The organism is Paenibacillus sp. RC21, from assembly GCF_044907935.1.
Lineage (GTDB): Bacteria > Bacillota > Bacilli > Paenibacillales > Paenibacillaceae > Paenibacillus > Paenibacillus terrae_A.
Genome location: NZ_JBIYCS010000002.1, coordinates 518,017 through 575,687, shown reverse-complemented (window position 1 = coordinate 575,687; position 57,671 = coordinate 518,017). Strand labels below are relative to the sequence as shown.

Annotated in this window: 56 protein-coding genes, 1 tRNA gene and 1 pseudogene (1 of these 58 running past the window's edge); 39 read left to right on the top strand and 19 right to left on the bottom strand. The window is 45.4% G+C overall.

Translation table 11 applies throughout. The features are described 5' to 3' along the window. Window positions 1-1,370 carry the 3' portion of a helix-turn-helix domain-containing protein gene (locus ABIA61_RS07935; RefSeq protein ID WP_283652472.1) on the top strand. The gene continues 892 nt to the left of window position 1, outside the view, so only the last 1,370 of its 2,262 coding nucleotides appear in the window; the start codon falls outside the window, past its left edge; it ends in the stop codon at window positions 1,368-1,370. Between the two features lie 30 nt (window positions 1,371-1,400). Here ABIA61_RS07935 and ABIA61_RS07930 read toward each other — a convergent pair whose 3' ends face one another. After that, on the bottom strand, window positions 1,401-2,285 hold the full coding sequence (locus ABIA61_RS07930) for a carbohydrate ABC transporter permease (RefSeq protein ID WP_283652471.1): 885 nt from the start codon (window positions 2,283-2,285) through the stop codon (window positions 1,401-1,403). Window positions 2,286-2,553: 268 nt separating this feature from the next. Between ABIA61_RS07930 and ABIA61_RS07925 the strand changes: the two genes are divergently transcribed. From ABIA61_RS07925 to yqeK, 8 genes are all read left to right on the top strand, one after another. Further along, window positions 2,554-3,525: an ABC transporter permease gene (locus tag ABIA61_RS07925; RefSeq protein ID WP_283652470.1), complete on the top strand. Its 972-nt coding sequence runs from the start codon at window positions 2,554-2,556 to the stop codon at window positions 3,523-3,525. A 21-nt stretch (window positions 3,526-3,546) separates the two neighbouring features. Continuing rightward, window positions 3,547-4,170 carry a YesL family protein gene (locus tag ABIA61_RS07920; protein ID WP_025684614.1) on the top strand — a complete coding sequence of 208 codons (624 nt, stop codon included), beginning with the start codon at window positions 3,547-3,549 and terminating at the stop codon, window positions 4,168-4,170. Window positions 4,171-4,198: 28 nt separating this feature from the next. After that, the gene (locus ABIA61_RS07915) at window positions 4,199-5,719 is read left to right on the top strand and encodes an extracellular solute-binding protein (RefSeq protein ID WP_283652469.1); all 1,521 of its coding nucleotides are present in this window, start codon (window positions 4,199-4,201) and stop codon (window positions 5,717-5,719) included. 179 nt (window positions 5,720-5,898) lie between these two features. Next, complete coding sequence (locus ABIA61_RS07910; RefSeq protein ID WP_283652468.1) at window positions 5,899-7,260, top strand: glycoside hydrolase family 28 protein; 1,362 nt, start codon at window positions 5,899-5,901, stop codon at window positions 7,258-7,260. A 49-nt stretch (window positions 7,261-7,309) separates the two neighbouring features. Continuing rightward, window positions 7,310-8,194 carry a dienelactone hydrolase family protein gene (locus tag ABIA61_RS07905; RefSeq protein WP_283652467.1) on the top strand — a complete coding sequence of 295 codons (885 nt, stop codon included), beginning with the start codon at window positions 7,310-7,312 and terminating at the stop codon, window positions 8,192-8,194. A 25-nt stretch (window positions 8,195-8,219) separates the two neighbouring features. Further along, window positions 8,220-9,224, top strand: a complete 1,005-nt coding sequence (locus ABIA61_RS07900) for a pectinesterase family protein (RefSeq protein ID WP_283652466.1) — start codon at window positions 8,220-8,222, stop codon at window positions 9,222-9,224. Further along, a complete protein-coding gene (locus ABIA61_RS07895; protein WP_404580536.1) occupies window positions 9,190-10,767 on the top strand; it encodes a glycoside hydrolase family 43 protein in 1,578 nt (525 codons plus the stop codon). Before ABIA61_RS07900 ends, ABIA61_RS07895 begins: the two co-directional genes overlap by 35 nt. A 321-nt stretch (window positions 10,768-11,088) precedes the next feature. Further along, entirely contained in the window at window positions 11,089-11,733 is a 645-nt protein-coding gene (yqeK, locus tag ABIA61_RS07890; RefSeq protein WP_404580534.1) for a bis(5'-nucleosyl)-tetraphosphatase (symmetrical) YqeK, read from the top strand. A 43-nt stretch (window positions 11,734-11,776) separates the two neighbouring features. On the opposite strand, the gene ABIA61_RS07885 is transcribed toward yqeK, so the two are convergent. Next, a complete protein-coding gene (locus ABIA61_RS07885) occupies window positions 11,777-12,664 on the bottom strand; it encodes a LysR family transcriptional regulator (protein ID WP_283652464.1) in 888 nt (295 codons plus the stop codon). A 118-nt stretch (window positions 12,665-12,782) separates the two neighbouring features. Here ABIA61_RS07885 and ABIA61_RS07880 point away from each other — a divergent pair, with 118 nt between their 5' ends. Continuing rightward, entirely contained in the window at window positions 12,783-13,844 is a 1,062-nt protein-coding gene (locus tag ABIA61_RS07880; RefSeq protein WP_283652463.1) for a YeiH family protein, read from the top strand. 198 nt (window positions 13,845-14,042) lie between these two features. Continuing rightward, complete coding sequence (locus tag ABIA61_RS07875) at window positions 14,043-15,230, top strand: GH25 family lysozyme (RefSeq protein ID WP_283652462.1); 1,188 nt, start codon at window positions 14,043-14,045, stop codon at window positions 15,228-15,230. A 73-nt stretch (window positions 15,231-15,303) separates the two neighbouring features. Here ABIA61_RS07875 and ABIA61_RS07870 read toward each other — a convergent pair whose 3' ends face one another. Beyond that, window positions 15,304-15,573, bottom strand: a complete 270-nt coding sequence (locus tag ABIA61_RS07870; protein ID WP_044648245.1) for a YuzF family protein — start codon at window positions 15,571-15,573, stop codon at window positions 15,304-15,306. A 169-nt stretch (window positions 15,574-15,742) separates the two neighbouring features. Here ABIA61_RS07870 and ABIA61_RS07865 point away from each other — a divergent pair, with 169 nt between their 5' ends. Next, entirely contained in the window at window positions 15,743-15,868 is a 126-nt protein-coding gene (locus ABIA61_RS07865) for a hypothetical protein (protein WP_283652461.1), read from the top strand. Between the two features lie 200 nt (window positions 15,869-16,068). Here ABIA61_RS07865 and ABIA61_RS07860 read toward each other — a convergent pair whose 3' ends face one another. Further along, entirely contained in the window at window positions 16,069-16,299 is a 231-nt protein-coding gene (locus ABIA61_RS07860) for an LSm family protein (RefSeq protein WP_283652460.1), read from the bottom strand. Window positions 16,300-16,406: 107 nt separating this feature from the next. Then, window positions 16,407-17,078, bottom strand: coding sequence for a cupin domain-containing protein (locus ABIA61_RS07855; RefSeq protein ID WP_404518777.1), 672 nt, complete (start codon window positions 17,076-17,078; stop codon window positions 16,407-16,409). Window positions 17,079-17,426: 348 nt separating this feature from the next. Here ABIA61_RS07855 and ABIA61_RS07850 point away from each other — a divergent pair, with 348 nt between their 5' ends. From ABIA61_RS07850 to ABIA61_RS07840, 3 genes are all read left to right on the top strand, one after another. Beyond that, a complete protein-coding gene (locus ABIA61_RS07850) occupies window positions 17,427-18,080 on the top strand; it encodes a cell wall hydrolase (RefSeq protein WP_283652459.1) in 654 nt (217 codons plus the stop codon). A 192-nt stretch (window positions 18,081-18,272) separates the two neighbouring features. Continuing rightward, a complete protein-coding gene (locus ABIA61_RS07845; protein ID WP_283652458.1) occupies window positions 18,273-18,623 on the top strand; it encodes a hypothetical protein in 351 nt (116 codons plus the stop codon). 53 nt (window positions 18,624-18,676) lie between these two features. Continuing rightward, window positions 18,677-19,663 (top strand): ketoacyl-ACP synthase III, encoded by a 987-nt coding sequence (locus ABIA61_RS07840; protein WP_283652457.1) that lies wholly within the window; start codon window positions 18,677-18,679, stop codon window positions 19,661-19,663. Between the two features lie 70 nt (window positions 19,664-19,733). Here the strand turns inward: ABIA61_RS07840 and ABIA61_RS07835 are convergent. Then, window positions 19,734-19,901, bottom strand: a pseudogene (locus ABIA61_RS07835) (excalibur calcium-binding domain-containing protein); the annotation flags it as partial. Window positions 19,902-20,251: 350 nt separating this feature from the next. Here ABIA61_RS07835 and ABIA61_RS07830 point away from each other — a divergent pair. The 3 genes from ABIA61_RS07830 to ABIA61_RS07820 all read left to right on the top strand — a co-directional run bounded on the left by ABIA61_RS07830 (window position 20,252) and on the right by ABIA61_RS07820 (window position 22,410). Continuing rightward, on the top strand, window positions 20,252-20,800 hold the full coding sequence (locus ABIA61_RS07830) for a GNAT family N-acetyltransferase (RefSeq protein ID WP_283652456.1): 549 nt from the start codon (window positions 20,252-20,254) through the stop codon (window positions 20,798-20,800). A 133-nt stretch (window positions 20,801-20,933) separates the two neighbouring features. Next, entirely contained in the window at window positions 20,934-22,037 is a 1,104-nt protein-coding gene (locus tag ABIA61_RS07825; RefSeq protein WP_283652455.1) for a glycerol dehydrogenase, read from the top strand. A 157-nt stretch (window positions 22,038-22,194) separates the two neighbouring features. Then, window positions 22,195-22,410 carry a hypothetical protein gene (locus ABIA61_RS07820; RefSeq protein ID WP_025685324.1) on the top strand — a complete coding sequence of 72 codons (216 nt, stop codon included), beginning with the start codon at window positions 22,195-22,197 and terminating at the stop codon, window positions 22,408-22,410. 68 nt (window positions 22,411-22,478) lie between these two features. Here ABIA61_RS07820 and ABIA61_RS07815 read toward each other — a convergent pair whose 3' ends face one another. Together ABIA61_RS07815 and ABIA61_RS07810 are read right to left on the bottom strand one after the other, a co-directional pair. After that, the gene (locus tag ABIA61_RS07815) at window positions 22,479-23,510 is read right to left on the bottom strand and encodes a glycosyl hydrolase (RefSeq protein ID WP_404580031.1); all 1,032 of its coding nucleotides are present in this window, start codon (window positions 23,508-23,510) and stop codon (window positions 22,479-22,481) included. 32 nt (window positions 23,511-23,542) lie between these two features. Further along, complete coding sequence (locus tag ABIA61_RS07810) at window positions 23,543-23,821, bottom strand: hypothetical protein (protein WP_283652453.1); 279 nt, start codon at window positions 23,819-23,821, stop codon at window positions 23,543-23,545. A 350-nt stretch (window positions 23,822-24,171) separates the two neighbouring features. On the opposite strand from ABIA61_RS07810, the gene ABIA61_RS07805 reads away from it, so the two are divergent. From ABIA61_RS07805 to ABIA61_RS07795, 3 genes are all read left to right on the top strand, one after another. Beyond that, window positions 24,172-24,354, top strand: a complete 183-nt coding sequence (locus ABIA61_RS07805) for a hypothetical protein (protein ID WP_044648234.1) — start codon at window positions 24,172-24,174, stop codon at window positions 24,352-24,354. Window positions 24,355-24,408: 54 nt separating this feature from the next. Further along, the gene (locus ABIA61_RS07800; RefSeq protein ID WP_283652452.1) at window positions 24,409-24,735 is read left to right on the top strand and encodes a YnfA family protein; all 327 of its coding nucleotides are present in this window, start codon (window positions 24,409-24,411) and stop codon (window positions 24,733-24,735) included. A gap of 98 nt (window positions 24,736-24,833) precedes the next feature. After that, a complete protein-coding gene (locus tag ABIA61_RS07795) occupies window positions 24,834-24,986 on the top strand; it encodes a hypothetical protein (RefSeq protein WP_200893493.1) in 153 nt (50 codons plus the stop codon). A 72-nt stretch (window positions 24,987-25,058) separates the two neighbouring features. Here the strand turns inward: ABIA61_RS07795 and ABIA61_RS07790 are convergent, their stop codons facing one another. Further along, entirely contained in the window at window positions 25,059-25,250 is a 192-nt protein-coding gene (locus ABIA61_RS07790; RefSeq protein ID WP_283652451.1) for a hypothetical protein, read from the bottom strand. Window positions 25,251-25,384: 134 nt separating this feature from the next. Beyond that, entirely contained in the window at window positions 25,385-25,543 is a 159-nt protein-coding gene (locus tag ABIA61_RS07785) for a hypothetical protein (protein ID WP_013311032.1), read from the bottom strand. Between the two features lie 248 nt (window positions 25,544-25,791). Between ABIA61_RS07785 and ABIA61_RS07780 the strand changes: the two genes are divergently transcribed. Then, window positions 25,792-25,877, top strand: a tRNA-Leu gene (locus ABIA61_RS07780). A gap of 517 nt (window positions 25,878-26,394) precedes the next feature. Here ABIA61_RS07780 and ABIA61_RS07775 read toward each other — a convergent pair. Continuing rightward, window positions 26,395-27,780, bottom strand: coding sequence for a PTS transporter subunit EIIC (locus ABIA61_RS07775; protein ID WP_283657150.1), 1,386 nt, complete (start codon window positions 27,778-27,780; stop codon window positions 26,395-26,397). A gap of 258 nt (window positions 27,781-28,038) precedes the next feature. Between ABIA61_RS07775 and ABIA61_RS07770 the strand changes: the two genes are divergently transcribed. After that, window positions 28,039-29,238, top strand: a complete 1,200-nt coding sequence (locus ABIA61_RS07770; protein WP_283652448.1) for an enolase C-terminal domain-like protein — start codon at window positions 28,039-28,041, stop codon at window positions 29,236-29,238. Between the two features lie 65 nt (window positions 29,239-29,303). Here ABIA61_RS07770 and ABIA61_RS07765 read toward each other — a convergent pair whose 3' ends face one another. Further along, window positions 29,304-30,011, bottom strand: coding sequence for a GntR family transcriptional regulator (locus ABIA61_RS07765; protein WP_283652447.1), 708 nt, complete (start codon window positions 30,009-30,011; stop codon window positions 29,304-29,306). 202 nt (window positions 30,012-30,213) lie between these two features. On the opposite strand from ABIA61_RS07765, the gene ABIA61_RS07760 reads away from it, so the two are divergent. Further along, window positions 30,214-32,274, top strand: a complete 2,061-nt coding sequence (locus tag ABIA61_RS07760) for a glycosyl hydrolase 115 family protein (protein ID WP_283652446.1) — start codon at window positions 30,214-30,216, stop codon at window positions 32,272-32,274. A 179-nt stretch (window positions 32,275-32,453) separates the two neighbouring features. Here ABIA61_RS07760 and ABIA61_RS07755 read toward each other — a convergent pair whose 3' ends face one another. Continuing rightward, window positions 32,454-33,665: an MFS transporter gene (locus ABIA61_RS07755; RefSeq protein WP_283652445.1), complete on the bottom strand. Its 1,212-nt coding sequence runs from the start codon at window positions 33,663-33,665 to the stop codon at window positions 32,454-32,456. Between the two features lie 135 nt (window positions 33,666-33,800). Here ABIA61_RS07755 and ABIA61_RS07750 point away from each other — a divergent pair, with 135 nt between their 5' ends. Next, window positions 33,801-34,679: a LysR family transcriptional regulator gene (locus ABIA61_RS07750; protein WP_283652444.1), complete on the top strand. Its 879-nt coding sequence runs from the start codon at window positions 33,801-33,803 to the stop codon at window positions 34,677-34,679. An 86-nt stretch (window positions 34,680-34,765) separates the two neighbouring features. On the opposite strand, the gene glpK is transcribed toward ABIA61_RS07750, so the two are convergent. From glpK to ABIA61_RS07730, 4 genes are read right to left on the bottom strand one after another with little or no spacing between them, the layout of a single operon-like run. After that, complete coding sequence (glpK, locus tag ABIA61_RS07745; protein ID WP_283652443.1) at window positions 34,766-36,283, bottom strand: glycerol kinase GlpK; 1,518 nt, start codon at window positions 36,281-36,283, stop codon at window positions 34,766-34,768. 12 nt (window positions 36,284-36,295) lie between these two features. Beyond that, window positions 36,296-37,231, bottom strand: a complete 936-nt coding sequence (locus tag ABIA61_RS07740) for a transketolase family protein (RefSeq protein ID WP_283652442.1) — start codon at window positions 37,229-37,231, stop codon at window positions 36,296-36,298. Window positions 37,232-37,233: 2 nt separating this feature from the next. Then, complete coding sequence (locus ABIA61_RS07735) at window positions 37,234-38,079, bottom strand: transketolase (protein ID WP_283652441.1); 846 nt, start codon at window positions 38,077-38,079, stop codon at window positions 37,234-37,236. A 54-nt stretch (window positions 38,080-38,133) separates the two neighbouring features. Continuing rightward, complete coding sequence (locus tag ABIA61_RS07730) at window positions 38,134-39,597, bottom strand: L-fucose/L-arabinose isomerase family protein (protein WP_283652440.1); 1,464 nt, start codon at window positions 39,595-39,597, stop codon at window positions 38,134-38,136. 310 nt (window positions 39,598-39,907) lie between these two features. Between ABIA61_RS07730 and ABIA61_RS07725 the strand changes: the two genes are divergently transcribed. The 10 genes from ABIA61_RS07725 to ABIA61_RS07680 all read left to right on the top strand — a co-directional run bounded on the left by ABIA61_RS07725 (window position 39,908) and on the right by ABIA61_RS07680 (window position 50,760). Then, window positions 39,908-40,978: a LacI family DNA-binding transcriptional regulator gene (locus tag ABIA61_RS07725; protein ID WP_283657149.1), complete on the top strand. Its 1,071-nt coding sequence runs from the start codon at window positions 39,908-39,910 to the stop codon at window positions 40,976-40,978. Between the two features lie 45 nt (window positions 40,979-41,023). Next, window positions 41,024-42,970 carry a BglG family transcription antiterminator gene (locus ABIA61_RS07720; protein WP_283657148.1) on the top strand — a complete coding sequence of 649 codons (1,947 nt, stop codon included), beginning with the start codon at window positions 41,024-41,026 and terminating at the stop codon, window positions 42,968-42,970. A gap of 177 nt (window positions 42,971-43,147) precedes the next feature. Beyond that, the gene (locus ABIA61_RS07715) at window positions 43,148-43,507 is read left to right on the top strand and encodes a PTS sugar transporter subunit IIA (protein ID WP_283652437.1); all 360 of its coding nucleotides are present in this window, start codon (window positions 43,148-43,150) and stop codon (window positions 43,505-43,507) included. Continuing rightward, window positions 43,504-43,803, top strand: a complete 300-nt coding sequence (locus tag ABIA61_RS07710) for a PTS sugar transporter subunit IIB (RefSeq protein ID WP_283652436.1) — start codon at window positions 43,504-43,506, stop codon at window positions 43,801-43,803. The genes ABIA61_RS07715 and ABIA61_RS07710 overlap by 4 nt, the downstream gene beginning before the upstream one ends. A 119-nt stretch (window positions 43,804-43,922) precedes the next feature. After that, window positions 43,923-45,227, top strand: coding sequence for a PTS sugar transporter subunit IIC (locus ABIA61_RS07705; protein WP_404580032.1), 1,305 nt, complete (start codon window positions 43,923-43,925; stop codon window positions 45,225-45,227). Window positions 45,228-45,298: 71 nt separating this feature from the next. Further along, window positions 45,299-46,579, top strand: a complete 1,281-nt coding sequence (locus ABIA61_RS07700) for a glycoside hydrolase family 140 protein (RefSeq protein WP_283652435.1) — start codon at window positions 45,299-45,301, stop codon at window positions 46,577-46,579. Window positions 46,580-46,706: 127 nt separating this feature from the next. Further along, window positions 46,707-47,366 (top strand): S-layer homology domain-containing protein, encoded by a 660-nt coding sequence (locus ABIA61_RS07695; protein WP_283652434.1) that lies wholly within the window; start codon window positions 46,707-46,709, stop codon window positions 47,364-47,366. Between the two features lie 275 nt (window positions 47,367-47,641). Next, window positions 47,642-48,310 carry a uracil-DNA glycosylase gene (locus ABIA61_RS07690; protein WP_283652433.1) on the top strand — a complete coding sequence of 223 codons (669 nt, stop codon included), beginning with the start codon at window positions 47,642-47,644 and terminating at the stop codon, window positions 48,308-48,310. Between the two features lie 16 nt (window positions 48,311-48,326). Next, window positions 48,327-48,749 carry a YolD-like family protein gene (locus ABIA61_RS07685; protein WP_044648213.1) on the top strand — a complete coding sequence of 141 codons (423 nt, stop codon included), beginning with the start codon at window positions 48,327-48,329 and terminating at the stop codon, window positions 48,747-48,749. Between the two features lie 121 nt (window positions 48,750-48,870). Then, the gene (locus ABIA61_RS07680; RefSeq protein ID WP_283652432.1) at window positions 48,871-50,760 is read left to right on the top strand and encodes an Ig-like domain-containing protein; all 1,890 of its coding nucleotides are present in this window, start codon (window positions 48,871-48,873) and stop codon (window positions 50,758-50,760) included. Window positions 50,761-50,819: 59 nt separating this feature from the next. Here the strand turns inward: ABIA61_RS07680 and ABIA61_RS07675 are convergent, their stop codons facing one another. Further along, window positions 50,820-51,122 carry a hypothetical protein gene (locus ABIA61_RS07675; RefSeq protein WP_025683436.1) on the bottom strand — a complete coding sequence of 101 codons (303 nt, stop codon included), beginning with the start codon at window positions 51,120-51,122 and terminating at the stop codon, window positions 50,820-50,822. Window positions 51,123-51,571: 449 nt separating this feature from the next. On the opposite strand from ABIA61_RS07675, the gene ABIA61_RS07670 reads away from it, so the two are divergent. Further along, window positions 51,572-52,009 carry a NucA/NucB deoxyribonuclease domain-containing protein gene (locus ABIA61_RS07670; RefSeq protein ID WP_283652430.1) on the top strand — a complete coding sequence of 146 codons (438 nt, stop codon included), beginning with the start codon at window positions 51,572-51,574 and terminating at the stop codon, window positions 52,007-52,009. A 20-nt stretch (window positions 52,010-52,029) separates the two neighbouring features. Here ABIA61_RS07670 and ABIA61_RS07665 read toward each other — a convergent pair whose 3' ends face one another. Beyond that, window positions 52,030-52,341, bottom strand: a complete 312-nt coding sequence (locus tag ABIA61_RS07665) for a hypothetical protein (RefSeq protein WP_404529619.1) — start codon at window positions 52,339-52,341, stop codon at window positions 52,030-52,032. Here ABIA61_RS07665 and ABIA61_RS07660 point away from each other — a divergent pair, their 5' ends adjacent. From ABIA61_RS07660 to ABIA61_RS07650, 3 genes are all read left to right on the top strand, one after another. After that, window positions 52,342-54,168 carry a sensor histidine kinase gene (locus tag ABIA61_RS07660; RefSeq protein WP_283652429.1) on the top strand — a complete coding sequence of 609 codons (1,827 nt, stop codon included), beginning with the start codon at window positions 52,342-52,344 and terminating at the stop codon, window positions 54,166-54,168. Then, complete coding sequence (locus ABIA61_RS07655) at window positions 54,143-55,840, top strand: response regulator transcription factor (RefSeq protein ID WP_283652428.1); 1,698 nt, start codon at window positions 54,143-54,145, stop codon at window positions 55,838-55,840. The genes ABIA61_RS07660 and ABIA61_RS07655 overlap by 26 nt, the downstream gene beginning before the upstream one ends. 133 nt (window positions 55,841-55,973) lie before the next feature. After that, complete coding sequence (locus ABIA61_RS07650) at window positions 55,974-57,656, top strand: type 2 periplasmic-binding domain-containing protein (protein ID WP_283652427.1); 1,683 nt, start codon at window positions 55,974-55,976, stop codon at window positions 57,654-57,656. Window positions 57,657-57,671 lie beyond the last annotated feature (15 nt).

Here is a 57,671-nt window from a genome sequence, read left to right as displayed (position 1 = left end):
TGGCGTATATCATAGCCGTCTATTTTACAAAGCCATTCCAGCAAATTAAACGCAGCCTGCCTAAAAATCCTAATTTTTCGTTCAAAAATGAGCCTTCCAAAAATGAAATTGACTGGATTATTGATTCCATTGACAGCATTGTAACGGAAAAGGAAAGCCTGGAAAGCCTCATTCAGTCCGAAATGCCACAGCTTGAAACCCAATTGATCCTTAACCTGTTTCGCAGGCGGATTTCAGCCGAGGAATTGGCACGAAAAATGCCACGTTTGGGCTATCCGCAACTGGAGAACCAAATGTATATTACCCTGTTGATTCAACTGGATAATCTGGGAGATCGGGAGCCCTCGGATAAGGACATTTTACTGCTGGCTATTAACAAAATCGTAGAAGAAACCATTCCAGAGCAGCAGCGAATGCTTCCCATCATTTTGAACGATGACATCCAGGCGACCATTTTAATGTTTACAGGAAAGAATGAACAGGAAATAAACAAGCAAGTGCTGGATGATGCCACCCTTTTGATTCGAACCGTAAAAGAGTATTTGAATGTATCCATCAGTATCGGCATTAGTAAATCGTATGACAATTTGTTAGAAAGCAAGGAAGCCTGTGAGATGAGTAAGCAAGCCTTGCACCACCGTTTAAACTTAGGCAAAGAATCCATTATATTTTACGAAGACATTTCCACAGTCATTTCAGGCCCGGTGCTGCTTCATTATCCGACGGAAATGGAATCGCAGCTGTTTGACGCCATTCGAATAGGAGATGAAGAGCGAGTACGACTTACCGTACATTCCTTATTGACTGAAATAATGACAAAGAACAATCATTCCATGAACTTTGAGGTGCTGTTGGTGCGGTTTGTGAATAACCTCATTCAATTGGAGCAGCTGCTAGGGATCGAAGTGTTGCTGACGCAGAACAATCATGCGTTGTACCATCGTCTGCTGGACATTCGTAATCCGGAAGAGATCGAGCGTATGCTGGTGGAGCAAGTCATTTCCCCTATGGTAAAAAGTATGAAGGAGAAGACGAACCAGCAATTCCGCTGTCTCTCCGAGAAAATTGCCGCCATTATCCGGGCTGAATATGACCAGGAATTGTCACTGGAGCTCATTGGGGACCGTCTTCATTACAATCCCAATTATTTAAGCAGTATTTTCAAAAAAGAATACGGTACGACGTTCAGTGAGTATCTAATGGGCTACCGGCTGCAAATGGGCAAAAAGTGGCTCATTGAGACGGATATGACGATTAAAGAAATCGCCGAGCGATTGCAATATCATAATCCGCAGAACTTTATCCGCTCGTTTCGGAAGAAGGAGCAGGTCACGCCCGGAGCATACCGTAAGATGAAGCAAGCGAATTAAAATGAACTTCACTAGCAATCAAGGGGCAGTTTATCCTTTTACCGCCCCTAATAATGCTCCTTTGACAAAGTGTTTTTGCACAAATGGATACACGATTAGCATAGGAACGGTTGCAACCACAATGACCGCCATCTTAATCGTCTGCGCAGGTGGGATGACATCCACAGAGGTTCCTTCTGCCTGCATACCACTGGAAACGATTACAATTTGGCGAAGCAAGACCTGAATAGGCCATTTGGCGGAATCATTAATATAGAGAATGGCATGCATATACGTATTCCAGTAGGCTACCGCGTAGAAAAGTGAAATAGTTGCAATAGAGGGCATAGCTAACGGCAGCATAATTTTAAAGAAGATGCCAAAATCGTTACACCCATCCATCTTGGCCGATTCCTCCAGATCATCCGGTAGCGCCTGAAAAAAGTTACGCATAATAATCAGGTTAAATGCATTAATGGCCACGGGAAGGATCAGAGACCAATACGAATTGATGAGCCCCATGCTTTTTACAACCAGGAAAGTTGGAATCATCCCCCCGCTAAACAACATGGAAAACACGACAATGAAGTTAATCGTATTTCGGCCAAGCAGATATCTTCGGGATAATCCGTACGCCATAAAAGCAGTAAAGATCATACTCACCACGGTACCGACTACAGTCACTCCGATCGAAACCCCTAGTCCTCTGAAAATCGTTGGGGTCGACAGGATATACCGATATGCATCCAGGGAAAAAGTGACAGGGAACAAAATGAATTTTTTAGCTACCACTTCTTGGGTTGAGGCAAAAGAGCTGGCGATGATATTCAGAAAAGGCAAGAGACAAGTGAGGGCAATGAGAATTAATAATGTACTATTTACGATGGTAAAAATACGACTGCCCAGCGATTCTTTTTTTAGTGATTTTTGCACCAAGTGATTGACCTCCTCGTAATCGTTTACATGTAAACTGTACCAAGAGGGCGGAATTCCGTATATAATCAAATCTTGAGGTGTTCTCCTAAGCATGGAAAAAAGAGGGTAATCATTAGGTTGTGTAGTAATCATTAGGTAAGGTGAAAATCCGGAAAATAGGCGGTATATAAGGTTTTGTAAACGCTATCATTTGATGATTATATGCGTAATGCCAAAAATCACGTACTCTTGAAAACGTATACAGGAACGTTTGAAGGAGGTCGAGCTAATGAAAGTTTCAAGTGTCCCCGCACCGAACATGAAACCGAATATGAAAAAGAAAAAGAACAACAGAACGACGGAAAATCTTTTACGTATGCAAAAACATAAGTTGCTGTATCTGATGGTTTTACCCGGGCTGGTGTACTTCATTATTTTTAAGTATTTCCCTATGGGCGGCTTGGTCATTGCGTTTCAGGATTATCAAGCCTTTTTGGGAATCACGGGCAGCTCGTGGGTAGGAATGAAGCATTTCATTCGTTTATTTACCGAGCCCACGTTTTTCATGCTATTACGTAACACCCTGGTTTTGTTTGCGCTCAACATTGTGATCTTCTTTCCATTACCGATCATTTTGGCATTGATGCTGAATGAGGTAAGGAAGCTTGTTTTTAAAAATATCATCCAAACGATTATCTACATCCCGCACTTTATGTCATGGGTCATCATTGTTTCGATTTCTTATGTATTTTTAACCGTAGACGGCGGGGTACTGAATGAAATGATTGCTGCACTAGGCGGTGAGAAGATCAGCTTCTTAACTTCCCCGGAATGGTTGCGTACCGTTTATATGGGGCAAGTGATCTGGAAGGAACTCGGCTGGTCTACCATCATTTATTTATCGGCGATTACAGTCGTGGATACGCAACTGTATGAGGCAGCAGAAATGGACGGTGCCGGACGTCTCCGAAAAACATGGCATGTTACCTTGCCTGCGATTCGCCCAGTCATTATTACGTTGTTAATTCTGAAAATCGGCAGCACGCTGGATTTGGGCTTTGAGCATATGTATCTGCTATTGAACTCATTAAACCGCGAGGTTGCCGAAATATTTGACACCTACATTTATACAGCAGGCTTAAAGAATGGACAATTAAGCTTCAGTACGACGGTAGGACTTTTTAAAGGCGTGGTGGGATTAATCCTGATCATGGGTTCCAATCGACTGGCCAAGAAATTTGGTGAAGACGGCGTTTACTAATGACGACGGGAAGGATGCGGAATGGTACGGTTTGTAGAAAACATGAACAAATGGTGCATGCGCCTGCTCCGGCTGGTTTACCTTAATTTGCTATGGACGGTTGCGACGATCCTGGGCTTGGGATTTATAGGCGTGGGACCTGCTACTGTCGCTATGCTCAGTATTTTAAGGCAATGGATTCGGGGGAATGAGGAGGTCGCCATTTTCTCCACGTTTGTACGTTACTTTAGAGAAAGTTTTAAAGAAGCGGCGATCATTGGAGCGATTTACAGCCTCGTGGGCTACGTGCTCTATGTGGATATCGTCAATGTCTCATCCTGGTATGTTCGCGTAGTGACGCTTATTGGAGCCTTTTTGTATCTCATCTCGTTGGCGTACATTTTCCCGTTACTGGCTCATTATGATTGGAAAGGGATCAAGCTGAAAATCAGAATGTCCGTGGTGATTGGGTTTTCGTATTTACAATATACACTTGTTCTTTTTGTTGCGATTGTCGCGCTTTTTACATTGATTCTAGGCTTGTACCCAGGAATTCTGACTTTTGCCGGAGCCAGTATCATCGGTTATCTCGTGATGTGGATGACGCATCAGGTGTTTAGCAAAATAGAGCGAGAGGTTCTGGTGAAAGAGGAAGATATGGCATGAATATACGATCAGAAAAGGAGCAAACACAATGAAAAAAGGGATATCGATGAAAAAGGGAGTATCGGGCCTTCTTGCCGTACTTATGGTCATGAGTGTTTTTTTAGCTGCTTGCGGTGACAAGGGGGCAGAGGATCAAGGCAGCCAAACCTATGATCCGAATTCAAAGCTGGAATTAACCTGGTTAAATGTATTGCACACAGCCTCTCCACCTACAGACACGATTAAGGACAAAATTGAAAAATACACGAATTCCAAGATTACGTTCAACTGGGTTCCTGATGCATCGAAAGAAGAGAGAATCACTACAGCGCTGGCGTCTGGTGAATTGGCGGATATCGTGACTCTTACGATGATGACAAATTCTTCAGTTCGAAGTTCATTGAAATCAGGTCTATTCTGGGATGTAGGGAGTTATTTGGACGATTATGACAATTTAAAAAAGATACCTCCCGAAGTTAGAAATGCAGCCTCCATCGAGGGAGTTCTGTATGGAGTTCCATTCCAGAAAAATTTGGCACGAGCAGGCTTGGTTATTCGCAAAGATTGGCTGGATCGTTTAGGACTTAAAGTACCTACGACCCTGGATGAGCTTTACGAAGTTGCGAGAGCGTTTACAGAAGATGATCCGGACGGTAATGGCAAAAAGGATACGACAGGCTTTGGCGACAGATCTGATCTGCGCTACAGCAGCTTTAAAACCTTAAGCTCTTATTTTGGCACACCTAATGGCTGGAAAGTAGATGAGAATGGCAAGTTTACGCCGGAATTTGATACACCTCAATATTTGGAAACGATAAAGTATTCCAATAAATTATATAAGAACGGGTATATATCGAAGGATTTCGCCGTAACCGCTAAAACCGATCAGCAGCAGCAATTTGCTCAAGGGAAAACCGGAATTTATACGGGAATGGTGGATATCACCAACTTGAGAAATCTGTCACAAGGCTTGCAAAAGGGGCTTGAATTGGTGCCTGTAAATAAAATCTCCAATGGAGACGGTAAATATCACATTTGGTCCGAGGGCAGCGGAGTTGGCGGTTTGCTGGCATTTCCTAAATCCGAGGTGAAGACGGAAGCTCAATTGAAGAGATTACTTCAATTTGTCAATGATTTGATTGATGAAGAAGTATTTATGGACATGACAGGTGGTATCAAGGGAACTCATTATGACATTGATAATGAAGGAGCTTTCAGAATTATTAACACCGATTTGTGGCAAGCAGATGTACAGCCGTTTGCAAGCTCCAGACCGAGTGAAGTAACTTACACGTTAAAAGATGCCAACCCTGAAAAGGAACTGGCCAATCAATTAATCAAGGAAAATAACGAATTTGCCGTTTTGGACCCAACCGTTCCTCTGGATTCTGTAACTGCCAATGAAAAAGGAACTGAGCTCGAAAAAATTATTACCGATGCTACGTTCAAATTTATTATGGGTGAGACCGATGAAGCCGGATTTAAAGCAGCGGTAGAAAACTGGAAAAATTCCGGTGGATCACAGATTATTACTGAATACGAAGAAGCGTATAAGAAATCGAAAAAATAAGGATATAGATATAGGTTGAACATCAGTGTACATGAAGTGCCACTACGCAGGCGGATGGTGCTTACCATCGCTGACGCTTGTTCAGCACCATTCCGCCTACTCCGTTTTCCAGTGTATTTTTAAGTTCAGCCTATACATCATTTTCGTATTCACAAAAAATGAAGACAGGAGAGAACGAGATGCAAATGTATAACATTGTAGATTATGGAGCACCTCAGGATGGTACGACGTTGGCAACAGGGGCGATTGCGGCTGCGATCGAAGCGGCCAGTAATGCCGGGGGAGGAACGGTATTTGTTCCCTCGGGTACGTATCTGACAGGCGCAATCTTTCTGAAAAGTAACATTGAGCTGCATTTAAGCCCCGGTGCAATTCTTTCCTTCAGTACGGATTTGGTTGATTATCCTGTAGTAGAATCCAGATGGGAAGGCATTCAGCGAGAAGTACATGCGTCGTGTATTTATGGGCAGAACCTAGAGAATATTTCAGTTACAGGCAGCGGAACGCTGGACGGAAATGGTCAACCGTGGTGGGAAAAGCATCGGAATCATCCCGAGGAGTTACAGTACCCGAGACCCAAATTAATCAGCTTTGACCGTTGTCAGCGGGTCACCATTAAAGATATCATGTTGAAAAATTCCCCCAGTTGGACTGTAAACCCTATCGCTTGTTATAACGTTACGATTGACAATGTGTCCATTCTTAACCCGGCGGATTCCCCCAATACGGATGGCATTAATCCCGAATCCTGTTCCAATGTTCGTATTAGTAACTGCAATATTGATGTGGGCGATGATTGTATTGCGATCAAAGCAGGAACCGAAGATACACAGGAGAGGATTCCTTGTGAAAATATAACGATTACCAACTGTACGATGGTGCATGGACATGGCGCTGTCGTACTGGGAAGCGAGATGAGTGGAGATATCCGTAATGTCACGATCAGCAATTGTGTGTTCAAGCAAACGGATCGGGGCATCCGCCTGAAATCAAGACGGGGACGTGGCGGAATCATCGAGGATATTCGCGTTAGCAATATTGTGATGGAAGATGTGATTTGTCCATTTATTCTGAATCTCTATTATTTCTGCGGACCTCGGGGCAAAGACAAATATGTCTGGGACAAAAATCCCTATCCAATTACCGATGAAACGCCTTGCTTTAGACGGATTCATTTTTCCGATATCACGGCACGACAGGTTCATGCGGCTGCTGGATTCTTATACGGACTTGCAGAACAATATATTGCTGAAATTACATTTTCCAATATTGATATTTCTATGGCGAAAAATGCGATTCCCGGCCGTCCTGCCATGATGACAGGGATCGAAGATATGAACAACCGTGGTTTTTATCTAGGCAATGTTAGAGATATCCGTTTTCAACAGGTGACCATTGAGAATCATGAAGGCCCTGCTTTTTATATTGAAAACGGGGAAGGCGTTGAAGTCAACCGTTGTCATTCGAAAAATACAAACCAGCCTGAAAAGCTGATCGAACAAGTGACGATACAACCTTCTGAACAAAATGTTTTTAATTGAGGATTTTGCAAAAATCCTGATTTAGGAGGGGCATGGAAGGAGGGAACACGTGGATAAGCTGCAAGCATTATTGGGAGATCTTCCGGCAGATCGACCCGTTACAGCTACCGTGCTAAAGCAAGAGGAGCAAGAGGGATACCAACTGGAATCTCTCCTGCTGGACATAAACGGAATCGAGCCTGTGCCAGCTTATATAGCCACACCACTACAAGGAAACAGTCCGTTTCCATTGGTCATTTTCAACCATTCGCATGGGGGCAATTATACGAATGGACGCAAGGAATTTATCCATAGCAGCTCTTACTTGCAGCAGCCCTCGTTTGCCAAAACCCTGACAGACATGGGCTATTGCGCTTGTTGTATTGACATGTGGGGCTTTAATGAACGTGGGGGCAAAACCGAAAGTGAGCTGGTAAAGGAGATGCTCTGGCAGGGCCAGGTGCTGTGGGGCATGATGCTGTACGATAACCGTCGTTTGGTGGACTATATGTGCCAGCGAGAGAGTGTTGATGCTTCCCGCATCGCAACGATTGGCATGTCGATGGGAGGTCTGATGGCGTGGTGGCTGGCAGCGTTAGATGAGCGGATACAGGTCACCATTGATATTTGCGGACAGGTAGATGCCCATACGCTGATCGCCAAAAGGGGACTGGATCACCATGGCTTCTATTCCTATGTCCCCGGCTTGCTAAAGCATTTTACCACGTTGGATATTCAAAAGCGGATTGTTCCCCGTCCACGAATGAGCATAACAGGTCAAAATGACCGAATGTGTCCTATTGAAGGAGTCGAGCATCTGGCGAAAGGACTGCTGGAAGCTTACCAGGAAGCAGGTCACCCTGAACATTGGCAGCCTGTGATCGCAGGTGGCGGGCATATGGAGACCTTGGAAATGCGAATGGCGTGGCAGTCATTTTTAGCAGAACATCTGTAATTCCAATGAAAGGATTGGGGCAACCATGCTGGTAGGGAAAGAATCCTTTTGTGATTTTCATACGATTCAGGAGGCGATTGCTGTATTGGAGCAGTCGCCTTCTAACGAAATGGAAACGCTGTATATTTTATCGGGTACCTACGAGGAGGAGGTGCGGATCTACCGTTCGTGTCTTCATATCATAGGCATCGGACAGGTAGACATTCGAATGCATCGGTATGCCAGGGAGCTGGATGAGGCAGGCGAGGAAATAGGAACCTTTGCGACTCCCACTTTATTTTTAGGCGGTAGCCATCTGATTTTGGAAAATCTCACGATTTCCAACACGGCGGGACAGGGGGAAGCCATTGGACAGGCTGTTGCCGTATATGCTCACTGTGATAAAACGGTTTTTAGAAACTGCACCTTTCGCGGGCATCAGGATACATTATTTACAGGCCCCTTGCCTCCGGCACCGAAAGAACGGCTAAAGTTTGGCGGCATTCATTTGAAAGAACATCATGCCCACTATCGCCAGCTTTATCAGCAATGTTATATCGAGGGAACGGTAGACTTCATTTTTGGTGGGGCTACCGCTTATTTTGAACATTGCGAAATTCGCAGTTTGCGCCATCATGAGAACCAAACGAGCTACGTTACAGCCGCCTCCACTCCCCACGGACAAGCGTATGGCTATGTATTCAATCATTGCTACTTAACCGCAGAGCCTGATATTACCCCGGTATTTTTGGGGCGTCCGTGGCGTGAGTATGCCAAGACCGTATTTGTGGATTGTAAAATGGGCGAACATATTGATCCACGGGGTTGGGACAATTGGGACGATGCTGCAAATGAGAAAACAGTTTGCTATCAGGAGTATGGTGTATCCGATGTTGCCTCGTTGCGTAGGCAGCGTGTTCGGTGGGCGGGTTGTTTTGAAACAGGAGCAGAAGTGTGGAGCAAGGAGCAGGTTTTTGTTGGAGACACTTTTTGGAAGCAAGGAGGAGCAATTTCTCATGATGATCCAAAATCCCATATTAAAAGGCTTTAATCCCGATCCGTGTATTGTACGAGTCGAGGATACTTACTATATTGTCGTGTCATCGTTTGAGTGGCTGCCGGGAGTACGGGTGTATCAGTCCACAGATTTGGCTCATTGGGAGCACTGTACAGATATTTTGACCGATCAGGTTGATTTAAAAGGAAACCCGAAAAATTGCAGCATTTGGGCGCCGCAGCTGAGCTACGCGGATAACCTTTTTTATCTGCTCTATACGGATGTGAAGAGCACCAGACGTCCGTTTAAGGACGTTCATAATTTTGTGATGACGGCGCCTGCGATTCATGGCCCATGGTCAGACCCGGTTTATCTCAACAGTAGTGGATTCGATCCGTCTTTATTTCACGACGAGGATGGACGTAAATGGCTATTGAATGCATTGTGGGATTACCGCATGTTGGACAGCAATAAATCTTCAGGTATTGTTATGCAGGAATACGATAGCAGGCAGCAACGACTTATTGGCGAGCCTGTGAAAATTTTTGATTGCACGCCTTTGAAAAAGACAGAAGCCCCTCATATCTACAAGCAAAACGGATATTATTACCTTATTACAGCGGAAGGTGGAACGGGTACGGGACATGCGGTAACCGTAGCCCGTTCGAAGCAGCTATCCGGGCCTTATGAAGTAGACCCGCATAACCCGATGCTTACGTCACGCGATCGTCCTGAATTCCCTTTACAATGTGCAGGACATGGCAGTCTTGTACAGACGCCAGATGGCGATTGGTATATGGCTCATTTATGTACTCGTCCATTGGAAGGGAAGTATGCCATTTTAGGGCGAGAAACAGCCTTGCAGCACGTGTACTGGAATGATGAAGGCTGGCTGCGATTAACCGGCGGGGGCCATACGCCGCAATTCGAAGTGCCTGCACCTATCGGAACCAATTTCTCGGCAGGGCAGAAGCACAGCTTTATATTCGAAGACTTTTTCGAGGGGCCCGTTTTAAATAAAACGTGGAACACATTGCGCATACTGGCGGATGACCGTTGGTGCTCACTGAGCCAGCGTCCGGGCTATCTTCGAATTCTGGCTGGAGAATCCATTCAAAGTCTGTTTCATCATCATGTGCTTGCCATCCGACAAACCGATCATCATTTTCGGGTGGAAACGGCACTGGAATATCAACCTGTCAGCTATTTGCAAATGGCGGGGCTCCTGCTGTATCTAAATGATGAAAATTATCTATATGCCTATGTCAGCTATGAAGAGGGACAAGGGAAAGTGCTGCGCATGATGCGATGTGAAGCAGATACATTCACATTAGTTCCCCATGCGATTACACTTCAGGAGGATCTTCCTATACATTTGGCCGTAGAAGTCCATGCAACCCAAGGACGATTTTATTACCATCTCGGGAATGAACCCACCTGGACTCCACTTTTTGAAAAGCAAAATATCAGCTTTTTATCAGGTGGATTTACAGGGAATTTTGTAGGGATTGCCGCCCACGACATGCAACAATTTCAAGGCAGCTACGCCGATTTTAGCCACTTTTTGTATCATGGGCAAGACCATCTATCCTCTTAAAACAAAAATATAACGAGTGTGTTGTCTATCCAACATTTTGTCTTTTTGATGATTGCAGCAGGCGGGCCGCCGCTATAACATATAAGTGCAACACATGTTGTTTAAGCAACCGCAGTCATCCGATGGAATTGAAGGAGCAGGATTTGCTGCCCCTTGCTTTCAAGCAAGGGGCTTTTGGATCTTTTTCATAAAAACGGAGTAGGCGGAATGGTGATGTACAAGCAGCAACAGCGATGGGAGGCACCATCCGCCTGCGTAATGGCGCGTTATGTACATTTTATAGTAAAATCATCGGAATAAGCGAAGTGGAGGAAGAAATTCATGAAATCCGTTTTACATCATTACATTGCTGAGCTTGAATTTACCGGGGATCTATTTTCGGACGTAGAGAAGCTTTTTAACAAACATAACGCAGAAGCTACGTGGGTCCATTGTACGAAGGTAGCCCATGAAGCTAAGGAACTGGCTCTACAATTCCATGCTGATCCGGCTATAGCTGAACGAGCGGGGTGGTTGCACGATATAGGCACCATCATCCCCAATGAAGATAAAGTAGCTGTAGCACAGGCATTACATATCCCCATTTTAGAAGAAGAATTAGCATTTCCGTATATCCTGCACCAAAAGCTGTCCAGAGAGATGACTATTCAGATCTTTGGACTAACGGATCCGATGCTGCTGAATGCGATTGAATGTCACACAACGCTGCGGAAGTCCATGAGTCTGCTGGATAAGATTTTATTTGTAGGAGACAAATTGTCATGGGATCAAGCACACGCCGCGCCTTTTCTAAAAGAGATAAGGAAGAATGTGAACGATCATTTGTTGGATGAAGCGATTATGATTTATTTTAACCATGTGTGGAGCAATAAAGAGAAGATGAAGGTTGTGCATCCCTGGTTATTAGAAGCCAGACAGTCTTTATTAAAAGAGCCCAAAGGAACATTCACGGATGTATTCGAGTAAGCTCAAGCACCTTTAGGGGTGCTTTTTTCATGGCTTTTGAGCTTCACCTTTTCACGTTATAACCTCGTAAAACCTCTAAAAAAACGGTAGCCGCTTTCGTTTCAAATACCGCAGAAGGGGTCAGAAAAGAGAATTTTCGAACGACCGGGAAGCCGCTTATATCCAACACTTTTAAAGTGCCCAAGGTGAGTTCCTTTTGAATTGTCCACTGTGACAGCAAAGAAATGCCCAAGCCTGCTTCTACAGACTCTTTAATAATCTGAGTGCTGCCAAAATCCATAATATGAGCAGGGGCAAACTGAAATCGTGCAAACATCTTTTCCGCCGCTTCCCGGGTTCCAGAGCCTTCTTCGCGCAGAATCCAAATGTCCTCTTGTAGCTCACTTAATCCCACTTGAGCTTTACCAGCCAAACGATGATGATGTGGAACGACAATATACATTTCATCTTCTGCAAACGGTTCAATGTACAAATGGTCATGCTGAAATTCTCCTTCAATAATCCCCACATCCAGTTGATTGCCGATCACCAATCTTTCAATTTCCTGAGTGTTGCCGATGCTAATGGAGGGCTGAATGAGCGGATATTGACTTCTCATTTGCGCAATCACATGAGGAAGTACGTACTCTCCGTACGTGTAGCTTGCGCCAATGGACAGATTGCCTTTTGCTGTATTCATCAACTCGTCCACTAAATACTGCATTCGGGTGTGGAGGCGGATAATTTCCTGGGCATGATGATATACAATTTCACCGGCTTTGGTTAAACGCACATATTTATTACTTCGCTCCAAAAGCCGGGCTCCCATCGTACGCTCCAGCGTTTGAATGTATTGACTTACGGCAGGCTGGGTCATGTGTAACTCTTCGGCTGTTCTTGTGAAGTTTTGTTTCTCCGCTGCCATAACAAATACGATTAAAGATTGATCCAAAGCCAACTCCTCCATTTTCATCATATGTATTTACTTATGAATACTATTATAATGATTTATTTTACTTATGACAAAATACGCATTAAGCTTTATGAAGACAGAATTGGAGGTATTCACCATGAGCAGTCACATAAAGCGCATGAAATGTTCACTAAGTTCCGGTTTATCACAAAAGCGTTCCCCACACTCTAACCGAAATCGCTTTATCCAGCGTATCTTAGGCATTGGACTGACCATGATATTTGCATCCGTGGGGTATGGTCTGAACGAAATACCTGGCTTTCATTATGTAGGCCCTTTGGCTTGCGCCATGTTTCTCGCAGTCTTATACCGACAGCTATGGGGATATCCCGAAGCTTTACACTCAGGGGTTGAGTTTTCGGCTAAAAAATTGCTGAGAGGGGCTATCGTATTATACGGACTAAAGCTCAATATGGATGTTGTTATTCATCACGGTATGGGCTTGCTCCTGCGTGATATGGGTACCGTCGTATTTTCCATCCTGTTTACGATGTGGCTGGCCAAGCGCTTTAAGGCAGATGCTTCGCTCTCGCTTCTTCTCGGTATTGGGACAGGTGTCTGCGGTGCGGCTGCGATTGCGGCTGTCTCTCCCCTGTTGAAATCCAAGGATGAGGATACGGCTATAGGAGTAGGGCTCATTGCTTTGGTCGGAACTGTATTTGCCATTTTGTTTACTGTCCTTCGATCCTGGCTTCCTTTGACGGATATGCAATATGGAATATGGTCAGGCATCAGTTTGCATGAAATTGCACATGTGGCCTTAGCTGCTGAACCTGCCGGACAGGATGCTCTCGCGATTGGCTTACTAGCCAAGCTGGGCCGTGTCTTTTTGCTAATACCGCTTAGCTTTATGATCATGTACTGGATGAAGCGAACCGGAAAGATCCACTCGGATGCGAAAATGGAGTTCCCCTGGTTTCTCATTGGATTTGTCATAACAAGTTTGATCGGTAGCTATGTTTTGGGAAAATATATCGTAGTTCCTTCTAGTCTGATGAACGGACTTTCTCACATCACCACATTTATGCTAACGATGGCAATGGTAGGCATGGGGCTGAATGTGAGCTTTAAGACCTTGCGGGAGAAAGCGGTGCTTCCTTTACTGGTGCTGTCCATCACCTCGGTCATTCTTGCAGGCTTAACATTTTTAACCGTGTGAATAAGGATACAAAAGAAGTCTCTGCTCGCTATGTAGCTGGTAGAGACTTTTTAGTGCTGTAAATGATAAACTTGAGATATGTGATGACTTATCCGTAACTTTTTACATATTATTGGCGTCTATCAAAATGGCGGGTACTGAGGATACTAGATTGCACGATTTTCATAAGTGAAAATTTATAGAATGGTAGGGTACATAATGAAGAAAATTTGTTTTTTGGCTTTTTTATTTCTGTTTTTATGGGTATTTCCAGGGGAAACTCACGCTACGTCTTCAAGTTCACATATTGAGCTGGATGGTAAAGATTTAAGTACTGCGAAGGGAATTCAGATCCAGGAAATAAAAGGTAATGTGTTGGTCCCACTTCGTCTCATTGTGGAGGAATTGGGTTATAAGGTCAATTGGGAGCCCAAGACAAGTACGGTAACGATACAGGATCGAGATCATAACCTCAGCCTCCAGGTAAATAGCCCCATAGCGTCAGTCGATGGTCATCAAATGGGGTTGATGGTAGCTCCATTGCTTAAAGACGGAACGACTTATGTTCCGCTTCGCTTTGTATCTGAACAGACAGGGCTTGATGTGACATGGAGCAGCAAGTTAAAAACGGTGTTTCTGACTTCCCCACCTGTCTCAAGCGGAAGTAGTGTTTCTTTGAATCAGGATTCAGAAGAAACACTGGAGTCAACATCTACTGAGCCTGTTACATCTACTATAGCTCCTGATACAATCGTCCCTGAGCCTGTCATCTCTTCCGACGGACATGCTCAAGGGATCGATGTCTCTCACTATAATGGCAATATAGATTGGCAGCAGGTTGCGGCCGCAGGCAAGACATTTGCTTTCATCAAGGCTACTGAGGGGACAGCATATCAAGATAATCAATTTTTAGCAAATGTTCAGGGTGCGAGGGATGCCAACATACTGGTCGGTGCTTATCACTTTTTGAACGCTACAACTACGGATGGTGCTCGTCAGGAAGCTGCTAATTTTGCCAGGGCTATAGAATCAGCAGGGGGCAGTCTGGATCTTCCACCAGTGATGGATTATGAAAATAACCCAAAAGGTCTTACTCCTGCGCAAATTAGTGAAGTGGCTCATGCATTTTTGGATGAAACGGAGAAGCTTACCGGACGTCTGCCAATCGTGTACACGGGAAATGTCTTCGCTTCCAAGTTTGATCCTACACTTTCTATGTATAAATTGTGGGTAGCCAGATACAGCACCACTCAAAAACCGACTGCAGTTCCAGCCTGGGATAACTGGTGGGCCTGGCAGTACAGTAGCACAGGTAGTGTTCCGGGTATCCGTGGTAATGTGGATTTGAATGAATTCAATGGAACGATAGATGAACTCCGTTCTTCGCTGGCGGGAGATATTGAATAGCAGAAGCTTATGACAATAGTAAATCCTCGCGAATCTGGCATAGGATCGGCGAGGATTTTTGGCGTCTAATCGTCTAATTGGGCATAATCCATACGATTTCACAGATCCGGACAAAGAATTTCTTTCCGTACACATCCAAAATAACATGATCAGGTTTACAATCCACTACACAACCGTCAATTCTGCCACGAGTGGTCTCCAGTACAACATATTTGCCAATGACCGATTTTAATGTTTCTACCACATACGGGTCTACAGGGGTTACCATGATGTGATGAGGGGTATGGTGGTGATGGGGAAAAGGTTGGTTCGTACTGTAATTAAGCGCTTGATTTGGATTCAATTGCTTCACTCCTTCATGATTAATTGTGATATCTTATGCTCCTGCCCAGAAAGGGTGTAGGCGGATGCCCAATCGACGGAAAGATTCACATCATTGCCGATAAGCCCGGTCCATAGGAAGCCTCTATACATAAGCTATGATGTACCTTGAATTGAAGGAGGAACTTACCATGAGTGAATGCGAAAGAGGTTGTGGCGGCGGTCAAGGATACCCAGGCGGAGTTTGGACATCAACAGGGGCTATCCTGGTACTGTTCATTCTGCTGGTCATCATCACCAAGTCGTTATGGATCTAATTTGAATTGAGTGTATTAAATCCCTCACCGGTGTATAGCTGGTGGGGGATTTAGCATTTTAAGGGATTCAAGTGACTTGTTTGGATTGTAAAACACCCCAAATAGCAGTTACCACTCCCTGACGGATGAGTGTCGGGGGTGGTAGCTGTCATATGAGGTGTCAATCGGTTTGGTAGACAGGGCTTGACGGGTGCAGTGGACTAAATTAAAGCAATCGCTAATAGGGTGAACAGGCTCAAGGTTAAGATTTGATTACCATATCCATAGCCAGGATAAAATGCAGAGGTTTGAACACGCCCGTTTGATTCCGCTTTTAAGTACACATTATTGCGATCCACCTTCACGATGGTTCCTTCGTGCTGTTGTCCGTCCATAGTCAAAACACGTACCCGTCTGTTCATACAGCCCAAGCAGTTGTAATAAGCGTCCATTCAATCACCCCCTCTTGTACATTCGCATTTTATGAGAGGAATGATGTAACGGTAACGGCTAATATACAGGGAGAGGGCATTCCCACGGATTTATGATCTTATCAGGGTCAGGTCCATTCATGATAAGGGTTAAAGGCGAAGCCGGGATATCCGTTTGTAGGGGCATAGTTTCTTTCCGGGGCGACCTGTTGGTATGGGGGAGTATCGGCAAGTCTCACATGTATTCCCGTTTTTTTGGCCTGCTGGTGCTTGCAGTCATTAGGCGGACCGATGATCACAGGCTTTTTGATAGGAGCGAGCGCTTCCTGAATTTTATTCTCATTCAGGCAGTAGGTATGAGCCAGAATATTGCTTGGCGTTAATCGCAAGATGTCGGAGCCGAGGATGAATTCAGGGGTGGGAGCATTAAAAATCGCTATCAAATGAGTATGATCCATTGTGGCGACCTCGTAGTGCCACCATCCCTGGGGAACATTAGCGACCTGACCAGGTATGAGCGGGAAATGGTGCAACTCGCGGGTGAAAGGGTTAATTAGTGACACGGTCACTGCTCCAGAGACGCAGTATACCAGTTCTGCTGCATTTTGGTGGTAATGAGGCTCTACGACGTTGGCTGTGCTGAGGTAAATATCCAGCAGCGATATATTCGCCAACGTATTTAGTTGCTGGATCGAAAGCTCGTTGATGTAGTTTTGAGCATCCTTTTGAAATAAAACATTGTCTTTTAAATCATAAGTAAATTGTGCGGAGGGAGAGGTGTAATCCATATATGAATCCACGCGTCGTTCCTGCCTTTCTGCTATTTAAAATTTGATGATCGTACAGCTACCCTATGCATTCGCCCAATGTTGTGTGCAAGGGATAGGGGCACTCGTCAGTCCGCTAAGGCTACGTTATTTGTATGCGCAGTCATAGGACCAGAGCCGGATGATACGTAAATGCGGCTTGTGGTATACTGCAACGGACGTGTGAGAGCATCTTTGTCCGATTCCGTATGTAGCAACGCGTCATTTCCGCAGCTAGGCATAAGCTATAGCCCAAGAAACATCATCGGATAAACGCCCCTGAGTTGTACAGGCCGGAATGGTTGTACCGGACAGAACAAGAAAGAGGAGGTTGTCTGGAATATGAAAAAATGTTCTATGTTGATCCTGTCCTGTGCATGTATGCTGGGTGCTGTGTTGTCGGTTGCTCCAGGACAAGTACAAGCGCAATCGTCAACGCTGACGAAAGGGGCTCAGAGTGAGCAGGTGCTGGAGCTTCAACAGCAGCTTCATTCGCTCGGTTATTTTAAAGCCGGTTTTACCGGGTATTACGGATCCTTGACCAGTAAAGCAGTTGCCCGTTTCCAACGGGACTACGGCCTTACGCCCGACGGTGTAGCCGGAGCGACAACGCAAGCCAAGCTGGATTCCTTCGGGAAGGTGCGTTTAACCGCCCTGGAGCAGTTGGCCCGGATTATTTATGCCGAGGCACGCGGGGAATCTTTTCAAGGGCAGGTAGCCGTGGGGGCGGTCGTATTAAATCGTGTGCAGTCCAATGAATTTCCAAGCTCGATTCCGGACGTTATTTTGCAGCCAGGCCAGTTCACCGCTGTACAGGATGGTCAATACCGCCTGAAACCGAACAAGACCGCGTATCGTGCGGCAAGACAGGCTCTTAATGGTGCTGATCCGACGAACGGGTCCCTGTTTTATTACAATCCGGCCATTGCCACAGCCAAGTGGAGCAAGAGCCGTCCGGCTGTCATTTCACTCGGCCGCCATACGTTTACAAATTAATTCAACGTAAGAACACGTAACTCGTTAGTCGTCAGTTGCTCCCTGTAGCCAGGAGCAGTGGCGGCTTTTTTTGCATATTCACAAATTTGTAATATATTAGTGTCGATTTCTCTATTTTAATATTAAAATTTCTACATATTTTTCCGATACTATTAATAGTAAAAAATATGATTTCAAAGGAGTCTTACTGAAATGAGTCAAAATCCTTACAGCATCGAAGTGGATCAAACCATTAAAACGGTACATATGGCGGTGAACGGTGTGTTTAGCCCGACTGAGTATGATAGTTTTGTCAATGAGTATGTATCCAAGACTTCCTCTATTCAGGCTTCCAGCTTTACGCTCAAAGTAGACTGTACCCAATTGGCACTGCTGGGCCCAGGAGAAGTAGAAAAACTGAAAGGTTCTTTTGTACGGTATAAAGAGACCGGATTTGCCAAAGTGATTTTTGTTATCAGCCTTCAACAAACGATTATTAAAATGCAACTCGGTCGTGTAGCACGTGAAGCGGGATTAAACAACGTAGATATCGTCGTACAATAATGTTCTGAAGCGGTGACAAACAGCGAGATGAATGTGTAAGGGGGAACCTGCTGATGAGCCATATTAGAATAAAGGCATTGGGTGTGTATCATCCGCCTCATTCAGTAGATAACGAATATTATATCCGTCATTTTGGCAAACAGGGCAAAGATATTCGGCGCTTCATGGAGCATATGGGCAGGAAAAAGCGTTACATTATTGATCACCCGGACGAGAACGGTTTGGCGATGGGGATCGCGGCTGCCAAGAAAGCGCTGGATCAGGCTCAAATGACAGGCCGTGATGTGGACATGATCGTGTTTTCCACCCAAGTCCCAGAGTCACTGTTCCCTATGAATGCCCTATTTATTCATCAAGCGATTGAGGCCAGACATGACGTGGTTGTCATGGATTCTAACGCGAATTGTGCAGGCATGACGGTGGCTGTCGATCAAGCCAGCCGATCCATGCTGTCTAGTCCTGACGTGAGGACAGCACTTATCATTGGTTCGGATTATAATTCACTTGTTTCTGGCCCTGAGGATGAAATTACTTATGCCAATTATGGGGATGCCGCTTGTGCGGTTATTTTGGAGCGTACAGAAGAGGATACAGGTTTTATGGATTCTATGTATTTTACGGACCCGGTCAACATAGATAAAATTTTGTACCCGGCTCAGGGATTAGCGGCAACACTCCAAGCAGATGCTCCGGGAAAATATATTCAGTGGCTTCCGTTTGACGCTAATATGGCCTTGCCCCCTACATTTGAGCTGCTTGAACGCATTTTGAAGAAGAACGGACTGGCGCCTCAGGATATACGGGCTTATTGCCTGTCCCAGTTTTCGCTGGCAAATGTGTTGAAGATTCAGGAGCACTTGAAGCTGGAGGATGCCCAAATGATCTATGTGGGTGATCGCTATGGCTACACGGGTACCAGCAGCCCGTTCATTGCCTTGTATGAAGGGATTGAATCCGGTCGCATCCGCCGCGGTGATTATGTGCTGTTCTGGACAATTGGAGCCGGATATCAGCTGGTTGCTATGCTGTTTAAATATTAAGGAATATGAAAAAGACCTTGCGGCCGCAGGGTCTTTTTGTGCATTATACCCATTCAATTGTAATGAGAGATTATTTTTCGCAGGCAATTCCGTCATGATCACGGTCGAGTGCTAAGCGGTAGCCGGGATCACCTTTGTAGAGAGGTGCCTTACCTGCCTTTTTAACAGCTGTACAGTTTTTGTAATAGACGGAACTTTGCGTAGCTGATTTATGGGATTTTTTTGATTTTTTGGCCTCCACGGTGGGGGCGAATTGAAGAGAAACGCTGAATACTAGAGCCGATGCCAGTGCGATGGAGATGATTTTGGATTGTTTGTTCATCCTTACTCTTCCTTTCTGTTCATGACTATAGTCCCGGTCCTTTATACAAATATGTAGGGGATTAGACTGATTATAGTCTATCAGAATCAGGGATATTTTTCTATAAAAAAGGATGAATGGATAGTTTATGGCTATTTGTTTGTGTTTTGTCCGATTGTTTTGTAAAGTTTATACATTGAATTCCTGAGGGGGCTTATATTGCGGACGTTTAATAGCATAATAGCTAGAGCGAAAATGGGACAACATAAAACAGGAGATGGAGTGTCATGACAATCGAAAATTTATTTTATGGGGACCGGATTAAACTATCCGCTGTCAGGGAAGAAGATGCCGAAACGATGTTCAAATGGGGAGAGGATGCGGAGTATCTGCGAAATGTGGATACGGACTTGGCACTTCCTTATACGCTGAAGCAAATGGAATCGGAAGGTTCACCCAGTTCGAATGAGGTCTATTTCCGGTTGAGAACGTTAGCAGATGATGTCCTGATCGGATTTGTGGCCATTCACGGGATTGAGTGGAATAATCGGATCGGCCAGTTGGCGATTGGCATAGGCAATACGGACTACCGTGGGAAGGGATACGGTGCGGAAGCGGTGCGTCTCATTCTTCGTTATGCTTTTTACGAATTAAATTTGAATCGGGTCGGTCTGGATGTTATTGAGTACAATGAACAGGCCATTCGAACCTACGAAAAGGCGGGTTTCCAGCTTGAGGGCAGGGTTCGTTCGGCTGTTCTTCGTGATGGCAACAGTTACGACCGTATTATGATGGGGATGCTGTATTCCGAATGGAATGAAAGCGTTAAAGTTTGAGAGATACACAATTTGTTCATAAAATATTCCATAAACAGTCTTTTAACAGGGTCAAAAGAGGTCTATAGTTAAGTTGTCACATACTGAGATACATAGTGTTTTCGGTGTGAGTCAAAGCTAAGGAGGAATTTACATGACAAACGTTGTAAGGTCCGTCACTTCACCCAAGAAATTTATTTCTGGCCAAAATCTGCTCTCGTCGTTAAATGACTACATTAAGGATTATGGCGATAAAGCCTTTATTATTTGCGATGAGTTTATACTTGAAAGGGCTCAAAGGGAGGCTGGCGCTTCTATTGAAGCGGCTGGCAATCAGGCCATTTTCGAGAAATTTCAATATGAATGTACTAAAGAAGAAATTGAGCGTAACCGGGAATTGGTGCGCAAACATAGCGCTAACATCATTATAGGAATCGGCGGCGGGAAAACGCTGGATACCGCTAAGGCAACGGCTTACTATGAAAAGCTGCCTGTCGTTATTTTCCCGACGATTGCTTCTACGGATGCCCCTTGTACAGCCCTTGCGGTTATCTACAAGAAAGATGGCTCCTTTGATGAGTATTTGTTCCTGCCAACCAATCCCGACGTTGTACTCGCAGATACGGGCATTCTGGCAGCGGCGCCTGCACGTTTCTTCGCAGCTGGCATCGGCGATGCGCTGGCTACTTATTTTGAAGCGCGGGCTTGTTATCAGTCCAATGGGGACAACCTCGTGCTGAACAAGCCTTCCACCACAGGGCTGGGGCTTGCCCGTCTCTGTTATGATACATTGCTGGAAAATGCCGTGAAAGCCAAGCTTGCGGTGGATCGTAAAGTATATACTCGTGCGGTGGAAGATACCATTGAAGCGACAATTTATCTGAGTGGTGTTGGTGCGGAATCAGGTGGTTTGGCAGCAGCTCATGCGATTCATAATGGCATGACGGCTGTTCCTTTACTGCATAAAGCACAGCATGGCGAGAAGGTCACATTCGGCTTGCTAACTCAGCTGGTGCTGGAAAATGCACCGAAAGAGGAACTGGAAACGGTCATCAAACTGGTTAAGGATGTAGGTCTTCCATTGACGCTTCGTGATCTGGGTGTAGAGGAGTTTGTCGAGGCTGAATGGCGTCAAGTAGCCGAAGCTGCCTGTGCATCGAATGACACGATGGTCAATATGCCGTTTCCGGTCAGTCCTGCTGACGTGTACAACGCCATCATTGCGGCAAATGCGATTGCAGAATCCTATCAGGGATAGTTTTTCCCTAAAGAACGAAAATATCTTTTGCAAAAACGGGTCTGTCATATTACTGGCAGGCCCGTTTGGTTTAAACGCGGACTTATATCATATCTTATTCTGACCGATATACATGTAACAGATGAAATTAGGAATGGTTACAGCAGGAGGAGATTTGATGTTGGTACATGGTAAAACACGAAGAGGCAGTTTGTACATCCATATGTCCAGCGGTTTTCATAAAATTGGAGATTATCGGGAAGAATATTCAGTAGCGCCGGGAGATCGACTGATGTCGAGATTGACCAAGCGGATCTATACCATTGTATCTGTGCATCTCGGTGAAGAGGCGTATGCCGATATTGATCTGGAAGAAGTGATTAGAAATAGTTAAGCGCTTGGTTAGACTCAAAAAAGCTTCAATTTCACTCATAGAGCGAAGTTGAAGCTTTTTTTGTTATTTCAGCGCAGAGCCTCGTTGAGAAGGTCCCGTGTGATAATATTATTTTGATTCATAAATGTTCTGATCGCTGATTGCGAATTGGTTGTGGATAGTTCCTTTCCCCAAGTCATGGCATAAGCCCAGGCGGGTTGATTTTTTAGTACATTGGCGCTCGGCAGAATATTACTTTCTCCAATTCCAATCGGCTTGCCTTGTGCAAGCTTGAGCAGTCCGGTGTAATAAGAGGCTTTGTAATCATTATTGTATATGTCAGCTGCGAGAATATCCACTCTGTTTATGCCTGGAAAAGTTCGACTGTACGGTGTGCTGTATACGTTCGGTGCATTCGGACTCCATACCCATAACAGATTATCTAGATGATGAACATTAACGAATCGGTCATACATCACATTCCACAGTTTGGCGTAATTTTGTTTGTTCCCCCACCAGAACCAGTTACCGTTCATTTCATGATAGGGTCTCCACAAAACAGGCACATCTGCATCCCGCAAGGTTTTGAGGGAGAGTGCAACCTCATCAATATCTGCAATCAGCTGTTGATATTGCGGGGTACCCGGTGTGATGTAACGATTAAATTCCGCCTGACTGAGCTTGGTTTGCACGTTTTTCCACGTTTTCGGTTTACCTGGTAACGCCTGATGAAAGGTGATCGCTACAATCCCGCCAGACTGGCTCCACTGGATCGCACTGTCCACAACACGCAGACGTTGCTCTTGTAAGGCTGCGTGGGACTGATTGGCTAATCCTCCAAACTCATAGCCATGGAGTCCTGCATATTGTCCGCTGATTTGTTGTAGCTTGTTATTTTGTTCATCCGGTGCCTCCAAATAATCATGCTGCCCGGAAATTAGCGTACCCCCCGGCACATTGGAAAGGTAGGTGAGTAGTTGCCTGGCTTTGGCAGAGGCCTGGGAATTAACAGGCGGAGCGGCATCAGCTATAATGAACGATTGCTGTAAGACACTGAATAGTAAAACAAGTAGTAGCAGTAGCACCCTTTGCAACCAAAAGCGTATTGAGTGAGATTTCATGGCGCTCCTCCTTTGATGACATCATGATGAAATTACAAGTTTTCTTTGCGCTTTCTCAGCTGGATACATGCGCTAATGAGGATTATTAGCAAACAGGAGAAAACCAACCAGTTCGGTTCCTGTGAATATATCCAGCTTTCCAGCAGAAGGAAGCCGAAAATCAACGCAAGCAAACCCATGGTAAGAACCATTTTGGTTTGCGCTGGACGGCGGCTACACTTGGAAATCCAGTGTATGATGCCCAGAACGATGGCTACCTGAAATAAAAACATGCCCGTTAACATTAAAGTAGCTAAAATGATTGGGGACATCGGTATCCTCCTCCTAAATTACAATCAGAATATGCAGGTTGTAACCGGGTGCGGATTCATGAATGTGAATTCAATATAGGTAGGCAAGTAGTTGTACTCTCGTTACAATCTAATTAAGTTGACTAAATTATACCATAACTACCGTCCTGCAATAAAAGGTGTCAAAATACCTACTCTGCCTTGATTCGCCATCGTACTCTATATTCAGTGAAATATTGACACATAGTTGTACACTTCATAAATATGCAGGAGAAGTGGGAAATATACAGTAAGCATGAGTATAAAATCAACGCGAAATCAGCGGGAAAGTTTGGTATCATTAAGGTGATATTGATAAGGGGGCCATTCACATGAATGAAGATAACCGACCGTTTTCTAGCCCTGTAGATGCTGAAGGAGCCAAAGCGAATTTTGATGCGAACCAGCGGAAGCTTCACTCTGAGGGAGCCTCTGGCTTATGGCGTCAGGTCAGCAATCTGCTTATTCTGGTTGGCGTGATTGCGTTGATTATTATTTTAGGTCGAGTGCTCTAAGGATAACATCTAAAAATAAAACCAAGAAGATTAGAAGAACAGGGGTGTGAAGTGGTGTTAAAGGCAGCGTTACTTTTTATGCTGGCTGGCATAGCCGAAATTGGGGGAGGGTACTTGATCTGGCAGTGGCTGCGTGAAGGGAAGACATGGTATGTCGGACTTTGCGGCGGGGTGATTTTGGCTGTCTACGGAGTCATTGCGACCTTTCAGGTTTTCTCCTCCTTTGGGCGTGTGTATGCAGCATACGGGGGTGTCTTTATAGTCCTTTCCATTGCATGGGGATGGTGGATTGATAAAAAGACACCTGATTTGTACGATATCGTGGGTGGCTTGATTTGCTTGGTCGGAATAGCCGTAATACTTTTTCCCCGATCTGGATGATAGGACAAAAAACCCTTTTTTATTTTTTTGAAAAACATGACTATTGATCTACATAAATGAGCTTCATATTCCGAAATAGAACTTAAGGAGGGGGTTCTATGAACTGGAATCAAATGAAGCTTAGAATGAAATTTGGCCATGCTGTACCGAAGAGTGAAGGGAATTTCTCAGTAGGTATCGTATGGGGAATCCTGATTAGTGTTGTGCTTTGGGTCTCGATTATTGGCTGGTTTATGCTTATTTTCAAGTGATCTCTAGGAATCACTATATAAGGCTGTTTAGTTAAATGCTACTTAAGTAACCCGTGCCCTATGACCCAGGTTTTAATCTGTAAAATCGTTACGAAGCTTGTCCAGGCCACGGTTTATAGCTTCATCAATCATATCTGTAGCAGCAGGAGTATCGGCATTGATGTCAGGAATACGATTAAAGCCTGGCTCGCGCTGATCTAACGACTGTTCATGTTCGACCTGATCGACGGTGCGATTCTTTTCTTCCCTAATGTTTTCTTTCATAATACATCACACGCTCCTTTACGAGTGCAAGCATATTGTACGCTTTATATAAACGTTAACGCTCAAGGCAGCTAAAGCGGCTATAATAATAAAGCCGGGGAGGAAATAGCTCCCGCCCGGCACTTCCCAAACGACTAGCGATGCTCAATCAGATCAATCGCTCCCAGAACAACATGAGCCAGTCCGAAACCGAGAATGCCTGTAGCCGCAAGCTTGTACTTACTGCTCAGCAACACAGCGCCTGAAGCCGATACTACCGTTCCAAGAACAGCTGGAATCATACCTTCACGCATTCGTAACACCCCTTCTGGTAGTTTGGAAAGACGTTTATTATTGTAATTCAAATGGGCCCAAGTTATACAAAAAAGAAATTTTATTGTTTTAGAAAAAAACACTTTACAACTCGATGAAATTGTCGTATTATATGTTGGTGCCCAATAAAACGGTATTTACATAGCGAGAACCATTTTGTACATAAGCTGGATGTTTCTCCGATACTTATAAGTCAAGTAAGTATGAAAAATAGCGTTCCTAAATTTATGCCGGGGTGGCGGAATTGGCAGACGCACAGGACTTAAAATCCTGCGGTAGGTGACTACCGTACCGGTTCGATCCCGGTCCTCGGCATTAGTATGCTTTACCACGGTCACATCAGAGTTAAATGTACGAAAATAACAAGAGGTCCTGTATATCTGCGGAATGTTCCGTTATAGGTATACAGGGCCAACGAAACGCCTCACCGTTACTATCCGGAGGGGCGTTTTTTGTTTTGTCAAGATTACGGTGTATTAATCCGAACGCGGGCAACGGGACCGATAGGCGACAATTATTTAATAACCATCTGGTTACTGTAAAGAAACAAAAGACAGAGGGCCAGCAGTTCGGTCGATGTTGATGTGCTGACTGTGATATTAGCTGTACCTAACGAAAAACGTTTGTTGAGCTTCGAACTACACGGCCATGTTCGTGACGCTGGATACTGGCACACGTCCACTGGAGGGTGCAAAAAGCCGAATACGGGCAACAAAGAAAGTAACTGAAGGGCCTGACAACACTTATACAGTAGGTCAGGCTCCACTCATAATCTTAGATACTTTAAAACGATTTATTGATCTTAAAAAAGCTTGGAAGCCATGACAAACGATTATTTGAGCTGCGTAGGTTCATTTGCTCTCGCAACATCTACTTTGCTTAGAAACAGATAACAGATTGTAAAGGAGAGTGCGACAGCAATGATCATTCCGGAAATGGCATAGATAAAGTAAGGCCCGAAGTAAGCGGGAATGCTAAATATACTCGATAACACATATCCATACAATCGGACACCGAAAAAGCTGATAAAAGCCGAAGCAACTGAACTTGCGATGATGGCGGCTAGAAAAGCTTTTTTGTACTTAGCTAGAACACCGAATAAAGCGGGTTCAGTAATTCCCAAAAGACCGGAGACGGCGGCTGAAACAATAATAGATTTTTCTTTAGGTGTGTTTACCTTGTAATACACTGCAAATGTTGCGCCTACGATTGAAAAGTTAGCCATACACATCATAGGCATTAACATATCGTAACCTTGTGTTGCAAAATTCTGCAAAGCAATCGGAGTCATTGCATGATGCATGCCAGTAAAGACGGCCAAAGGTCGAATCGCACCAACAACAACGCCAGCAAGGATGGGAGAGATACCGAATAAGCCTTGAACAAGCCAAGCCAAGCCATTGCCTAGGTGAATGCCAATGGGACCGATAACGGATAATGCAAGGAAGCCCGAAATAAACAAGGTTAACGTTGGCGTAACTACGGTTTTTAACACTTCTGGAATAAACCTGTTGACGATTTTATGAATATGGCTCATCGCCCATACGGCAAAGATAATCGGGATTACTGTACCGGTGTAGTTAAACACTGGGATAGGTATAAAGCCTAAAAACTGAAACGAGGAAAGTTCCCCGGCCTTGGCCGCATCCACCATCGTTGGAAACATAATGGTAGCAGCGATTGCTATCGCTAAATATTCGTTGGTTTTGAAAATTTTAGCCGCCGATGCTGCCAGGAAAAACGGTAAAAACGTAAATACTCCGCTCGCCATCATGTTAATGATCTGAATGGTTTCGCTTTGATCCGAGATGATATGGAGGGCGGTCAGCCCTGCGATAAGTCCCTTGATCAATCCTGCCCCGGCAATAGCTGGAACGATAGGCCCAAACACGCCGGATACAATATTCATGAAGAGTGTAACAAACCCCTTCTTTTTTTCAGAGCTTGCCTCATCTTCCTTTTGAACATCCGTTAGCTTTAATTCACTGGCCAAAATATTAAAATATTCCGCGACTTTAGGACCAAGAATGATTTGGAATTGGTCATTATTAAACTGCGCGCCCAAAACCGGGTCCAATTCCTTAATTTTCTCTATGTCCACTTTGTTTTTATCTTTTAAATCAAACCTGAGTCTGGTCATGCAATGCCAAGCGTTTTGAATATTGCTTTCTCCTCCGACCCCATAAATCATGTCTTGTACCGCTTTCACTTTGTTCATTAAAATTCTCCTGTCCTAGGAATATAAAGTATTGGTTCCGTTTACATTCTGAATGGTATCACAAAGGTCTGGTGAATAAAAGCAGTCCAAAATAAGCTTTGTTTTATAAAAAAACCTTGATACATAAGGTTTTTTTGAGATTTTTATGATAAATTGGATTGGTTTTTTTAAACAATTCGACAATTTACCCAGCCAAATTGATTCTGCATTTCAAACATGTTTCAATAAACCTAGAAATTCTTAGAAAAGAGGAGACATATGAACCCTTCCATCATCACTAATGTGGAATGTTTTGTGCTTAAACCTGATCGACATAATCTGGTGGTCGTCAGAGTAACTACAGATAATAAAATTACGGGATATGGTTGCGCCACTTTTCAGCAGCGCCCGAAAGCCGTTCAACTCCTCGTCGAGGAGTACCTTAAACCTATATTGATTGGAAGAGACGCCAACAATATTGAGGACTTATGGCATATGATGATGGTCAACTCTTATTGGCGTAATGGACCTGTACTGAATAACGCTATTTCTGGGGTGGATATGGCTTTGTGGGACATTAAGGGTAAAATTGCCGATATGCCCTTGTACCAGCTGTTTGGAGGCAAATCGAGGGATGCGATACCTGCATATACTCATGCAGTTGCAGACAACATCGAGGATTTATACCGAGAGATTAATGGTATTCTTGAGCAAGGATATAAACATATCCGGTGCCAACTTGGCTTTTATGGAGGGAATCCTTCGCATTTGCACGCTCCGGATTACCCTACCCAGGGTTCCTATTATGACCAGGACGAGTATATGCGAACAACCACCAAGATGTTTGCTCTATTAAGGTCAAAATATAATGACCAGTTTCATATCCTGCATGACGTGCATGAACGACTTTTCCCGAATCAAGCCGTACAGTTTGCAAAAGACCTCGAATGCTATAAACCGTACTTTGTTGAGGACATTTTACCGCCGGATCAAAATGAATGGTTAAGTCAGATACGCTCCCAAACTTCAACTGCAATAGCCACCGGGGAACTGTTCAATAATCCTTTAGAATGGAGAAGCCTTATTGTCAACAGGCAGATTGATTTTATTCGCTGCCATGTATCTCAAATTGGAGGGATCACGCCTGCTCTTAAGCTCGGAGCCTTATGCGAGGCATTCGGAGTTAGAATTGCTTGGCATACACCGTCAGACATTACTCCTATTGGAATCGCCGTTAACACTCATCTTAATATTCACCTGCACAGTGCCGCGATCCAAGAGAATATTCCGATTAAGGAGAACACACGCAGCATCTTTACGCCCATCATAGACGCTAAAGACGGATACATTTACCCTCTTGAACTTCCGGGCATCGGCGTGGAATTCAATGAAGAACGGGCGAAAAATTATCCAGTGGAATACAGGATGCACGAATGGACGCAGGCGAGATTGCCAGATGGAACACTGATGACCCCTTAAAACAAAAATACTCCAGCATATAGGGACCCTTATGCTGGAGAAGCTGCCTGTTTAGTTGAATGCTTCTATAAGCTTCTTCTTTTGTGATGCTCGTTATTGAAGGCTGTCAAATACGTACATTTATAGTCAATGGCTACGATTTCGCTTATCTCAAAGATAATCCCATTATTAAGAATGCCGCGGCTTGATATTTTCATCGCTGGGCTCTTTCTCTTTTGTTGCAAGAGCATAGCCTGTTCTTTATTAAGGGCGATTGCCTCATAGGTATTTAGGTAATGCGAAATCGTATATTTATGTTTTTTCACGTAGGATTGAATGGAGTGTTCGGCATCCGTGTGCGTAAGGATTGGAAACAAAATAACAGGTAATCGGGACAACTCTAATTGCATCGTTTGATAGTTAACGATTCTTAGACGTTGATATACCCATACCTCATCGCTACTTGTTATTCCAAAAATCTGTTGGTCCTCGGGAGTAGCGGGTTGCTTTTGCAACTCGATTACTTTGGATTTTATGTTGGAGTATGGGTTCTCAGTTAAAGAGTTATAGATGAGCGGACTGGTCTGAATATTCTTTCCAATGAAGATGCCTGATCCCTGAACGACTTTAACCAGGCCCATGTATTTTAATTTTTTGATTGATTCATGAATGGTGTACCTTGAAACATTATACTGCTTCGCGAGTTCTCTTTCCGTCGGCAGTTTCCAGTCAGGATAATGATTTTGGTAGATTTTGCTCAATAAATCGTGAATTACAAATTCCCTTTTGTTCACTAATAAGCCCCCTAGTCGTTGGTTCATTGATATTTTTATCATACTGTTATAGCAACTATTATCAAGTGATTATAGTAATTATTTCTCTTTCTTGGACATTTTATCTCTAGCAAATCTTCATGTCCCGTTGGGCTTAGTATGCCACCAACCTATAAAATGAAGGTAAGAAGAGTCTTCATCGTTGAATAGGAGATGACAATAAATGAAAGCCTTTGAACCTCTGATCATTTCATCTGAAAGCGGATACAATCTTCAAGCTGTCGGAAGTGTGCCAGTTGCCCACGCTTGGAGAATGATTGCGCGAGATCATAAGCAAGTGTTTGGCAGAGAGCCCTTGCAAGCAGAAGAAGAGGCCTCGATAATTATCCGTTATGCGCAGGAAGAGGAAGGATGTCCACAGTGGCCAGAGGGCTATTGTCTTCGTTTTGTTGCAGGTGGCAAGGGAACGGTACTTCATATCATTGGCCGTGATGAGCTGGGGATCATTTATGGGTTGCTTCATTACAGTCGCTTCGTGCTTGGTGTGGAGCCGTTCTGGTTCTGGGCGGAACTCCCTCCGACCAAGCGGGATACAATAGTCCTGTCGAGCCAGGATTATGACAGTATACCGTCCAAGGTTCGCTATCGGGGCTGGTTCGTCAATGATGAGGTATGCCTGATTGGCTGGAAGGATGATTATCCGCCAACGGAGCAGGTGTGGGAGCCCGTTTTTGAAGCGTTACTACGCTGTGGTGGCAACATGGTGATACCGGGAACGGATTTACCACGCACGGGTATTCATCATAAGCTTGCAGTAGAAATGGGATTATGGATTACACATCATCATGCCGAGCCGCTGGGTGCAGAGATGTTTTTGCGTGCTTTTCCGGGGAAACAGGCCAGCTACAAGGAGCATCCCGAGCTGTTTGAGCAGCTATGGCAGGAAGCGATTGAACGGCAAAAGGGAGAGAAAATTGTATGGGTATTGTCTTTTCGTGGGCAGGGAGACAAGCCTTTTTGGGAAAATGATCCTTCCTTTAATACGCCGGAGAAGCGTGGACAATTAATATCGTATGTGGTTCGCAAGCAGTACAGTATGATCAGTGAATTTGTAGAGCAGCCTGTGTGCAGTATGGCGATGTATGGCGAGATTGCCGAGTTATACAAGCAGGGTCATATTGAAGTCCCCGAAGGGGTGATTAAAATATGGGCGGACAATGGTTACGGTAAAATGGTATCCCGGCGCCATGGGAATCTCAATCATCGTGTACCCGCATTGCCCGAGGTGGAGGATGAAGGCAAGAACGGTGTATATTATCATGTGACCTTCCACGACTTGCAGGCGTCGAACCATCTTACTCAATTTCCCTCCTCAGCCGAGCTGATTGTGGACGAATTAACGGCAGCATTTGTCGCAGGAGCAGACGAGTATCTGTTGGTCAATTCAGGTAATATTTTGCCACATTTATATACTCTGGATTTGGCAGCGAATTTATGGACGTATGGTAACGTGGATGCTGAACAGCAGCTTACTGACTTTATCGGGCGGTTGTACAGTCGTCAGCATCAAGAGATTTTCCAATTATACCGGGATTATTCCCGTTGTACTATTGTTTATGGCCCGCATAAGGATGATCGGGCGGGGGAGGAATTCTATCACCATCCAGCGCGGCAAATGATGGGCTTTTGGTTGCAAGGCAAAGAAGGAAGTGATCAACGGCTGTGCTGGGCTGCTGGAGAAAGACCTTTTGCTGAGCAGGTACGCTGGTTCAAGGAAAAAGCCGAGTCGGCTATCCCGGGCTGGGTTGAACTGCGAGAGCGGTGTCTACAAATTATGAAACAATTACCTGAAGATGAATATCGCAGACTATATAATCAGCTTCTTGTACAGATTGAATTGCATCTAAGCGGTTGTCGCGGGCTGGCTAACATCTGCATCGCTTACGGGTTATTTCTTGAAGGAGATTATCCACGAGCATTTATACAAGCTTCGCAAGCCGTTTGGAGCTACCAGACGGGTAGAGAAATGCTCTCGCTCGCAGGGACTGGAAGATGGGAGCATTTCTACCGGGCGGATTGGTTGACTAATCTCGATAACACCATTTCTCATGCGGACACAGTGCGGAGATTTCTGCGGATTCAGGGAGATAGTCCCGATATGTTCCTGTGGTACAAACAATATGTAATGGCGGAAACAGAGAAACATATCTACCTGGAGAATACGCATCGCAAGCCGCTACCCGATGATGAATTGGCACGCTGCTTGGAGAAGGTGCTATATTAGAGGAGTCGGTCCTGGTAAAAGAACCTTCCAATCCATCAAGATGGAATGGAAGGTTCTTTCTAACTTAACCCATGTTTCATTTAGCTTCTGCATATCTCATGATGCAACTTTCAAGCTACCATCACCTGCTGACCTCTAAACAAAATTTCTCCTTCTATATCGTTTCTTGAGTTTCAGGTCTACACATATCTTCTTGTAGAGAACCCGTGTTCCTTGGCCCCCCACGAAACGACGAAGGCAAGAAGCATAAGGATAAGCAACGTCCACGGGAAAGAGCGAACCCCAAGCGTCTCTAAAAGAATTCCGCCAAGCAAGCCGCCCCCGCCAATGGCCAAATTCCAAGCAGTTACAAGCATAGACTGAGCTACATCTGCGCTCTCGCCTGCCGTTTCGGCCAAGGCGGTCTGTAATAAGGTAGCAGCACCGCCAAAGGTCAGTCCCCACAGGGCAACACTTAAATACACGATAGCAGGTTGGTGACTTCCGATTCCTAGTGCTACAGCAGTTACAGCAAAGCCAAGGGTACTCATGAGTACCAATAGACGCAGCCAGCGGTCGATCAATGCACCGATCAATCCAATTCCGGCAACCGAAGTTATCCCGAAAATAAGCAGCACCACATCCGTTCGGGAGGACAGTCCAGCCTGATTCAAATAAGGAGCGATATAGGTGTACAGAATATTATGCGCCAGCACCCAAACCAAAACGACAAGTAAAATGGGACGTACACCGGCAATCGTGAAAACCTTACTCAGTGGGAGTCGCTGTTGGGTAGCCTGTCCGGGAAAATCCGGAAGTTTCCAGAGTACCCAGAAGACTAAGACTACCGCGAGAAAGGACATGGTACCAAAAACCGTTCTCCAGCCAACAAGCGCACCGAGGAACGTTCCTAACGGAACGCCAAGGGCAAGAGCCAGCGGGGTTCCTGACATGGCGATAGCCATGGCGCGTCCTTTTAATGCATCCGGCACCATTCGCCGGGCATAGCCAGCAAGCATCCCCCATAACACACCAGCGGCTACGCCTGCAAGGAAACGGGCAGCCAGCGTCAAGATATAGTAAGAAGACAGTGCCGTAATGGTGTTAAATATGAGAAAGCCAATGATACAGAGCAATAATAAAGGCCGTCGTCGCCAGCCCCGTGTTGCGGCAGTCAACGGGATTGCGGCAGCGAGCGAACCTAGAGCATACAACGTGACCAATTGGCCAGCCAAAGCTTCCGATATTCCCAGTCCTTTGCTGATTTGTGGCAATAGACCAGCGGGAAGCGTTTCGGTGAGAATACAAATAAATCCGGTCATAGCAAGCGCCAGTAACCCGCCCCATGGAAGTCCTTTAGATGAAGCTGTATCTCTGGTAGTGCGTGCGGTAAAATTCAGATTTGAATTCATATTCCAATCCCCTTCTATCAAGCATTACATCTGCTCATAAGGAGCAGGAGTTGTTTTTTATCATAAGGTATGTTTTGATATAACTGAAATACTATTATTTCATAGAGGGAATAACCGTACGGTTATAATGGGTGTATGTCTGTGAATATGAATCATCTTGAAGTGTTTATGAAGGTTGCGGAGAAAATGAATATGACGGAGGCTGCCAAAGCGCTGTTTATTTCCCAGCCTGCGGTTAGCAAGGCTTTGATCCAATTTGAAAATACTTTGCAGGTAAAATTGTTTATTCGCGACAAGCAGAATGGACTCGTACTGACCGAAGTGGGAAAAGAAATGCTGAGTCTGGCCAGACAAATGAAGGAAATCGAAGATAAAATGGTTCAGCTTGCGTGTCAGGAGAATAAGCTTTTACGCGGTAAAGTAAAAATAGGCTCCTTCCCGGCAGCCTCTACGAACTTGCTTCCAGAAGCGATCTGCTTATTCCGCTCCCAATACCCCGATGTCACTATTGAACTGATGGAAGGAAACTCGAATCAAATTAAACAATGGGTGGAGGATCGCACTGTTGAAATTGGAATAGTAGCTTCTCCATTCGATCATTATGACGTCCATATTCTTGAACACGATTCCATGGTTGCGATCATACCGGAGAATCATCCATTGCAAGCAGAACATGAGGTTTCTCTGGAACAGAACAGGAACGACCTTATCTTCTGTAAAGGAGGACATGAATCTGCTGTATTAAACACCTTGCATGAGCAGCAAATTCCTTTCCAGGAGAGTCTCACAGTCCAAACGGCTGAAACCTTAGTCCATATGGTCCAAAAAAAGCTGGGCATTGGCATTATATCGAAGTTTACGCTTTCCTCGGTGTCCCATTCACTAATCGTTAAAGAGATCATTCCCCAAATTTCGCGGGATATCGGAATTATCGCGCATTCCTTTGATGAAGCGACCCCGGCAGCCCGTGAGTTTGTAAAAGTGTTGAGTCAGCTATATCGTTCGAGTGAGTAATTTAATAACAGGGCCTTTGCAAAAGCAAGGGCCCTTTTTGTATGGATTGTTTTGGGGAGATATGAGGAATGAAGTATAGAGATTATTTATAAAACGGGAGATTCATGCTGTTGTTGCACTACAGACTGAACAGCCCGCTGCCAGCCAGTATAATATTTCTCTCTGGTAGCATCATCCATCTTTGGTTCATATGCTTCATACATTTTAAGATTGGAAGCGATTTGATCTGAATCGGACCAAAAGCCTGTGCCGAGCCCACCGAGATAGACCGAACCCATGGCGGACAGCTCGGCACATGTGGATCGGGTCACAAGGTTGCCCAGAATATCGGCCTGAAATTGCATCAGCCAAGTGTTGGAGGAAGCCCCACCGTCCGTGCGCAGGCCGACCAACTCAATCCCGGACTGTTCCTGAATAAACTCTATAGCATCCCGTACTTGGTAAGCGATGCTCTCCAACGCAGCCCGGACAATGTGTCCTTTGCCAGTTCCACGGTTCATACCGATAATTGCCGCTCGGGCATAGGGATTCCAATAGGGAGCGCCCATTCCGACAAAGGCAGGTACAAGATAGACGCCATCGTTTGCAGGAACGCTTTCGACTAAGTGCTGCATCTCCTCAAAGGTAGAGAACAGCCCTAAATTGTCCTGCGTCCATTTGATGCTGTCACCTGTTGTCCGGATGATGGCTTCAAGCGCATACGTAACAGTTCCGCCGGCCCCCCAGGCGATAGCGGTTACAAGTCCGTCACCGCCATCCACCGGATGATTCCCTACGTTCATTAATACAGAGGTGCCCGTGCCAAAGGTTGCTTTGGCTGTTCCGGGCTTGAAACACAGATGCCCATACAATGCGCCTTGTGAATCCCCGATGACGCCTGAAATCGGTATTTTCTCATTGAAAAGGTCGCAATCTGCCGTATATCCGAATACAGCGTCAGATGGTTTAACCTCGGGCAGCAGGGAAGAAGGAACGGAGAACAGCCGGGCAAGCTCTTCATCCCACTCCAGCGTGTGGATATTGAACAGCGATGTACGACTGGCATTTGTATAGTCGGTTGCATGATTTTTACCGCCGGTAAGCTTCCAGACCAGCCAACTGTCCATGTTCCCTGCAAGCAGCCTCCCTTCAGCCAGCAGGTTGGCAGCTCCTTCCGTATGTTCAATGATCCATTTGAACTTGGCAGCGGAGAAATAAGGGTCAAGCATAAGCCCTGTTTTGGCGTGGATGGTGCTTTCGTGGCCGGCTTGCTTCAGCTCGGCGCACAGGTCCGCCGTACGCTGGCACTGCCAGACAACAGCATTATATATTGGCTGACCAGTCGTCTTATCCCACACCAGTGCCGTTTCGCGTTGATTGGTGATTGTCAGCGCAGCCAGTGCGGATGGATGTACGCAAGCCTGCTCCAATACGCTGCGGGCAGTTATTTTGACATTTTCATAAATTTCGAGCGGATCATGCTCTACCCAGCCGGGATGGGGGTAATATTGCTTATGCTCCATCCCGCTGCGGGCGATTACTGCACCCTGATGGTCTACAAGGAGTGCTTTGGTGCCTGAAGTGCTCTGGTCGATGGCCAATATATATTGTTGATTGTGCTCCATATGCTTCGCCCTCTACTTATTAATCAATTCGAATGCAATTTGTTTGATATTGTCACCCGTAATGCCGTAGTGGTGGAAAACTTCCGCCGATTTACCGGCAATCGCTGGCTCATCAGGGATGCCGAGCACTCTCATAGGAACCGGGTGATTCTGCACAACAACTTCTGCCACGGCTGCGCCGAGACCGCCGTAAATGCTATGTTCCTCAACGGTAATGATGCGTCCAGTTTCACGTGCAGCGGTGATGATCGCCTCTTCATCCAGCGGCTTGATTGTATGCATGTTGATTACCCGGGCGGATATGCCTTCGTCGTTGAGTGCCTTGGCGGCATCGAGTGCGATTCGCACGGTTTCACCGACACCAATAATTGTAACGTCGTTGCCTTCTCTCACAGTGATGGCCTTGCCTATTTCAAATGGGTAATCATCGGTTTCGTAAACGTCTTCAACGGGATTACGCCCGATTCGCACGTATACGCCGCCGTCATATTTTACAAGCGCTTCGGTCAGTTTCTTCGTTTCGTGCCGATCAGCAGGCATTACAATCGCCAGTCCCGGAATTGCCCGGGCTACTGCGATATCCTGCACGGAGTGGTGTGACATGCCAAGCGCCCCGTAGCTGACGCCTCCGCTAATGCCGATGAGCTTCACATTTGTCCGCGAATAAGCAACGTCAACTTTGACTTGTTCAATACTGCGCATACTGAGAAAGCAGGCTGGTGAAGTCACAAACGGCTTTTTGCCGCTGTGGGCCAGGCCTGCGGACATGCCTACGATATTCTGTTCGGCAATGCCGACCTCGACGAACTGCTCCGGGAACGTATTGGCAAAGGGAGCCATTGCAGCAGAACCACGCGAATCGCTGGCCAGTACCATGATATCACGGTCGTCTTTGGCCAACTCCAGCAATGTGTCACAGATTACTTGGCGATTAGGAATTTTATTCATGCTTAATGCACCTGCCCTTTCTGCGTCAATTCTTCGATCGTTGCCTTTAGCTCTATGAGAGCCAGCTCCAACTCTTTATCATTAGGCACATGGTGATGCCATGCCGGGACATTTTCGGCGAACGATACGCCTTTGCCCTTGGTGGTATTGGCCATAATTAGCGTTGGCTTTCCCGCTACTTCAGGGGCGGCTCTGAATGCCTTAAGCAATTCTTCCATATTGTTGCCGTTGATAGAGACGACGTTCCAGCCGAAGGCAGCCCACTTCTCTTCCAGCGGCTCCAGTCCCATGACTTCTTCGGTAGCACCGCTGATCTGGAGTCGGTTGCGGTCGATAATGCCGATCAGGTTATCCAGCTTATAATGAGAGCCTGCCATAGCGGCTTCCCAGTTGGAGCCTTCGGCCTGCTCGCCATCTCCCATTAGACAAAATACACGGTAAGGACGGTCATCCCGCTTGGCCGCTAATGCCATGCCGACGGAAATGGGCAGGCCGTGGCCGAGGGCCCCGGTGTTCATTTCAATCCCTGGAACCTTGTTGTTCGGGTGGCCAATGAGTCGGGTACCGAACTGGCTGTAGGTCTCCAGCTCTTCTTTTGGAAAAAAGCCCAGGTCGGCCAGAATACACCACAGAGATTCTACGGAATGCCCTTTGCTGGCGATAAAGCGATCACGGTCATCCCATTTTGGATTGGCAGGGTCAACGTTCATGATTTCATAATATAAAGCCGTTAAAATGTCTGTATTGCTCAGCGATCCCCCCGTATGTCCCGTTTTGGCGCGGTGAATGATGGTTAGCAGGTCCATGCGGATTTGTGCGGCTTTGACTTTCAGTTCCTGGATTTCCATAATGTCCTCCTCAAGATAGATATTATAGGGATGGGCTTTGTCACTTTAGACGTCTCAAACGTGAATGTTCGGGCGCTTATTACGGGCGAGATCGGATCCTCTAAGCCAGCTTTGAATTTCCTGTTCCGTGGGATCGACCGGATCAGGCGTCAGGCCGGGTATATAATTGCAGGCCTCATAAATGGCCGGGATCACATTGGCGTGGATACCTACGGAATGATGGACGTAAGGCCCTTTTACGAGTTTTTCCTCCCACAGCGGCCAATCGTTTACTTCCACCCATACGTAGGAGCCGCGGGTATAAGGACCTTCAATACCCCGGGCACGCCCGAGGAACATGGAGTACTCACCGTGGTCGCCGTCGAATCGGGCAATAGTCATACCGCCACCGCGGATTTCGCCTTCATGCGTTCCGGGCGAATGGTCGTCGAAGAGAAAATGCTTACGCAATTTCGGTTTGTTCTCTACGGAGAGCGAGACCGGGAAATTGCCACAGTGGAAGAGAAGTTCGCCGTTATCATTCTCGGGATGTCGAACAGTAATATCCGCGAAGAAGGTCGGCAATGTGTTCATGGCGGCGGCCTGCACCATAATGGAAGTAATGGCTCCATGGATATCTGTTTCACAAGTAACTGGAATTTGCTCGTCAGTCAGGATAGCGTTGGCAAGACATGGCATAATAGATAGGGCATCCTGTAAAGAGGACCAGCACTGGATCGCGATAGCGCTGCTTCCTGTCTCACGGGCGAAAGATTTCATGGCAACCTTTAAAGCAGCTATCCGTTTTACGTCATCTTCGGTCACTTCGCTGTAATCGAGTTTTTCTTTAATGTAATCCATCGTTTCCAGAAGCTCAGAGCTGTTGCTGGAGGCGATTTTTTTGGTTCTCAGTTGAATGTCGACAAGGGTAATGGGGTGAATCTCAATGCCGAAGCGTTCGAGCAGCTCACCTTCATTGCACATCATCGTCCAGAACGAAGCGGGGCGGGGGCCAATTTGGAGAATGCGCAAGCTCTTGAACTGACGCACAACGTTGGCGGCAGCCACAAAGTTGGTAAAGCCCCTTTCAAAAACCGGATCATTCACCCAACTGTTCGTTACATAAGTGAAGGGAACGTCGAATCTTCGCAACACTTTACCTGTGGCGAAAATACCGCATTGGGTGTCGCGAAGGCGCATGCCGTCCGCGAGCGGCGCTTCATCCCGCGGTCCCCACAACAGGACGGGCTTGCCGAGCGCTTTGCCTACACGGGCTACAGTATCTTCTGTACCAAAGTTGCAATGTGGGAAAAAAACAGCGTCGACTTCTTCCTCTTTGAATCGCTTTGCAATTAAATCCGCGTTTATATGGTCGTCATACAGCAAGCCTTCCTCATTAAGGCCCTCCAGGTCTACAATGTCGATATCCATGCCAAAGCTCTCAATTTTCTTGCGAATTTCCACTTTGTACTTAAAGGCATCGTCGGCGCTGAACGTAAATCGGCGCGTCGGAGCATAACCCAACTTTAATTTCTTCATGATCATGTCTCCTCTGTACTCGAATAAACAACATTTGCTGAACAAAATAAAATGAATTAACTAAATTAAAGTAATAAGTTTAGTTGAAAAAAACTAAATTCGATGACTATTTCTATGTCGAAGCCATAGTAACATCGAATTAAAGCGGTGTCAATGAACTATTTAGTGATATTTAGTTGTATAACTAAACTAATAACTAAACAAATATGAATAAATTCAGCTAAATATTGCATCGTATCTCACTTCGGTGTAAACTTCAGTTATTCACTTCACTGCTGTGTTCATCTTATTGAGAATGGAGAATTAGGGCATGAAAATGGAAGACATCGCTAAGCTGGCCAACGTATCCAAATCAGCTGTTTCACTGGCCTTCAGTGGCAAGCCGGGAATTGGTCCAGATACGCGTGAACGTATTCTCCAGGTAGCCCACGAGGCAGGATACAGTCCCAAAAGTAAGACGATAACGGCTACGAGAAGTGATAAGTCCTTGCTTTTTCTCGTGTGTACCAATTCGGGTATTGTCCTTGAGGAATACTATCAACAGCCATTTTTTAAAGAATTAATCCAGTTTATTGAGGAGCGTTGCCGACAAAAAGGGTATTCTTTGATCTTTTCGACGGTCGACGTAGAATTTTTCCAGAGGGATATCCAGATGGTTGCAGAGGAGAAACGCAGTGCAGGGACTATCGTTCTGGGGACCAATCTGACCCGTGAGCAAATCAGTGATATTCATGCCAAGCTGCCGAATCTGATTGTGCTGGATACCTGCTTTGATACGCTTCCCGTACAATTTATCCAGATTAATAATGTTATGGGTGCTTATCAGGCAGGAGCTTATTTATGCGACATGGGCCATACCTCAATCGGATATATTGCTTCTAATGTACGGATTCATAATTTTGAGGAACGTAAACGCGGATTTTTGGCGGCACTCATGGAACGGGGGCTGAAGATTCCGGAGACACTAATGCTGGCGGTAGCTCCAACCATTCTTACATCGCAGCAGGATCTGAATCGGCAGCTAACTGTTTATATGGAGAGCGGAAAAACTTTACCGACGGTCTGGTTTTGCGAATGCGACTATATTGCTATCAGTGCTATGAAGACCATGAGCGAGCTTGGTATCCGGGTGCCGCAGGATACTTCAATTATCGGCTTTGACAACATTACGGAATCGGTCATTGTCACGCCGGAGCTAACGACCATTCATGTAGAAAAAGAAAGAATGGCCGTTCTTGCTGTCGATCTCCTGACCGATACTATTGAGCAGGGAACGCAGGTTACGGCAAAAATCACAGTGGATACGAAATTTGTAGAGCGCAATTCCTGTGCTGCTCCTGCCACTTTCGTATCTAAAGGCGAGGTAATCGAGCAGGTCTGAGTAGAGGACAGATTTGGACAAAAGAACGGGAGGGGGTCACTTTGAATGAATACGCGAATGGTTTCGATTCTACAGCATTTGCTGGCTGCGGACACTCCTGTCAAGAGCGAGCATCTGGCAAAATTGATCCAGGTTACTTCACGTACCGTACGTAGCGATATCAGAGAACTGGATGAATTTCTGGCCAAGCATGGAGCATCGATTCAGCCTGTTCGTTCAAGGGGGTATGAACTGAAAATCACGGACGACCGCAGCTTTCGTACGCTCCTACAGCAGTTGTTCCTGTATAACGAACCGGATGATCCCAATTCTCCTGAATACCGACAGCGTTATTTAATCTCGCGCCTCCTGTTTACAGAAAATTATTTGAAGCTGGAAGAGTTGGCGGATGAGTTATACATTAGCAAATCCACCGTACAAAATGATTTCAAAGAGGTTAAGCATATGCTGCAGGCATACGGAATCGGCATTGATAAGCGCCCGAATTACGGTGTCAAGCTGAGGGGCGACGAGGTTCGCTTACGTTTCTGCATGTCTGAATTCATCGTCAACCGTTCTGAAGAAAGGACTGGGGGTGTGGAGGCTGCGTCGAGGATGGTATCTCCATGGGAAATGACACTGATTCGCGATATTATTATGGAGCAAATCCAGAACCACGGGGTCGCCTTGTCGGATGTTGCCTTCAACAACCTGTCCATTCATATCGCTATAGCTTGCAAGCGCATTCGTAATGGGAACCGGGTCGCGATGCTTTCCGATGAAAAGGGAGGTTTTCGGGCTACCGAGGAATTTCGAGCCGCTGAGCATATTGTTTGCCACATTGAAAAGGAAATGGATTTGACCTTTCCGGAAGATGAAGTTGCTTATATCGCCATGCATCTGGCCGGGAACAAGTGGTTTGAGGGAATTACGGAGCAACAGACGGTAGAGGCGGGGCCTCAGAAGCTCTTGGATCGGGGAATTTATGAGCTTGGCAGAGAAATGCTGGATGAAATTGACAAGGGCTTTAACCTGAATATCAGCCGGGATCAAGAACTGTTAATGGGCATATGTCTTCACCTGAAGTCGGCACTGAATCGCGTAAAATATGGGATGAATATCCGTAATCCGATGCTGGATCATGTAAAGAATAATTATCCTTTGGCTTTTCAGGCGGGGGTCATAGGTGCCAAGCTGATCGAGAGCAAGTTGAATATGGCTATACCAGAGACAGAAATGGGTTATTTGGCGATTCATATCGGAGCCGCCATGGAAAGGCAGCAGATGAACAACAGACCTAAACGCTGCCTTGTCGTGTGCACTTCGGGTGTTGGAAGTGCCCGCTTGCTGTATTACAAGTTGCGTAGCAAGTTCGGTGAAAGGCTTGAGGTTGCTGGCACGACCGAGTATTACAAGTTGCAGCAGGTTCCTCTGCATGACATTGATTTTGTGGTAAGCACAGTTCCAATCCCGCAGACATTATCCGTTCCGGTCGTGGTAGTCCAGACTCTGCTTGGCGGCGGTGACATCGATAAGATTGAAGAGCTGCTGACGGGTGAAGGGGAGTATACTTTCCGCTATATTATGGAAGAGCTTGTATTTCTAAGACAGAACTTCACCACAAAGGAAGAGATCATTACTTTTTTGGGAGAAAGAATGCATGCTTCCGGATTGATCCGCTCTTCCGAGGGATTCATCGGACTGGTGCTGGAAAGAGAAAATGCTGCTCCTACAGCTTACGGAAATCTGGTAGCCATTCCTCATCCCATTATTCCGCAAAGCAATCGGACGGTATGGGCGGTCTGTGCACTGAAATCTCCCATAGATTGGTCTGGCAAGCCTGTGCAGCTCGTCTGCCTGCTCAGTATTAACAAAAACGGTGACGAGCCCCCGGCGAAAATGTATAAGCATCTGATGGGATTGGTTGACGACTCCGATATTATCCAGCAGATGCTGGAATGCAAAACCTATGGAGATTTTGCTCAAATTATCGTCAAACATAAACTGTATTAAAATAAAGCTCTGCACGACATCTGCTTGGATTCTGGACAAGCATCGTGCGGAGTTTTTCTATTTTTTTCATTGTAAGCATTTCCGCTTCTAGTGGAAAAGAGTTGCGTTTAGAAGTCGGCAAGAATCGTATACACTGAATCTGTAAGCTAAAGAGATGAAATGCATGAGGTGAATTCAATGGATGAGTATCAGGAAATCATAATGGGACTTATAACAAATTCGGGTATTGCGAAGAGTAAAGCTATGGAAGCCATCAGCTTTGCCGAGAAGGGTAATGCGGAGCAGGCAGCAGAATGTCTTGAAGAATGCAAAAACGAGCTGGTCCAAGCGCATAAATCACAGACGCGACTGATCCAGCAGGAAGCGGGTGGGACAACTCATGAAGTGACACTGCTAATGGTGCATGCACAAGACCATCTCATGTCAGCCATTACGACAAAGGATCTGGCGGGGCATATCGTGGAACTTTACAGCAGATTGAACCGTTACGAAGCAGCAGTATCCATCACACCATTATCGGGGAGGAATAACAAATGAAACAAATTACGCTCGTATGCGCAGCAGGAATGTCTACAAGTATGCTGGTACAGAAAATGCAGAAGGCCGCACAGGCTCAAAATGTTGAGGTTGAGATCAGAGCTACTTCCGAAAGCTCCTTTAAAGAGTATGCGGACAAAACGGATGTACTCCTAATTGGACCGCAGGTCGGCTACCTGGAAGACGATTTTAAAACCAGATACGAGCCTAAAGGCATCAAAGTAAGCGTAATTGACAGAATGGATTATGGCATGATGAATGGCGAAAAGGTACTTGCCGAAGCGTTAAATCTATAAAGGAAGACATTGCCATATTCACAAGTTTCCATGGGTAAAAAAATGTGATTTCCTTAAATGGAAGCGCTCTCTATATTATTGTTCAACAGATGAAAGTCTAAAGCAGGAGTTGAAGGAAAATGGCTAACGAAAAAAAACTATCGCATAAGTTGCAAAGATACGCTGGGAAAATTCAGCAAAATCGCTATATGAGCGCTATTTCAAATGGACTAATGTCCACCCTTCCTTTTTTGGTTATCGGGGCATTTTCGACCCTTTTTTCCGCACTTGCCTGGGAGCCTTACCAGAACCTCATTGCACCGATCAAGGGTATTATCGGATTAGGATCGACGATGACAACTGGCATCATCGCCCTTTATGCAGTCTTCTTCATCGCCTACAGACTGGCGCAAGCTTTTGACAAGGACCCGCTGATTCCCGCAGCAACGGCACTGCTCTCGTTTCTTATTTTGACGCCGATTCAAACATTCGATAAAGTCCGGGCGCTTCCACTTCAGTGGCTCGGTGCGCAGGGTTTGTTTGTTGCTATGTTGGTTGGCTTGCTGGCTTCCCGATTGTATATCTGGATTGTCGATCGCAACTGGACCATTAAAATGCCCGAAGGAGTACCGCCCACCGTTGTCAAAACATTCTCAGGATTAATTCCGGCGATACTCGTAGCTATGGTATTCGTTATTGTTTCCGGTCTGTTCATGCATACGTCATTCGGTACGGTCCATGAGTTTATTTATACCTATCTGCAAGTGCCACTGGAAGGACTGGGTGGATCACTGGGGGCTATGATTGTCGCCCTCATCATTATGCAGGTGCTCTGGATGTTCGGAATCCACGGTGCAATCGTAACGCTTGCCATCGTCAAACCGATCTGGATGAGCCTGGATCTTGCCAATCTCGACGCTTTCCAGGCGGGAGCTCCGCTACCGAACATTATCGGGCTGGCTTTTTGGTATATCTTCTCAAACTATGCGCCGATGCTGGGCTTCGCTCTCCTGCTGGTCTTCTTGGCCAAGAGCAAGCAATTACGCACGATTGGCAAGCTCGGCCTTCCGGGGACTTTCTTCTCGATTCACGAGCCACTCAATTTCGGAATTCCAGTTGTTTTGAATCCGCTCCTGGCTATTCCGTTTATCATTTCTCCTATCGTCTGCGCCGTCCTCGGTTATTTTGCGACAACTGCGGGCTTGCTGCCTGCACCCATCGGAATTTACCCGGCATTTGGCACTCCGATTTTTGTTCTGGGCTTTATTGAGGGGAGCTGGAGACTTGCTGCTGCACAGCTTTTGCTCATTCCCGTTTGTATGTTGATTTACTATCCGTTCTTTAGAACGCTTGATAAACAAGCGTTGAACAGGGAACGCGAAGCACAGGAGAAGTCAGAACAGGAGGGAACGGCTGGAGCCCAAGCAAGTATCGTTACTTCATAAATGAGCAATAAAACGGAAAGCGGCGAACTGTTCGCCGTTTTCTGTCATTACAGCAATAAGGGGGAAGCCGTATGATCAAGCTTGGCATAGCGGAGAACAAACGTTACTTTGTCAATGAAGGAGTTCCATTTTTTTATCTGGCGGATACCGTCTGGAGCGCATTTACCAATATCTCACTGGAGGAATGGGCTGATTATCTTGACTACAGAAGCAGCCAGGGGTTTAATGTTCTGCAAATCAATTTGTTGCGTCAGTGGGATGCCAGCGGCAGTGATCTGGATCACGAACCGTTCGCACAGATTGAGGACGGGAGCTACGATTTTTATTCACTGAATCCAGACTATTTTGACAGGGCGGAGACTATGGTCGAGATGGCAGTGAGCAAGGGATTTGTACCCGCGCTGGTCTTGCTTTGGTGTAATTATATCCCGGATACTTGGGCGGCCAAGCTTCGTGATGAGAAAAACATGCCTCTGGAGGCGGTGGAACCGTATGTGCGTTATGCAGCAGACCGATTCTCAAAGTACCACCCTATCTATATCGTGAGCGGGGATACCGACTTCCCGTCAAAGCGAGCGAACGAGTATTATCGCACTGCACTTCACGTTGTGAAGACGCATAGTCCGGAGTGCTTGACTACTCTGCACATTCAGGGGAGACTGGCGGAGGTGCCGGATGAGTTCATTAACGATCCTAATTTGGACTTTTACATGTACCAATCAGGTCACAATTCGCAGTTTCAGTCCAAGGCTTACGCCTTGGCGTTGGACTTCTACAACAAGCGGGTAACACGGCCTGTGCTGAACTCGGAACCTTGCTACGAGATGATGGGTTACAGCCGGAGAGAATACGGTCGTTTCGGCCGTGCCGACGTGCGTAAAGCTGCATGGCAAAGTCTTTTGTCCGGTGCGGGAGCCGGCGTAACCTACGGAGCACATGGAATATGGAGCTGGCACAAAAAAGGGAAACGCTTCGGAGTTACCGGGGAAGGTTTTGACAGCCCCTATGAGTGGCAGGCTGCCCTTAAATTTGAGGGAGCGTGGGATTATGGATTTGCGAAGTGGCTGTTTCAGATGTACGGATTGATAGATTTGCAACCTTGGAACATAGTACTTAAGAACACGGAAGAGATTCGAGTTGCCTCAACCAGAGGCTTCGAAAAAATTGCTATTTACGTGCCTGTAAACACGGTCCTGAAGCTAGACGCCGATCTTAGAGAATACAAGTTTACAATTATCGACCTGGAATACCGCCGATTTGCAGCAGCTTCGGTAGCGTTCCAGGACAATGTAACGGTTATCGATATGCATAATTTTGAGGGGGATGTCATCCTGATTGGTGTGAAAAGATAAGAATTGATCATTCCGCAATCTTCATCCGAATCTCTGTTAGATCGCTTGCAACCTTTCCAACCTGTACTACGTCAAAGAGGTTGTTAATGGCCGGGCGGCCTAATTCAACTACAAGGTGGAACTTGACATGAACATGAGAAAAAGTGCATTCGCAGCCATGACCACAGTATCACTTCTTTCCTTCTCTTTTGGGGGTCAAATGTTTGCGGCGAGCAATCCGTTCAAGGATTTGGACAGCGTAAGCGGTAAAGATAAAATCATCTCCCTTCAAAATCAGGGTTTGCTCAAAGGGGTCTCTGATACGCAGTTTCTCCCCGCCTCTAAAGTGACTGCTGCCCAAGGCATTCAGTTAATCTCCGGCGGATTTCAGCTTAGTTTGGCCGCTATTGATTTTAATAAGGCGCCACAGGCCAGCGGACTGTTCACCCATGTTAAGGATACAGCATGGTATGCCGAAGCCTTTATCAACGCGCATTATAATGGCGTGGAGATTCCCCAAAATATCGATCCTTCAAAAACTCTGACCAAGGAAGAGTTCACCCATATGCTGATTCAGGGCATGGAAAAATCAGGCAGCCTGCCGATGATCAAAATTGCACCTGCAACGATTGCCGATGATAGCAAGTTGGAGCCTTCGTATCAAGGCAGCATTCAGCGTTCGCTGATATACAAGGTCAATACCTTGGATGCAAGTAAAAAGTTTAATCCAAAAAGTGAGATTACACGTGCGGAAGCAGCCGTTATGTTGTATAACGCGCTAGAATATCTAACAGCTCATAAGGCTTAACCGACTATTCTGGGCCAACCTCTTGATTTTTATGAGGTACCGTGTGGATTTGGGCTTACAGTTACTTGACACCATTATCGTTAATGCTATAATAAGGAAATCGAATTTAGATCCAACGGTAGCTGATTATCGTATGGTTTCTATCCTGGTCCTTCGGCATGTAACACAGGTAACGAATAAATAAGCTGGCTCCGGATGAGGGAGACCAGCTTATTTTTTTGTGAATAAAACGTTTAAACATTTCGGGACCCATATATCGAGAGGAGACGGGAGTTATGTTTGGTAATGATTGGGATGAAGTTTTACGAGAAGAGGTAGAAAAGTCTTATTTCAATGAATTGAGGTATACATTAGCACGTGAATACAAGATACATAAAGTCTACCCTCCAAAGGAAGATTTGTTTTCTGCACTTAAATTAACACCATATCATCTTACCAAAGCGGTTATATTGGGGCAGGACCCCTATCATGGAGAGGGGCAAGCCCACGGCTTGAGCTTTTCCGTAAGACCAGGTGTGCGTACACCGCCGTCTCTGCAAAATATATATAAAGAGCTGCGCGATGATCTCGGCACCCCCATTCCCAATCAGGGCTACCTTGTTCCTTGGGCAGAGCAGGGAGTGCTGCTGCTGAACAATGTGCTGACCGTGCGTGAAGGACAACCGCAATCTCATCAGGGAATAGGCTGGGAACGTTTCACGGATGCCGTTATTGAGGCGATTAATGAACGTGAGCAGCCGGTAGTGTTCATTTTGTGGGGAAGCCATGCTCAAAAGAAAGCAAGCTTTGTGAATACGAGCAAGCATTTGGTTTTGAAATCCGTCCATCCGAGTCCTTTGGCGGCTCATAGGGGCTTTTTCGGCAGCAAGCCTTTTTCGCAAACCAATGCATTTTTGCTGGAGCATGGAATGGAACCGATTCGGTGGGAGATTCCTAACCGCTAGCACTGGAGGTGAGGACATGCGTCAATGGAAGGGACGTCAGGTCATTTTATATCACGGCAACAACGGTCATACCCAAAAGGTGCGCGGCACGATTGAAAAATGGGATGACACGCACAAGTGCGTTATTTTAGGCCCGAAGATGTTGTCTATTCCTTTTGAAAATATAACGTATATTACGATGCTCCCTCCCGGGCGTGAGCGCAGAAGCCGTCATCCGGCGAAGCTAAATTCTATCGGTTATGTGATGAGCGTTCCATTGCAGTTTGATAATGCCATTCTTTTTCAATCGGCGGTGACCGTTTGGAAAGAAGACCAGCTGATTGCCTACAACACAAAATTGACCAGTCACACGGATTACGATGTCGTTCTGGATGATGGACAAACCTTGTCCAAGGAGGGTCATCTGTTCGTGGTCAGGTCGCTACACGGAGAACTTTAACTGTTATAATCCACCTTTTTTTCTTCCTAAGGGTTCAAATCAAGTAGCTGTTTACCGATAAAGTAATAGGATTGTTAATTATATCCTATTTCATAGAGCTGAAACTAAGGGAGAGAAACGAATGGAACGTATGAAACGTATGAGCAAACGGAGTACCTTCTTACTTGCTGTGCTGATGTTTTTATTTGCAGCATTGCCAGCGGGTTTGATCCAGGCGGCAGAGGAGAGCAAGACCTCTACGGTACAGTGGGACAGTCAAAATCCGACTGCAGTTAATCTGGGTGGAAACCCCGCTCAATTAAAAGTGTGGTCATTGACAGAAAAGGGCAAAGAAGATGTTACACAAAAGGCAGAATGGATCTCTGGAGACTCAAGCATATTAAAGGTAGATAAGGGACTTATTACTCCAGTGTCAAAAGGGCAAATTAAGGTTGTTGCCACATATGAACAGCAAACGGTAAGCACAACGATTACGGTTAAATCGCCTTACAGCAAGCTGCAAATCGATCCATCTGGTCCCATCAATCTGGTGGTGAGCGGAGATTCGAAGAAATTGACTGCCCAAGGTACGCTTACAGCGGGCGGTACAGAAAAAGTATCCGATGTGGAATGGACATCCACGAATCCGTCCGTGGCTACAGTGGAAGATGGTCTGGTTCGTCCTCTTGCCAAGGGCATGACTTACATTAAAGCAAGCAAAGATGAACTCAAAGCACAAACGATCGTGTATGTACGTTCCTCTTCCCAGGCATTAATATTGAGTCCATCCGCTTCCCAATCGGTCTTTCTGGGTAGTTCACCAATTCAGATCAAAGCGACCGATGTGAACCTTACCGGAGGTAAAACTGATGTCACCAGCACTGCAGAATGGACTTCCTCCAATCCGCTGGTTGCCACAGTGGAGCAAGGGAAAATTAGCCCATTGGACGCAGGAAATTCGGTAATTACTGTGTCCTATCACGGCTTGAGCAAGACCTTGAAGGTCAACGTATTGCCGACCATTGAAAAGCTGGTATCAAGCAAAGCGAGCTTATCGCTCGAAACAGGAAGCAAAACGGCTCTTCCGAGCATATCTGCTTACTTGGTCAATGGAGCCAAAAAAGCAGTACAATCCGATATAAAGTGGAGCCTGAGCAATGAAAGTGTTGTCAAAATCGCAGACGGTAAGCTGGTTGCAGTGAATCCGGGTAGCGCAACATTGACAGCTACATTGGGTGCCATCAAGCTGGATATCCCGGTAACTGTGCAATACAAAGTGCTCAAGCTGACCGCTTCCGAGAAAAAGTATGTGCTGGTAGCAGGACAAGAAGTGAGTGTTCCCACGGTAAAAGCACAAATGGCTGGTGGTGGAACGCTCGATGTTACGAATCAGGTAAGCTGGGTGGCTACTACTGCGGCCGTAACAGTGGGAAATGGCAAGGTAAAAGCAGTAAGCGGCGGTAACTCCGGAATCAAGGCCATGTATTTGAATAAATATGTGAAAGTGCCTGTCATCGTAGAAGGAACGATTTCTACGTTGACGCCAAGCCTTTCAAGCGCTGAAATGAATTTGAAAGGGAGTCAATCCGTCAAGGTCATCGGTGCATATACAGATGGTAAAAAAGTTACGCTCAGCAACAAAGTGAAATGGACAACATCCAATGCTTCCGTGGCGATTGTAAAAGGCTCAGCCATCAAAGCGGTTGGGATTGGAACAGCGACGATTACGGGCACATACCAGAATAAGTCGTTTAACATTGAGGTCAAGGTTACACCTAAGCTGCTCAAGCTGGTTTTGAGTAACAAGAACTTGAAGCTTCCTAATGGTTCCTCTCATGTGCTGAGTGTGAATGCGGTTTATGACACAGGCACAATTACCAATGTGACAAGTTCAGCGGTATGGACTTCCTCCAAGCCTTCTATCGTACAGGTTAGCGGAGGACAGGTGAAGGCATTGGCTTACGGAAATTCCAGTATTAAAGTGGTTTATAAAGGTAAGACTGTAGCTACCTCTGTCAGAGTGTTAAAATAATCTTCATGATCGCTTATGCAAAAATAACCCCGGTCAATGACCAGGGGTTATTTTTCAACTTATTCTACGCCGTCCTGATAATGGTTCTTCCAGTGTTTGTCGCCTTTGTGTGAGAAGTCTTCAACCGTCTTTTCCAGCGTGGCCACCAGTTGAGCTTTAATCTCGGAAATGGTATCTCGGAACAGTCTTTCTTCCGTGCCGTTAATTTTTTCACCATACAAAGCCTGAGCGGCTATAAATTGACGATGTTGCTCAACAAAGCTGTCAATTGAATGCAGCGCATGTTCCACGTATTGTGAAATGCTATGATGCTCGCTAGGTAGTTGCAATTTTAACTCCTGTACTCTGTTTAATAATGCCATGATGATCACCTCGTACGTTTTATTATGTCAATAATTATACATCATTTTCGGAAAACTTTCATTAAACTTTGATTAAAATGTGATTTTTTTTATATCACAATTGTCATTTCCAATAGGATGAACTTATTTCCGGAATGATTCCAATTTATCTTCAGATTATTATGTTTTAAAATTAAAATATTTATGGTTAAGATATATGCGTGGCATGTTGCGACAACAGTCTTTCTGGCATGTTATAATAGGGCAAAGCCCAGTCGGAAAGGTTGTCAGTGCGGTATGAAGCTTTTTAAAGGTTTATTTTGGGGAATATTGATCAGTCTTTTCCTGTGGTGTGCCTTCTTTGGGTTTGTCCGCTGGATATCTCATTGAGTCGGGTTATAGAAAATAAAGTTCGGGGATTTCCTTGATTGAAGGTTGTCCACTGGAATAGCTTGAAGGGAAGAGGAAAATTGAAGAAAAAGTTGTTAAGTTTTATAACTCTAGTGCTGCTAGCTACTGGCGTGTATTGGTTTGAAGGTGCCAATCTTCTTACGAAAACGACAGGAGAGAACCCGCCTTCATCGGCTCAGGTTACGTTGCAATTTCCGTCAGGTCGTTATCCTGAAACGGCGCAGCATATCAAGGAAGCCATTCAAGCGGGGAAATCATCCATATGCACAATTGACCGTGAAGGAGCCGAGCAGAATCGCAAGCATTCGCTTACAGGAGTTCCCACTCGTAAAGGATACGATCGTGACGAATGGCCGATGGCTATGTGCTCAGAAGGTGGAAAAGGTGCAAATGTCAAATACATAGCTCCTAAGGATAATCGTGGGGCAGGATCATGGGTCAGTCACCAATTGGATGAGTATGAGGATGGAACTCGCGTAAAATTTGTCGTCAAATAATATGTTATGAGATCGTATCGTTACTTTTTTTTCCCCTTAGTAGGCTCCTGTTTGGCCCTAACCAGAGCCACAAAATTATTTTCCTTAGGCTCCTGTTTGGCTCTAATCAATGCCAAAAAAGCAAAAAAATCACCTAGTGTAGTGAAGCCGGCACCTAATATCGCCAGATCTTCAGCGGATAGTTGATTGAACCATTCCATTTGCTTAGCATCAAACATTTTATCACCGCCAACCATTAATAATGTATAGTATGTTCTGATGGCAACGAAGGTCAGGGCTCTGGCATACCATTTATGTATGCCTGTTTTTTGTGCAGAGGATGTGTAGAACACATGTTAAGACTTAATTTTTATACTAAAATCGTCTCTATCGTTATCGTATTGCTTATTCCTGTGCTAATCCTGTATGTGTATTCGAACCAGACAACGACAGATGTGTTACGTAAGGAGCTGAATCAGTCTAATTATAACCAGTTGACTTTTTTCCAAAATCAGGTGAATACGAATATTGAAATGATATCCTCCTGGCCGCATCTGCTGATTCATGATCCTGACGTAGCCAGTTTTCAAGCGATTTTTTTAAAGGATAAGACTCTCAATCTGGATGGCATTAACCTTGTCAAACGGATCCAAACCAAGCTTGGACTTCAAGAAAGCTCATCGAATTGGAGAACGGGTCTGAATATTTATTCACCTTCGCTTGGACGTGTTGTATCAGAAAAAGGAGCCGGTTTTTATGATCAGAAAGAATTAAAGCAAATGATTAAAAACGGCTGGCAGGTATCTAAAAAAAGGATGTACGGGAAGGATCAGTTCATATTTTCGTTGTATACATTATCCCCGTTTTCTTCACTTGGTAATCCGGAAACCGCTAACACGATTATTAAGGTCGAATTTGACAGCAGCAATATTCAGGACATGCTTGACCGTTTCAAAGGCGATGGACGGAAGGAACCTTTTTATTATAAAAAAGGCGTAGGAGTGATCTATAATCGTACTGCGAATGAAGAGCTGTCAGGCAAGCTGATTACGAAACTGGAGAAGATGGGATTGCATGAAGTTGATAATCTGACCGTGAAAGTTGGAGAAGAGAGTTACCTTGTTCACGCTGTTCTTTCGCAAACGACGGGCTGGTATTTGATTGACTACATGCCTTTGTCCGATATGATGTCTCCGATTTACACATCTAATCGACTATTTTATATAACCGTTGTTGGCTTGCTGCTGGTAGGCTTCATTGGTGCTTATCTGCTTCATTCACAGGTGCAAGTGCCGATTCTTCAGCTTGTGCGGGCATTTCGGAGATTAAAGGATGGGGACTATGCTGTTCGATTGAGTCCGAAGGGGAGTCATGAATTTGCTTTCCTATCTCGTCAATTTAATTTGATGGTCGGACAGATTCAGGAGCTGTTTGAAAAGGTTTATGTTGAGAAGCTACATGTGAAGGAAGCACGTCTAAAACAGCTCCAGTCACAAATTAATCCACACTTTTTCTATAATTGTTTTTCTTTTATTACAAGTATGGCGAAGCTGCGTAATCATGAGGCGGTCGTGGCAATGGCTCATAATTTGTCCAAGTATTATCGATATACGACAAGACAGGAACGGGATTTGGTACCTTTATCGGAGGAAATCGAGTTTGTTCATTATTATTTGAAAATTCAGCAGATGCGTATGCCGCGGCTAACGTTTTCAATTCATGTTTCTTCACAGGCTAACAGTCTGCTGATTCCGTTGCTTGTAGTGCAACCACTAATAGAAAATGCGGTGCTGCATGGGATAGAACCTCAAGCAGAGGATGGTATAATCCGCATTACAACGGAACAGATCGGGCTATATATGTGCTTGATTGTGGATGATAACGGACTCGGTTTGGGCAGGGAGGCTATAACATCCCTGAGATCAGCACTTGACAAGCCTGTAGAAGAGGAAAGCGGCTATGGTTTATGGAATGTGCATCAACGAATGCGATTACATTTTGGGGAAGACGCTGGACTGGACTTCTCATTGTCACCTTTGGGGGGACTGCGCGCGGTTTTAAAATGGCCGCTGTTAACAGAAGAAGAGCAGGCGAATAGCTTGATCAAGCTCAAACCTTCGTCAAATTCGAATATGGTTAAAATGGAGGGACCTGATGGTTCAGATATTACTGGTAGATGATGAGAGCTATGTAACAGAAAGCCTGGTGGCTACGATTCCATGGGAGGCGCTGGGCATTGAGAGGGTTCATCAAGCGGCTTCCGCATTAGCAGCAGTGGATGTGCTGGAAGCGTATGATATTGATATTCTGGTTACGGATATTCGTATGCCTGGCATGACAGGGTTGGAGTTGATTGTTGAGGTAAACGAACGATGGCCGCATATCCGATGTTTGCTACTAACAGGCTATGCCGATTTTGATTATGCTAAAAAGGCACTTCAGCTTAAGGCTTTTGATTATATTTTAAAACCGGTGGATGATGAAGAGTTTATGAAATGTGTATCAGCTGCCATCGATTCGCTAAAGGAAGAATGGGAAGCTTTTAATAAGGTTCATCAATTACAGTATAACCGCAGGACGGATTTTGGTGTGCTGCGCACCCACTTAATGCACGATTTGGTACTTGGACGCGATTTGTCTGTACAGATGATAGAGGACAAGTTATCCCAGTACGAAATCATGTTACGTACGGGACAACCCGCAGGTATGCTGCTTATTCAGATGGGCAAGCATTTTTCTGATATGGATTATCATTCAGTATCCTTAATCGAGTATGCGATTGGAAATATTGCTGAAGAAGTGTTCGCACCCGATTTTCACGTCTGGCACTGTAAAGCACCACATGACTGCTTAATTGTATTAATAGAATCAAATTGGAATAACAATCTGGAAAAGCATGGTATACATCATAAGGAAGAATCAGATGATGTCCCAGAACAGCATGAAATGAAGCGAATAACAGAAATTAGTATGGACGAGCATAGTAGTATTTTGCGGGCGAGTATCGAAACCTTTCGGAAAAATGTGAGCAATTACTTGAAAGGGGAAATTTACGTCACGGTAACTGGTTGGTTTATGTTCCCGGAGGAGCTGCCTAAGGCATATCAGACAGCGATAAGATCCTTATACTGGAACCACCGGGAGGAGGCGGATACGTTGCTATTTGTGGATGAGCAGACAGAACAGTCACACAGGTCAGTCAAGTCGCTGGAGGGAATATATATGCCTCCTACGCTTACTCATCTACTGGAGTCTAGGCAATGGGAGGAAGCTGAAGCGAAGTTGAACCGTGTATTTGGGAAGATAGAAGAAGCAGGATATACCCGCGAACATTTATATGAGCTGTTTATCTCGGTTACGAGCGCCTTTATGTACACGGCACACAAGCAAGGGCGCTTCATTACGCAGATGGATCAAACGGGCTTCGACCCGTTGCATGCGCAGAAAATGGTTCAATCGTTCTCCAACCTTAAGGAATGGATATTTTCCATGATGAACAAGCTTAAATCGGAATGGTCTGCAAGTGAGCAAAGCGCCAAAAGCTATGTGGTCAAACAGGTTCAGGAGCTCATCTCCCAGGATAAAGGTCAGGAGCTGTCTGTTAAGACGCTTGCTGATCAGGTTTATCTTCATCCGGTCTATTTGTCGAAAATATATAAAGCTGAAACCGGAGAAGGTCTGGGAGATTATATCATCCGAATGAGAATGGAGCGGGCTCTTTATTTGCTCAAGTATTCCAACAAAAAAATATATGAAATTACAACTGAATTGGGCTATCAGAATCCCCAATATTTCAGTAAGATGTTCAAAAAGCATTACGGAATGACTCCGCATGAATTTCGGGACCAGTAAAGATGAGACCAAGAAGAGAATAGTAAAGATCAGTTGGGAAAGGTGCAGAAATATTTATTTTGTGACATAGGCTGCGTAGAAAAGCCCTCTTATAATTAAAAGAGTAGAAAATGATTTTTTAAGGGGGAACAATATGCGAGTTCATTCGAAAAAAAAGCTGTTGTCGTTGCTCGCCGCAACTATGGTAATAGGAGTTGGCCTTGTGGGCTGCTCAGGGTCGGGGAATGATGGAAATGCGGCTAGCACAGCTAAAACTGAAAACGTATACAAAGAAAAATACAATCCGGAAGTCACAATTTCCACAGTATGGGGTGTAGATCCCGCCTTAAAATTTAAAAATGGCGAATCTATCGAAAATAACGTTGCGACGAAGTGGGCTAAAGAGAAATTCGGGATTAATGTAAAATCACTCTGGTCTGTCACGGATACGAATGGTGCATTTGCCACCAAGCTGCGTTTGGCTATGTCCTCAGGTCAGGAGATGCCGGACGTCGTTGTACTGGGGACGGAGAATGAGCAACTGGCACAGGATATGATCGATTCCGGTATGTTTGCAGAAGCGGGTCCGTTGTTCGATAAGTATGCTTCGGATTCCTGGAAGCAAGCGATGAATCAGGATTCGAACGTATGGAACCAATATAGTCGGGATGGCAAAAAAATGGGTATTCCTGTGCTGGATTTCGCCTATAATCATGACTATGTGTTGTGGGTACGACAGGATTGGCTGGACAAGCTGGGCATGAAGGCCCCTCAGACGATGGATGAGCTGGAAAAAGTGATGGATGCTTTTAAAAACAAAAATCCGGACGGATTGTCTCCGGACAAAGTTATTCCGCTCAGCATCGGTTTCAAAACGTCCATGAACACTTGGATGGGTGACCCGTCCTGGATTTTTGGGGCATACGGTACACTCCCGCAACAGTGGAACAAAGGTACGAACGGCAGTCTGGAATATGGCTCCGTGCAGCCTGGCATGAAGCCGGGTTTACAAAAGCTTAGCGAGTGGCTCAAAAAGGGATATATTCCGCAGGAAGCAGCATTGTGGGATGAGAATAAGACGGCAGAACCCACAGTCGCGGGAACAGCAGGTATGATCCCGGGCCCATACTGGATGAGCGGCTGGCCGCTTCAGGACACGGTCAAAAATGCGCCGGGCGCCGTATGGAAGCCGATCAAGATTCCGGCAGGGCCTGACGGTAAAGCCATGCGGCACGGTACGCAATACACCAATGGTGTCGTACTGATCAACAAACAAATGCAGCATCCTGAAGCTTTTTTCACCTATCAAAATTACCTGTTTGATCACTTTGCAAATGCCAAATCGGAAGGGGATTTGGCGAACGGGATGTTTAAGGGCTACGACTATGATTTGGATGCGGGCGGAAAGCTGTTGCCGATCGACAAAATAGCAGGAGGTTATGTAAACTCTGTTCGTTATTTGCTGGTTCGTGATGGTGCGCGTATACCTGATGCCCAAATGAAAGCTTTGTTAAGCTTGGCTAACGGCGGGGAAGCGAAGACCCGTCTGGAGAAGGATGTAATGGTTAATTACGGGAAAGGCACTCCTGCGGCTGCCAAGGTGTTGATGGAACAAAAGGACATCTCCATGAAGGATCAGTTCACGGGGCCTACTACGCCAACGATGAAGGCTAAAAAGGACTATCTGGACAAGATTGAAAACCAGACCTTCAATGAAATTATTTATGGTAAACAGCCGATTTCGGCCTTTGACACCTTCGTGCAGACGTGGAAGACTGCCGGAGGCGAACAAATTACAAATGAAGTGAACGAATGGTATAAAAGTGTTGAAAAGTAATAACAGTTAAAACGG

Bases quoted from the DNA above. Each gene is read 5' to 3' on its own strand.
- ABIA61_RS07760 (WP_283652446.1), top strand. From the start codon at position 30,214: ATGAAAGCCTTTGAACCTCTGATCATTTCATCTGAAAGCGGATACAAT.
- ABIA61_RS07900 (WP_283652466.1), top strand. From the start codon at position 8,220: ATGCTGGTAGGGAAAGAATCCTTTTGTGATTTTCATACGATTCAGGAG.
- ABIA61_RS07880 (WP_283652463.1), top strand. From the start codon at position 12,783: ATGAGCAGTCACATAAAGCGCATGAAATGTTCACTAAGTTCCGGTTTA.
- ABIA61_RS07735 (WP_283652441.1), bottom strand. From the start codon at position 38,079: ATGGAAATCCAGGAACTGAAAGTCAAAGCCGCACAAATCCGCATGGAC.
- ABIA61_RS07710 (WP_283652436.1), top strand. From the start codon at position 43,504: ATGAAACAAATTACGCTCGTATGCGCAGCAGGAATGTCTACAAGTATG.
- ABIA61_RS07695 (WP_283652434.1), top strand. From the start codon at position 46,707: ATGAACATGAGAAAAAGTGCATTCGCAGCCATGACCACAGTATCACTT.
- ABIA61_RS07750 (WP_283652444.1), top strand. From the start codon at position 33,801: ATGTCTGTGAATATGAATCATCTTGAAGTGTTTATGAAGGTTGCGGAG.
- ABIA61_RS07680 (WP_283652432.1), top strand. From the start codon at position 48,871: ATGGAACGTATGAAACGTATGAGCAAACGGAGTACCTTCTTACTTGCT.
- ABIA61_RS07700 (WP_283652435.1), top strand. From the start codon at position 45,299: ATGATCAAGCTTGGCATAGCGGAGAACAAACGTTACTTTGTCAATGAA.
- ABIA61_RS07725 (WP_283657149.1), top strand. From the start codon at position 39,908: ATGAAAATGGAAGACATCGCTAAGCTGGCCAACGTATCCAAATCAGCT.
- ABIA61_RS07705 (WP_404580032.1), top strand. From the start codon at position 43,923: ATGGCTAACGAAAAAAAACTATCGCATAAGTTGCAAAGATACGCTGGG.
- ABIA61_RS07850 (WP_283652459.1), top strand. From the start codon at position 17,427: ATGAAAAAATGTTCTATGTTGATCCTGTCCTGTGCATGTATGCTGGGT.
- ABIA61_RS07715 (WP_283652437.1), top strand. From the start codon at position 43,148: ATGGATGAGTATCAGGAAATCATAATGGGACTTATAACAAATTCGGGT.
- ABIA61_RS07650 (WP_283652427.1), top strand. From the start codon at position 55,974: ATGCGAGTTCATTCGAAAAAAAAGCTGTTGTCGTTGCTCGCCGCAACT.
- ABIA61_RS07785 (WP_013311032.1), bottom strand. From the start codon at position 25,543: ATGCGTGAAGGTATGATTCCAGCTGTTCTTGGAACGGTAGTATCGGCT.
- ABIA61_RS07910 (WP_283652468.1), top strand. From the start codon at position 5,899: ATGCAAATGTATAACATTGTAGATTATGGAGCACCTCAGGATGGTACG.
- ABIA61_RS07895 (WP_404580536.1), top strand. From the start codon at position 9,190: ATGATGATCCAAAATCCCATATTAAAAGGCTTTAATCCCGATCCGTGT.
- ABIA61_RS07685 (WP_044648213.1), top strand. From the start codon at position 48,327: ATGCGTCAATGGAAGGGACGTCAGGTCATTTTATATCACGGCAACAAC.
- ABIA61_RS07925 (WP_283652470.1), top strand. From the start codon at position 2,554: ATGAAAGTTTCAAGTGTCCCCGCACCGAACATGAAACCGAATATGAAA.
- ABIA61_RS07690 (WP_283652433.1), top strand. From the start codon at position 47,642: ATGTTTGGTAATGATTGGGATGAAGTTTTACGAGAAGAGGTAGAAAAG.
- ABIA61_RS07915 (WP_283652469.1), top strand. From the start codon at position 4,199: ATGAAAAAAGGGATATCGATGAAAAAGGGAGTATCGGGCCTTCTTGCC.
- ABIA61_RS07755 (WP_283652445.1), bottom strand. From the start codon at position 33,665: ATGAATTCAAATCTGAATTTTACCGCACGCACTACCAGAGATACAGCT.
- ABIA61_RS07730 (WP_283652440.1), bottom strand. From the start codon at position 39,597: ATGAAGAAATTAAAGTTGGGTTATGCTCCGACGCGCCGATTTACGTTC.
- ABIA61_RS07720 (WP_283657148.1), top strand. From the start codon at position 41,024: ATGAATACGCGAATGGTTTCGATTCTACAGCATTTGCTGGCTGCGGAC.
- ABIA61_RS07815 (WP_404580031.1), bottom strand. From the start codon at position 23,510: ATGAAATCTCACTCAATACGCTTTTGGTTGCAAAGGGTGCTACTGCTA.
- ABIA61_RS07790 (WP_283652451.1), bottom strand. From the start codon at position 25,250: ATGAAAGAAAACATTAGGGAAGAAAAGAATCGCACCGTCGATCAGGTC.
- ABIA61_RS07820 (WP_025685324.1), top strand. From the start codon at position 22,195: ATGTTGGTACATGGTAAAACACGAAGAGGCAGTTTGTACATCCATATG.
- ABIA61_RS07675 (WP_025683436.1), bottom strand. From the start codon at position 51,122: ATGGCATTATTAAACAGAGTACAGGAGTTAAAATTGCAACTACCTAGC.
- ABIA61_RS07775 (WP_283657150.1), bottom strand. From the start codon at position 27,780: ATGAACAAAGTGAAAGCGGTACAAGACATGATTTATGGGGTCGGAGGA.
- ABIA61_RS07770 (WP_283652448.1), top strand. From the start codon at position 28,039: ATGAACCCTTCCATCATCACTAATGTGGAATGTTTTGTGCTTAAACCT.
- yqeK (WP_404580534.1), top strand. From the start codon at position 11,089: ATGAAATCCGTTTTACATCATTACATTGCTGAGCTTGAATTTACCGGG.
- ABIA61_RS07740 (WP_283652442.1), bottom strand. From the start codon at position 37,231: ATGAATAAAATTCCTAATCGCCAAGTAATCTGTGACACATTGCTGGAG.
- ABIA61_RS07845 (WP_283652458.1), top strand. From the start codon at position 18,273: ATGAGTCAAAATCCTTACAGCATCGAAGTGGATCAAACCATTAAAACG.
- ABIA61_RS07825 (WP_283652455.1), top strand. From the start codon at position 20,934: ATGACAAACGTTGTAAGGTCCGTCACTTCACCCAAGAAATTTATTTCT.
- ABIA61_RS07810 (WP_283652453.1), bottom strand. From the start codon at position 23,821: ATGTCCCCAATCATTTTAGCTACTTTAATGTTAACGGGCATGTTTTTA.
- glpK (WP_283652443.1), bottom strand. From the start codon at position 36,283: ATGGAGCACAATCAACAATATATATTGGCCATCGACCAGAGCACTTCA.
- ABIA61_RS07840 (WP_283652457.1), top strand. From the start codon at position 18,677: ATGAGCCATATTAGAATAAAGGCATTGGGTGTGTATCATCCGCCTCAT.
- ABIA61_RS07660 (WP_283652429.1), top strand. From the start codon at position 52,342: ATGTTAAGACTTAATTTTTATACTAAAATCGTCTCTATCGTTATCGTA.
- ABIA61_RS07795 (WP_200893493.1), top strand. From the start codon at position 24,834: ATGAACTGGAATCAAATGAAGCTTAGAATGAAATTTGGCCATGCTGTA.
- ABIA61_RS07830 (WP_283652456.1), top strand. From the start codon at position 20,252: ATGACAATCGAAAATTTATTTTATGGGGACCGGATTAAACTATCCGCT.
- ABIA61_RS07865 (WP_283652461.1), top strand. From the start codon at position 15,743: ATGAGTGAATGCGAAAGAGGTTGTGGCGGCGGTCAAGGATACCCAGGC.
- ABIA61_RS07860 (WP_283652460.1), bottom strand. From the start codon at position 16,299: ATGGACGCTTATTACAACTGCTTGGGCTGTATGAACAGACGGGTACGT.
- ABIA61_RS07875 (WP_283652462.1), top strand. From the start codon at position 14,043: ATGAAGAAAATTTGTTTTTTGGCTTTTTTATTTCTGTTTTTATGGGTA.
- ABIA61_RS07920 (WP_025684614.1), top strand. From the start codon at position 3,547: ATGGTACGGTTTGTAGAAAACATGAACAAATGGTGCATGCGCCTGCTC.
- ABIA61_RS07655 (WP_283652428.1), top strand. From the start codon at position 54,143: ATGGTTCAGATATTACTGGTAGATGATGAGAGCTATGTAACAGAAAGC.
- ABIA61_RS07805 (WP_044648234.1), top strand. From the start codon at position 24,172: ATGAATGAAGATAACCGACCGTTTTCTAGCCCTGTAGATGCTGAAGGA.